This is a genomic window from Labrys methylaminiphilus subsp. lupini, assembly GCF_051161885.1.
Classification (GTDB): domain Bacteria; phylum Pseudomonadota; class Alphaproteobacteria; order Rhizobiales; family Labraceae; genus Labrys.
In genome coordinates, this window is the sequence record NZ_JBMDIH010000002.1 from 7,501 (window position 1) to 64,324 (window position 56,824).

The following is a 56,824-nucleotide window of genomic DNA, read 5'->3' on the forward strand; positions in this document are numbered from 1 at the left end:
CCATCAGTGTGCGAAGCAGCTCGACGATGGCGTGCTGGGTGATCGAATCGAGTGCGCTGGTCGGTTCGTCCGCGATCAGCACGATGGGCTCGCTGACCAGCGCTGCGGCGAGGGCGATGCGCTGCTTCTGACCACCGGAAAACTGGTGGGGGTATTTACGGGATGCGGTGTCAGGCTCGGGCAAAGCCACCCGCTCGAGCCAGTCCCTCGCCAACGCCAGCGCGTCCGCGCGGCTTCCTCCCCGGCAGGCTCGGCGCGCCTCGGCAATCTGGTTGCCCACCCGGATCAGCGGATCGAGGCTCCCACCGGGATCCTGGAAGACCATGCCGATATCGCGTCCGGGACGCGGTTCAGACGCAAAGCCCGGCCGGGTCAACCTGCCGGTGCTCACCGCATTGGCCGGCAGCAGTCCCGCGAGGGCGGATGCCAAGGTCGACTTGCCAGATCCGCTTTCCCCCAGCAGAGCCAGATGCCGTCCGGCCTCGATGTCGAGGTCGATGCCCTGCAAGGCCGGCTGCATGCCGGCGCGATCGCGATAGGAGACGCCGAAGCCGCGGAGGGAGAAAAGCTTCATGCCGCCGGCTCCCTCACGCGCAGCGCCTTGGCATAACCCCGCCCCGTAAGATGGATCGCCAGCACCATCACAACGAGAGCGAGGCCCGGCACCAGCGACAGCGATGGTGCGCTACGCAGCAGGGAACGCCCCTCGGCCACCATGCTGCCCCAGCTCGGCCTGTTGGGGTCGCCGAAACCGAGGAACGCCAGGGCGGCCTCGATCAGCACCGCCGCTGCCGCGATGATCGCCGCGAGCGAGATCACCGGCGGCAGGGCATTGGGCAGGATCTCCCGAAAGCCGATGGCGAGCGGATGCATGCCGGCAACCCGGGCCGAAGCAACGAAATCGCGTTCCCACAGGGAACGAATTTCCGCCCTTGCGATGCGGGCTGGCTGAGGCCAGGCACCGGCGGCGATGGCCAGCACGATGGCCGGCAGGCTCGGCCCGGTCACGCTGATCAGCGCCATGGCCAGCAGGAAGGCCGGTACCGTCTGGAAGGCATCGCTCAGGCGCATCAATATGTCGTCGGTCCAGCCGCCGAGAAAACCGGCCAGCGTGCCGACGAGACAGCCGAGCAGAAGGGAGGCCAGCGCCGAAGCAAGTGCCACGAGAAGCGTGGTGCGGCTGCCCCAGGCAAGCTCGGCGGCAATGTCGCGCCCCAGGCGATCGGCTCCCAGGGGATGGGCTGCATCGGCGAAGGGCGGGAGCAGCGGCGGCGCGGTGATGGCAAGCGGATCGCCCGGAAAGATCACCGGCGCCGTCAGGGCAAGCACACCAAACACGGCGAGTAACAACAGGCCGACACGCCCCTCCCCGCTGCGCAGCATGGCCATCAGCATGGTCATGCGACCTGCTCGCTGGCGCCGATGCGCGGATCGAGCCAGGCCTGCACGAGATCGGCCAGCAGATTCATGACGATGACGACGACGGCGCTGAACAGCACCACGCCGAGCAGCAGCGGGGTATCGCGGCGGGAGACCGCCTCTGCCGCCAGGCGGCCGAAACCGGGGATGGCGAAGACGCTTTCCACCACCACGCTGCCGCCCAGCAGGGAGGCGGACTGCAGGCCGAGCATGGTAACCACCGGCGCCAGAGCATTGCGGGCGACATGGTTCAGCGCCAGCCGCCAGCCGGAAACGCCACGAGCCCTTGCGGCCCGGATGAAGTCGGCATGCCAGACCTCCTCCATGCCATCCCGCAACAGGCGCAGGAACAGGGTCATGTAGAGCAGGCCGAGCGCACTGACGGGTAGCACCAGATGCCAGGCGATGTCCCTGGCCCGTTCCAGGCCCGCCTTGCCGGAAGCCATCGTCTCGAAGCCGCTGGCCGGGAGCCAGCGCAGCATCACGGAAAATACCAGGATCAGCACCAGGCTGAGCCAGAAGCCGGGCATGGCGTAGAGGGCGAGCGAGCTCAGCGACAGAATGCGATCCAGCCAGCCATTCGGGCGTTTACCCGCCAGGAAGCCGAGCACGATGCCGAGCAGGAAAGCCAGCGCCAGCGCCGAGCCCATGGTGATCAGGGTCACCGGCAAGCGTTCGAGCAAAATGCCGAGCACAGGCCTTTGAAAGGCGGTCGACCAGCCGAAATCGCCCTGCGCCAGGGCCGACAGATAGGCCTTGAGCCGAAAGGCCGGCCCCTGGTCCAGCCCCCACTCGCTCCGCAGTTCGGCGATCCTCGCCGCATCGGCACCGCCGATACCGGCGACATAGGCATCGACGGCGTCGCCCGACGCCGATTCGAGCATGAAGAAAGCGCCGATGACAACCAAGAGCAGAACCACGACGGCCCCACCCAGGCGTCGAAGTAAGCGCGAGATCACGGGCGGCTATTCACGGCGCCATCTCCGGCAAGGCGGTATCCGCCCAGGACGACACCGCCCAGCGCGGATTGTTGGAGACGTTCTGCAAATTCTCGCTGGCCACGGTGATGAAGGAGAATTCGGCGACGTTGATGAGCGCGAGATCATCCACCACCAATTTCTGGAACTGCTTATAGAGCTCCGCTCGCTTTTCGGGATCGATCTCGATCGCTGCCGCGGCGATCAGCGCATCGGTCTTGGGATTGGCGTAGCCATACTGGTTCGAGAAGGGCACTCCAGCCGGGATGCCGCTCTGGAACAGGATGGTGGTCGAGATCGCCGGGTCCTGGCGGTAGACCGGCGTTCCGACAGCCAGATCGAAGGCGTGGTCGGTATAGACGGCCTTCAAATGGGCCGGCGAATCGTTGGAGACAATCTCGGCATCGATACCGATCTTAGCCAAGGCCTGTCGCAGATAGGCACCGAACTGCACGGTCTCATTGAAGAAGGGCGCCGGCAGCAGCTTGAGATGGAAACGGACACCGTCCGCGCCCTTCTTGTAGCCGGCTTCGTCGAGCAGGGTCTCGGCCTTGGCCGGGTCGAATTCATAGCGCTCGACATCGGGGTTGTAGAAGGTCTTGTCGGTCTGCGGCACGGGACCCGTGGCTGCGGTGGCATAGCCGCGGAAGATCGCCTGCACCACGAAGCCCTTGTCGATCGCATGAGCGATGGCCTGGCGTACGCGCAGATCCGCCAGTTCCTTGCGGGTATGGTTGATCTCGACGATCATCTGATAGGTCAGGGCCTCGTAGCCATTGGCATAGACCTTGAGGCCCGGCACCTTGGAGATGCGGTCGAGATCGGCCAGCGGCACGGCCGAGAAAGCAGCAAGCTGGATCTCGCCGGCTTCGAGCGCCGCGCCGGCCGACTGCCGATCAGACAGCACCTTGAACAGGATCTCGTTGAAGTGCGGCTCGCCCTGGGCCCAGTAGGCCTCGTTGCGCTTGAGCAGATAATATTCGCCCGGCTTGTGCTCGGCGAATTTGAACGGCCCGGTGCCGATGAGCTTCTCATTGGCCGGGTTCTTCATGATGTCGCTACCGGCAAAGACATGCTTGGGCAGTACCGAGGTCAGAGCCGGCAGGCAGTTGCGAATAAGCTGGAAGGGCGTCGGCGCCGAAAAACGCAGGATCGCCGTCAGGGGATCGGGCGTATCGACGCTGTCGAGATCCTTGAACACAACGCGGCCGAGATTCTGCAGCTTCTTCCATACCTCCAGGGCGGAGAAGGCGACATCGGCGGAAGTGAAGGGCTTGCCGTCATGCCATTTGACATCGGGACGCAGCTTGAAGGTGACGGCCTTGCCGTCCGCCGCCCCCTCCCAAGACAAGGCAAGCTTCGGCGCCAGACCGTCCGGACCGTTGAAATCGGCCTCGGCCAAGGGCTCGATCACCTTGCTGGCGACGAAAAATACGCCGTTCGAAGCAACGATGGCAGGATTGAGATTGGTCGGCTCGGAATCGGCGGCAACGGTCAGGCGACCGGCCGGCACCTCGCCGGCTTGCAGGCGATGCGGCAATCCGAGCGCCAGGGCCATCCCGGCACTGGCAAGCAGGAAGGAGCGGCGATTAAGCAGGATCGGCATGTGCAACCTCCCGGGAGGAGCCCTTCGAATCAGCGTGATTGGATGACGCCCGCTCGAGAATGGCAAGCGCGGCATTGACCCCGGTGCCCGCATCGGCCGGCCAGCAGAGATGATTAAGGGCACCACCGAGCGCGGCTATGGCTGTCACGGCTAGCATCGGCTCGGCTGCCGGCCCCATGTGACCAATGCGCAGCACCTTGCCCGCCGTCTCGCCACGGCCGAGCGACAGCATTACGCCGAAGCGCTCCAGCAGCGTATCGCGCAAGCGGATGTCTGCCATGCCCACCGGCACGTGGAAGACCGTGGCGGAGGGCGCAGCGATCGCTTCGCGCGCCGGCCATAGCTTCAGGCCCAGGGCCTCCAGTCCAGCCCGCGCTGCTGCCGCCGTGCGGGCATGGCGGGCCCAGACCCGTTCGGGTCCTTCCTGGAGATAGAGATCGAGCGCCGCGTCGAGGCCATGAATCTCGGCCAGCGACGGCGTGACCGGGAACGCCCTCCCCACTTCGGCCGCCAGTTCCCAATCGAGCAAGGACAGGAAAGAAGCGCGCGGGGCATCCGGATTGGCCTTGATTTTCTCCCAGGCTCGGTCACTGACGGCGAGCAGGCTCAGGCCCGGCGTGGCCCCCAGGCATTTGGCGGCGGAGGTAACGAAAATGTCGATCGCCGCCTCTGCCGGGTGCACGTCCAGGCTGCCGAAAGAGGAAACGGCATCGGCGATGACATAGGCACCGTGCTCGCGGCCAAGGCGCCCGATTTCCGCCAGGGGATTGAGCGTGCCCGAGGGCGTGTCGTGATGGCAGACGGTGATGATCGAAATATCGGGGCGCGCCGCCAGCGCCTCGCGCACCCGATCCGGGTCGATCGCCTCGTCGAACGGCACCGCGAGCTCGATCACCTCGCCGGCATAATGGCGCGCCCACCCTGCATAGCCCTTGCCATAGACGCCCGAAACAAGGTTGAGCACGACGTCCTTGCGGCCGATCAGCGAGGCGGCGGCAGCCTCGAGCCCCAGCAGTGCGTCCCCCTGCAGGATCAAAGGCAGATTCGAAAGGCGCAAGGCAGCCTGCAGCTTGCCGACCACCGAGCGGTAGAATTGCTGGAAAGCGTGGTGCCCGTCATAGACGGCGGGCCGCGCCATGGCGCTGAGCACAGCCGGATAGGCCGTAACCGGCCCGGTCGTCAGCATGAAAGGCGGTGGTGCAAGCATGGAACAGTCCGAGTGAAAAACGATTTGATCGAATGCTAGCTTCGTGGCGCTTTGCCGACAACGCATGAATTACAGCGAGTTAACGCGCCTCAAAAGGAAATACATGTTAGTTGCGTTAAAAGTAGGACTGTCTCCGGCGTGACTGTTCTGCGTCAGTTATCATCCGGTTGTCTTGTCTTCGACACGATCCCGTTGTTTATGGCACCAGCAGAGTTATGCGAAGAGGCCCTCGGATGGGCCTCTTCGCATAACTCTGCAAATGCCCGATAACAAGCAAATCCCTTTTGATGGCGCCCGTGGCACCATCAAAAGGGATTTGCTTGGCGGGACATGGCGCAACGACACGCTTCGGCAACCGGTTCGAAACCTTACCCAGACGGATGTGATGAAGAACAAGCTCGAATATGTTTGGCCGGTCATCGGGCTCGCCGCCGTCATTTTCTCGGTCTACCTCCTGTCCAAGGAACTCAAGGGCGTCGAAGTCGGCCAGGTCTGGCAGGCCGTGGTCGATCGTGGGCCGTGGATGATCCTGCTGGCTTTCGTCTCGACCACTTTGGCCTACGCCGCCCTGGCTTGGTACGACCGCATCGCCCTGATGCATGTCGGCAAGAAACTGTCCTGGCCGGTGGTCTCGATCGTCTCCTTCGTCGCCTATGCACTGGGGCACAATATCGGTGTGTCCGTTCTCTCTTCCGGCCTGGTGCGCTACCGAGCCTATTCCAAGATGGGGTTGAACGCGGCCGAGGTCGCCGTCGTCACGGCGTTCTGCGCCTTCACCTTCGCCTATGGCGCCGTGTTCCTCGGCGGCATCGTGCTGGTGGGTGAGCCCGAGCTGCTCTCGCGCCTGTTCCACTTCCCCACCAGCGCCGCCTTCATGCTGGGTCTGGCCATGCTCGGCTTCGTGCTGCTCTACCAGGCCGGCTCGATCCTGCATCTCAAGCCCCTGCGCATCCGCTCGCTGCAGATCGCCTATCCCAAGCCCACCATCGCCTTCCGGCAGCTCTTCGCCGCGCCGATCGAAATCATCGGCGCCGCCGGCATCATCTATTTCGCCCTGCCCGACTCGCTCAATCCCGGCTTCTTCATGGTGCTGGGCATGTTCCTGGCTTCGTTCTGCGCCGGGCTGATCTCGAACGCCCCGGGCGGTGTCGGCGTGTTCGAGGCCGTCTTCCTGCTGATCATGCTGCCGGCTGGCGCCAATCCGAGCGATCCGGCAGTGATCCAGTCCAAGGCCGAGATCATTGCGGCTCTGCTGATGTTCCGCCTGCTCTATCTGCTCATCCCGCTGGCAATCTCCTGCGTCATCGTGCTTTACACCGAGCGCCAGTCCCTTGGGGGTCTTCTCGGCTCGGTCGTCGGCGGCAAGGCGGTAGAGAGCAAGGAAGCTCCGCCGGCAATCAAGCTCGAAACCGTGCGCCAGGATCCGCCCCAGCATTCGTGAGCCTTGCGCGGCAAGCTGCGGATCGCAGCTTGCCGGACAGCCTTTCAGCTCAACACGAAATCGACGGGCTTGGGTGCCTCGGGCAGATCGGTCTCGCCGAGATCTTCCAGAATGTTGATTTCGATGGTCCGGCAGATCGCCATCACCGGCAGGCTGTTCGGCGTGGAGCCGAAAGGTGCCACCAGTTCGTCACCGAGCACGTCGAGACCGAAGAAGGTGTAGGACACGATGGCCGCGATCACCGGCGTCCACAACCCCATGCTGTCAGCCAGCCCGAAGGGCAGCAGGAAACAGAACAGATAGGCGGTGCGGTGCAGCAGCAGGGAATAGGCGAAGGGCAGCGGCGTCTGCTTGATGCGCTCGGCTGCGGTGAGATCGGCCGAGAGCGCCGAGATTCGTTCCTCGAGGATTTGCCCCATCTGGGCCGAGATCCGTGCCTTGTCGAGGACTTCGCCAACCAGGCGGCTCATCTGTAGCAGCAGACGATTCGGCCCATGCCGGCTTGTGGTGATGGCTGCGCGATCGGCCGGAGCGAGATGGCGCAGCGCCGCCTCGTCCGGTGCCTCGTCCCGCAAATGGCAGCGCACCAGATCGCAAAAGGCGATGGCGAGAAGCGCCAGCCGCCGCGCCGCCGCCGGCTCGGCGGCAAGATAGGCAAGGGCCTGGCGTGAAAGGCCCCTGGCATCGATCACCAGCGCCCCCAGGATCTTGCGCGCCTCCCACCAGCGGTCATAGCTCGCAGTGTTGCGAAATGCCGAGAAGATCGAGAGCGCCACGCCGATCAGGGAGAAGGGCAAGGCAGCGATCGGCGGCACATGGATGAAGCCGCGGGTTTCCAGCAGCGTCACCGCGACCGAAATCAGCACCACCACCAGCATTTGCGGCCAAATCTGCGGCACGATGGAGCCGCGCATGATGAAAAAGAGTTCCCATGCCTGCGGGTTTTTGCGAACGATCATAAAGGGGCGATCCGATGAGGGCCTGCGGCCGCATGTGGCACGCAGGACGGGTTGTGCCACAGCGCGAGAGCGACGTGAATTTTCTCGCCGCCGCATCGGGATGCCGTATTGTCGCGCCCGTCCGGCCCAGCAAGATTCCAAACATGTGCAGAATTGCAGTACCGGCTGCCTGATCTGGCCGGCGTTTCAAAACAGGGAGAGACGATGCCGCAGCATCTGGGTGCAATCACACTGGTCGTCCGCGACTATGACGAGGCCAGGGATTGGTATGTCGGCAAGCTTGGCTTCGACGTGGTCGAGGACAGCGATCTCGGCGACGGCAAGCGCTGGCTGCTTGTTGCCCCGCCGGGCGCCGGCCAAACCCGCCTGCTGCTCGCCAAGGCCGCCTCTCCCACGCAGACGGAGGCTATCGGCAATCAGACGGGCGGCCGCGTCTTCCTGTTTCTCAACACCGACGATTTCTGGCGCGATCATCGCCTCTATCTTGCGCGTGGCGTGCGATTTCACGAGGAGCCACGGGTGGAGGCCTATGGCACCGTTGCTGTTTTCGAGGACCTGTACGGCAATCTCTGGGACCTGCTGCAACTGGCGGCCCCGGCGTGAGATGCCGCGGCGGACATCGCGACGACGATCTTTTCATCCTTTAGGCGTCTTGGTGTCTGATCGCACACTGCCCTCTCTCCGCCTCGCGCGGAGAGCAAATGCGGTTGACGATGACCGCGAGATCATTTAAGTTAGCGTTCGTTCACTAACTTAAATGATCTCGAGCAAGCCAGCGGGACAGGACCATGACCTCTCCTACGCCGTCACAGACCAAGGCTTTCTCCACCGGATTGCTGGCCTATGGGCTCGCGAGCATCGTGCTCGCCTTGTTCTACTGGGGCGTCTATCTCTACATCGACAGCCTGCCCTGCCGCGAACTCCTGTGCAATTTCGAATGGATTCTGCTCTTCTTCGGCCCGATCGTGGCGGTGTTTCTGGTGGCACCGCTCACCAATTTCGGGCTCCTCCTGTGGGAGCGTCGGCGCTCGTCGAGCGTCTGGCCGTTGCTGCGCCTCGCCTTCAGCGCGATCGGCGCCGGCTTCTCGGCCCTGGTCGCGGCGACCTTCACCATCCAATTGGCGCGGCGCGGCATGGCCATGATCGATCTGTCGCCCCAGAGCCTGATCTTTGCCGTGATCTTCCTGACCGCGACCTGGCTCAACCTGCGCTGCGCCGAGGCCATCCTGCGCAAGGGTGGCATCTGTCCGTGGCGCCGTCGACGGACGACTTCGTCCGGTCATTGGAACGACGCAATCGGCTGAGATTGATGAATCCGGGTTCGCGCCGGCAGGATGCGCGAGCCTGAGGGGGAATCATCGATGCGCAATGCCGTCCGAATCACTCTGGCCGCCACAATCATCGGAAGCGCAGCTGCCCTTCCGAGCCTGGCCCGCGCCGAGGTGAACGCAGCGACCGGCCCCGCCTCTGCAAGCCGCCCTTTCAAGGCCACGACCATCGCACGTTTCGATACGCCCTGGGCTATCGCTTTCCTGCCCGACGGGCGCATGCTGGTCACGGAAAAGGGCGGGCGGCTATTCCTGGTGACGCCGGCGGGCGCCAAGACCGAGGTCGCCGGCGTTCCACGTGCGCAGGTCGGAGGCCAGAACGGCCTGCTCGACATTGCCGCTTCGCCCGGCTTTGCGCGAGATGGCCTGGTCTATCTCAGTTATGTCGAGCCGAGCTCGGGCGGCGGCACTCTCGCTTTGGCGCGGGCCAAGCTGACCGAAGCGGACGGAAAGGCGCGCCTGAGCGATCTTGACGTGATCTGGCGTGCTTCGCCGAAGGGCGGCGGCGGCCAGCCCGGCGGCATCATCGCCTTCGACCCCGACGGGCGCCACCTCTTCCTCAGTTCCGGCGACCACATGGAGCCGGAAACGGCTCAGAACGCCGACAGCAATCTCGGCAAGATCCTCCGGCTCAATCTCGACGGTTCCGCGCCCGCCGACAATCCGATGGCGGCCCAGGGCGGCGTCAGGGCGCAGATCTGGAGCCTCGGCCATCGCAATCCCTATGGCCTGGCCTTCGCCCCCGATGGCAGCCTGTGGGAAAACGAGATGGGGCCGCGCGGCGGCGACGAGCTCAATCTGATCCGCCGGGGGTTGAATTATGGCTGGCCCGTCGTCTCCAACGGCGACAATTACAGCGGCGTTCCCATCCCCCGCCACCGGACCAGGCCGGAATTCGAAGCCCCAGTCGTCTACTGGACCCCGATCATCGCCCCCGCGGGCCTGGCCTTCCATTCGGGCAAGCTGTTTCCGCAATGGCGGGGTTCGGCCTTCATCGGCGCGCTCGGGGGCGAAGCGCTGGTGCGCATCGCCTTCGATGGCAAGAACGGCGCGCGCCAGGCAGATCGCTGGGACATGGGCGCCCGCATCCGTGACGTCGCCGTCGATCGCGATGGCGCGCTCTGGCTGATCGAGGACGATTCAGACGGACGTCTGCTGCGCCTGACGCCGGCAAAATAACGAATGATCAGCCGGTGAAGTCTGCCAGCGGCACATGCGCCGCCGCCTCGCGCGGCAGGCATCCGCTCAGGCGCGGATCGGCGCAGACCTCCACCTCGAAGGCGAAGGGCACGAAGCCCGAACGGCGGTAGAAGCCAAGTGCTCCAGGATGATCGAAAGTGCAGGTATGGACCCACAGCCGCTCGATCGGCCTCGCCCAGGCCTTGGCCAGAGCCTGGTCCATCAGGAAACGGCCGGCCCCCTGCCCGATGGCTTGCTGCACCAGGCCGAAAAAGGCCAGTTCGCACTGTCCCTGTTGACGGAAATCCAATTCGAGCAAGCCAAGTTGCTGCTTGCGCCCGCCGAGCACGTAGACTTCGACATCGGGGTGCTCCAGAATCGCCCTGAGTTCGGCGTCCGGCATGGCCAGGCGCGAAAACCACAGCCAGTCCTCGCCGACGGCCCGATAGAGGGCACGGTAGTCGGCCAGTTCAGGCTTCTCGATCCGCTCCAGGGTCAGCGGCCGTTCGAGCGGCTTGGCCGGCTTCGGCCTGGGCCTTTGCCGCATCTCGAGACAGGTGACCACATTGGCAAGCATGCCGGGCGGCACGCTGGAATAGCCGGCGGGAAGAACGGGAGTGGAGGAGGTCATGGAACCGAACAATGCTGACGTGTTTTGTGATCTCAATGAATCACTTCAAATCACAAAGATACGTCGAAGCAAAGAGCTGGAATAAGGAGGCCATTCCACCAAGTTGCGCTTTGCTCTCCGAATCTTCCGGCTTCAATCCTTCTCCACCGTGTTGACCTCGGACTGCGAGCCGTCACGCCAGGTGACCTGCACGCTGATCGACTTGGTATTGCCGGGCACCTTCAGATAGGTCTTGGCATTGTTGGGGATCGAATAGGGATCCTTCATATTGCAGACTGGCAGGTCGAAGCGGGTCAGGGGCGGCGCGCCATTGAGGCCATAGCGCACCTCGGTGACGGCGCAGCGATAGCTTACCATCGTGGTGAAATAGACCAGCACGCCGTTGAAGTCGCGAAACTCCACCCAGCTGCCCTGGATCGAGGTGAGATTGCGGCGCTGGTCTTCGTAGAGCGCGATATCCGGGTCGAATCGAATCGAGAAGGGACCGACATCGGCTCCGTCGATGCTGCGATAGCGCACCTGGACAATACCAGCCTGGGCGCGTGGCGACATCGAGAAGGACGGATTGGGCATGCGGCCACCCGTGCGCTGGTCGAGAACGTCGAGCAGGCCGGTCTCCTTGAATTCGCCAGCCTCGCCGATGCGGTACGACAGGGCTGTCGCCGGCTCGGGCAGGGACAATGTCACAGTCCAGCCGGCATTGGAGCGCGAGAAGCTGGCGATGGGTGCGCGGCCGATGGGCTGCATCAGTTGGCTCGGCTTGATATCCGGACTGACCAAGGCCAGTTGCTGGCCCGTCGCTGCGCCGCCTTGCTGGACGTTCAGCGCCTTGGCCGGATCGGTCGTGGGCGGATTGGCCGGGTGCTGCAGGGCGATCTTGGCGTCCTTGCCGCCGATGGTGACGCCCGGGCCGAGCTTCACACCGGGCCCGATGGAGACGCCCTTGCCGGCCTCGGTCCGTCCGACCGTGTTGATCTCGGTGGGAATATTCGGGCCCGCCCGTCCGGCCTGGCTGGCCATCGCGACCTGCTGGCCGGGCTCCGCTGCGGTACCGGCCGCATCCGACAGCACGACGTCGCCGATGACCTGGTCGTAATAGGCAGGCGTCTGGTCATGGCCGACACTGGCCGCCAGAGCGCGCACATCGACCTGTGTTTTCTTGGCAATCTCGACCAGGGTCTGGCCGGGCTTCGACAATTCGCCGAGGAAACTGCGAGTGAACACGGAATTGGGGTTGCCATCCTGGTCCGACAGCCGATCGAGCGCCTCCTGCTTGGCTCCCGCCGACATCAAGACAAAGACGCCCTCCGGCGCGTCGACACGGGCAAGGCCACGGGTCGCCGATGCCGAACGCGAGCGGTCATTGGCGAAGGGATTGTTGCGGCAGGCATCCAGCACCAGCACGGCAACGCCGGCTCCCCTGTCCCGGATCCCGTCGACCACGCGCTCCACCGAAAAGGAAGCGTCGCGGATGAGGTCCTGCTGGTTGGCCTGGACGGAAGGCACGTCGGTGGGCAGCAGATAATTGGTACCGCCGATCTCGAAGCCATGGCCGGCATAGTAGAACAGCGCCCGGTCGCCGGGCTGGATATCGGCGTTGAAGGCGACGAGAGCCCGGCTCATGCCGCGCTGATCGGCATTTTCGACCCGCCTCACCACATAGCCGAGCTTTTCGAGCTGGTCCGCGATGGCGCGGGCGTCCGAGACCGCCTTCTGGAGAGACGTGACATTGGCGTAGGAATTATTGCCGATGACCAGCGCGAGATTACGCGCCATGGCAGCCTCGGCCGCGCACAAGCCGAGCGCGAGCGATAGAACCAGACCAGTGAAGAAGCGTGCCGAGCGCCGCATGATACCCTCGAAACCGGCAGGATCAGTCAGGCGTCGCCGGCCGCGCCTTTATAATTCGCTTGGCGGTAGAAGGCACGATGTTTGCAAGCCGAACCGTGCCTTTGCGCACTTCAACCACCTTCCGCACTGCGCCTGCAGGGGATGCAGGCGCTCGTCCTAGGCGCTCATCTTGCCATTCGCGCCGCATCGACTTCCCTTAAGTCATACGGCTTCTGATCGAGCGAGAGAACAACTCCCCCTACTAAAGATTGATTTGAACGCCTCCGAAAGACTCCTTCGCCCTCCTCGCCCGCAAAGTAAAATTCTGCGATAAATCAATAAATCAATAAATGATAACCCAACTACTGAAACACTCCGTCCAATTCAGAGGAAGCAAGGCATGCTGACGAAGCCATCTATTGTTCAGCATTCAGGTCAGTGGTCGACCGTGGAGCCGTTCGAGGAATGCCGACGCCTGCTTCACAAAGCCGCCTTCTCGATGCAGCACCCTCTGGCCAGCCATCCACTGTTTTCGATCGACGCCTTGGCGAGTGTGGCGGAGGAAGCGGCCGAGCGTCCGGGCGACCTCTACTGGGATGCGGGCGACCTTTCGATCACCGACAAATGGGGCTCGGTCCCCAAGCCGGACATGACGGTGCGCCAGGTCATCGACCGGATCGAGACGGCCGGCGCCTGGATGGTGCTGAAGCATATCGAAATCGATCCCCGCTATAAGAAGCTGCTGGACGAGTTCGACGACTTCATTCGCCAGATTGCCGGCCCCGAAGGTTCCAAGCTGCTCAGCAACACCGAAATGCTGATATTCATCACCTCACCGCGGCGCAAGACCCCTTATCACTTCGATGCCGAGGTCAACGTCCTCACCCAGATTCATGGCACCAAGGACATCTGGGTCTGCGATCCGATGGATCGGAGCATCACCACCGAGGATGAACTCGAGCGTTATTATGCGGTGACGACCACGGCGGGCACCTTCAAGCCGGAAGCCGAGCGGAAGGCCCGCAAGATCACCCTTCAGCCCGGCGACGCTGTGCATATTCCCACGCATGGCGCGCATTGGCTGCAGAACCATGACAATATTTCGGTCAGCCTGTCGCTCAATCTCGAATTTCCGAATTGGAAGTACAAGGACGTCTACCGGGCCAATTATTATTTGCGCCGCATGGGTCTGAAGCCCCGTTCGCCCGGCCACTCGGCGATCGTCGACCGCTCGAAGGCCGCCACTATCGGCTGCGTCCGCCAGGTCAAGAAGCTGGTTGGTCGCTGAGGCAAGGCTCTCGTCCCACCTTGTCCCGCAGGGCCTCGCCCTGACGACGCCCGGCCGCGAGATCAGCGGAGCAAAGAGGCCCCCCGCCGGCCGATCCGATATACCGTTGCCGGCGGTATGTTGGCGAAGGCCCGGCCGATCCGAATCGCGCGCAAGCCGAGGCTTTCGAGCATCGGCCCCGACACGGGGCACCGGGCGCCATAGGTGAATTGATAGAAGACTCCACCGGGACGCAGCGTCTCGAAGGCGCCAGCCAGTATGGCCTGAACCTTGTCCTTGGGCAGATTGAGGAGTGGCAGCCCGCTAACCACTGCGCCGACCATCGGCCCGCTGAAGAGGCCGAGCGTACCGAGGCTGGCGGCATCCTCTCGCAGCACGCGCGCCAGGGGAAAGCGCGAACGCAGCAGTTCGACGAAATCGGTGCCAAGCTCCAGCAGCGTAAGATCATCCTCCTTGACGCCCCGGGCCAGCAGCGCCCGGGTGAAGACGCCTGTCCCCGGTCCCAGTTCGACGACAGGTCCCGAGGAGGGCGTGATCTCGCGGGTGATCAGTTCGGCAAGGGCGGGCCCCGAAGGCGCGACGGCACCCACACTGAGGGGATCTGAACTCAAGGCCCGCAAGAAGGGCAACACGTCGCGTAGGGTCATGCCATCGTCCGCACATGATCGAGACCACATGGAAGACCGCGGCTGAAGCACGCTCCACGCATCCACCGGAACGGATACAGCCTCGATCGCGCATGCACCGCCGGGCCTGTCGCAAAGTCGGGACGCGAAACGCGACTCAACCTTCGCCGGCAGGCACGACCATTTTGCCCGGCTGCATTGAGCCAGCATTGCAACCGTTCGACGGCTGCCAAAAAAGGGAGTTTATCCGCGGATCGAGGCCGAGCCTGTCGGGCCGGCCTTGGCCCCCGCCGCTACAGGGCCCTCACGCGATCGCCCAGGACCTTGCGGGCCACTTCATATTTGGCCCGCGCCTCCTTGATCGCCACATCGAGCTTGTCGAGGGCCTTTTCCTGTTCCAGCATCTTCTGCGAATAGAGCCGGGCGAGGTCGGACCCCTGAGGCGCCGATTTCAGGTTTTCGCGGATGCGTTCCTGATCCTGGGTAATGCCGTCGCGCTGTTCTTCGAGGCGGGCGGTGGCGGCCTGCGCCTCGTCGCTCACCTTGGCAGCCTCGGCAACCGTGGCAAGCCGGGCCTTGGTCTCGGCGTCGAGATCGGGCGCGGCCATCAGGGCCTGGACGCGCTCGCCCGTGACATCGGCAATCGCCATCGCCTCGACCACCGGCCGCTCAAGCGTGACCTTGTATTGCTTGGACTTGCCCGCCTCGACATCGAAGCGGATACGATAGGCCTGCCCGGCGATGGTCGCCTCCTCGGCCTTGGGCTCCACCAGGGTCCAATCGGCGACCCGCGGCTGCTCCACCACCATATGACGCAGTTCACCGGCGCCATTCTTGACGCGATAGGTCGTGGTCTGGCGCAGGCGGCTCTCGACACTGAGCGTGCCGTCGACCACCTTGATCTTGGTGACCGCCTTGGCCGAACTCGACTCCGAGTCAACAAGCACCTTCTGGTCCGCGCCAAAGCCGATCAGACGGAAATCGCCGGTGGGCAGCAGCGGGAATTGCGCCTCGCCCGAAAACAGCGGCCCAGCATCGGCAGCTTCGTAAATGGTGGCGGACCCCGCCGGCAGCGAGGTGGTGGCGTCATTCTTCAAGGTCAGCGCCTGCCAGGGATTGCGGCTGCCGCCCTGATACCAGGCCACGGCCTGCGAGGGCATTTTGAGATCGACGAAGGGAATGGTGAGGCTTTCGCCCGAGCCAACGCTGACCAGCTTCGACAGGGTGAAGCTGGCACCGGCTGTGTTCTCCTCGGCGGCGCTGCCGGCTTCCTGCGGCTCGGCCATCCTGAATTCCTGCGCGCCGCCTCCCTGGCCGAGAAAAGCCTGGTTCTTGCGGAGCCGCGCGGACGGTGCGATCGGGGCGGGTGCAGCAGCAGGGGCCGGTGCCAAATCATACATGGGCTGGTCGATGCCTGCGCTGCCCGATGCCTTTAGTTCCAGGGCCTGCTGCCCGGCATCGGTGCGCGGCAATGCCGTCCGGCTCACCGGCGGCGCGATGGTCTGGCGCGTGACGTAATAGGGATCGTAGAGCGCCTGGCGGAAGGTAACCGGCGAGGCCGAGGACAAGGTCACCTCGACATCCTTCCAGGGATTGCCCGTCATGTTCTCCAGCACGACCCAGCCTTGCAGGCGCGCCCTGTCCTCGCTGGCCTTGGGCAGCGTCAGGCGATAGGCCGCCTTCCATACCGGGGCTTCCGCGACATAGCCGATGCGCACGGTGCGCTTGCCGCCCTCGGCGAGCTGGATGGAAATGTCGCGGCCGGAACGGTCCTGCGCCGTGCGCAGGGCCTTCAACGCCGTCTCGACCTGTTCGCCCAACCGCGCATCCTTGAACTCCAGCCCTTCGGCCTCTTCCAGGATGAACTGCTCGATCGCCACTCCCGAGAACACGGAGACGCGGGTGCGCGTCATGGTAGCGCCGTCCTTGCCGGTCACCGTCTCCGTCTGCACGCTGGCGATGCGCCCTTCGAGCTTGCGTGGGCCGGAAAGCTTGATCTCGGCTCCCTTCAGCGCCCCGATCAAGGCCGGCATGCTGTCGAGGTCGGATTTGGCGAAAGGCAGGGAGGCGAAGGTCTCGTCTGCACCGGCCTTGCCAGGCAGAGTGGCCGAGCCGGTGCCGGCCGGATCGAGAATCAGCACGCTCTTGAGAATGTCGTCGACCTGGTCGAGCCGGGCGCGCAGGGTCAGCGTCTCCTTGCCGGTGACTTCGGCGGCATATTCGAAATAGCCCACGCCCCCCGTGCCGAGCACGGCACGCTTGAGGACGAGTTCGGCGGCTTCGGCAGTACCGGTGAGCATGGTGGTGGCCATCAGGACAAGAAGAAGGGGGGAACGCATGAAAAGCCCTCTAAAGCGTTTTGCAATAGGACTGAACCATCAGGTATCGCAAAGACGCGCTAGCCAATCCATTGATTGGCTTGGAAACAAGGAGTGAGAGCAAACAAGCGTCCAGCCCTGAACGCGCTTTGCTCTAAGAGATCGGCGACGGGTCTCGGTGCTGTTGTAGCAGCTTTACGGCTTATCCGAGGTGTATCGGGGGTTACAGACGAGTGCAACTGGGGGGCGATCTCCAGATCGACCATCTTGGAAACGCAGCGTGTGAAAGAGGATGAAGGTGATCGATCTGGAGATCGACCCACCAAGTCCGTTCGCCGTGGTTGACATCTTCCACCTCGCTTCATATGAACTGTTATATTATAACATTTCACGATCAGGACGGACAGTCCGCCTCTTTGCCCCTACGGAGATCACGATGCGTTCGATGATGTTTGCCGCCGTCCTGCTGGCTGCAGCAGCGATCATGCCCCACCCGGCCGCAGCCGCCGAGAAGATCAAGGTCGTCGCTGCGGAGAATTTTTACGGCGACCTCGCCAGCCAGATCGGGGGCGACCATATCGAGATCACCTCCATTCTTTCCAATCCCGAGGACGACCCGCATCTGTTCGAATCGAGTCCTTCCACCGCACGCGCCCTCTCGACCGCTGCGATCGTCGTCTATAATGGCGCCGACTATGATCCGTGGATGGACAAGCTGCTTTCCGCCTCTGCCAAACCTGATCGCAAGGCGATCGTCGCCGCAGAGCTGACCGGGCATAAGGCAGGTGACAATCCCCATCTCTGGTACGACCTGAAGACGTTCCCTGCCGTGGCTACGGCACTCGCGGCCGAGCTCGAAAAGCGCGACGCCACCCATGCCGCCGACTACAAGGGCAATCTCGCCAAGTTCCAAGCCTCCTTCTCCGAGTTGACGAAACAGGTCGATGCGATCAAGACCAAGTATAAGGACACGCAAGTGACCGCCACCGAGCCGGTTTTCGGCTATATGGCGGATGCCCTTGGCCTCAAGATGCTCAACCAGGATTTCCAGACCGCGATCATGAATGACAGCGAGCCGAGCCCCAGCCAGGTCGCCGCCTTCGAGAACAGTCTCAAGGATGGTTCGGCCAAGATCCTGTTCTATAACAATCAGGTCACCGACGAGACCACGAAGCGGCTCCTGCAGATCGCCCGGGATCACAAGGTTGCGGTGGTCGGCGTCACCGAAACCATGCCGGCAGGAACGGCGATCCAGGCCTGGTTCGACGGACAGCTCGGCCAGGTGGGTCTGGCCCTTTCCGGTTTGACGCAGTGAGTGCTGTCGGTTTCGAAAAAGTCAGCCTGACCCTCGGGAGGCGCCGGATCCTGTCCAGCGTCTCCTTTTCCATTGCCGAAGGCCGGTTCGTCGGCCTGCTCGGTCCCAATGGCGCCGGCAAGACCACGCTGATGCGCGCCGTGCTCGGCCTGGTCAGCCCGCAGGCCGGACGGATCAGTGTGCTCGGCGAAGCACCGCGGCGCGGCAATCCCAAAATCGGCTATATGCCGCAGATGCGCCGCAGCGCAGCCCAGCTCGGCCTCAGCGGCTACGAACTCGTGCTCGGCGCCATCGAAGGCACCCGCTGGGGGTGGCCGTTTGCCTCCGCGGCCGACAAGGAAGCGGCCTGGGCCGCAATCGAGCGTGTCGGCGCCGCCGATCTCGCCCGCCGGCCGATCTCCCAGCTTTCCGGCGGCGAGCGCCAGCGCCTGCTGATCGCCCAGGCCCTGATCGGCGAGCCCAGGCTCCTGCTGATGGACGAGCCGCTGGCCAGCCTCGACCCCGCCCACCAGCGCGGCATCGTCGAACTGATCAAGGAGGTCGCTTCAGAGCGAGGCATCGCCGTGCTGTTCTGCGCCCATGAGATCAACCCGCTGCTCAACGCCGTCGACCAGGTGCTCTATCTGGGCCATGGCCGCGCCGCGATCGGCACCGTCGACGAGGTCGTCAACCGCCATGTCCTGTCCGATCTCTACCGTACCCCCATCCATGTCGCCCGCGTGAATGGCCGCATCTTCGTGATGGCCGAGGAAGGCGAGCTGGAAAGCCATGTGCATGATGGGTGAAACCCGGTAATGTTCGAGTATGAGTTCATGCGCAACGCCTTCATGGCCTGCACGATCGTAGGGATCGTCGCCGGGGCCGTGGGCTATTTCCTGGTGCTGCGCGGCGAAACCTTCGCCGGCCATGCCCTCGCGCATGTCGGCTTTCCCGGTGCCACCGGGGCGGCTCTGATCGGCCTGTCGCCCTTTGTGGGCTTCACCGTCTTTACCGTTCTGGCCGGCATCGGCATCGGCCTTCTGGGCGAGCGCGCCCATCGCGACGTCGCCATCGGCATCGTGCTAACCCTCTCGCTCGGCATCGGCCTGCTCTTCTTGTATTTCTACAAGGCCTATGCTGGCGCCGTGACCAATCTCCTTTTCGGCAATGTGCTTGGGGTCAGCCTGGGCACGGTCTGGGTGCTGGCCGGGCTCGGCCTCGCCTGCCTGATCGGCCTTGCCGTCATCGGACGGCCCCTCCTGTTCGCCAGCCTGCAGCCCGAGCTCGCCGAGGCAAAGGGCGTATCGACCGCGCGCATCTCGGCGCTATTCATGGTGATCGTCGCCCTGGCCACGGCCGAAGCGATGCAGATCGTCGGCGTTCTCCTGGTCTTTGCGTTGATGGTCGCTCCTGCCGCTGCCGCCATGCAGATCAGCAACCGTGTCCATCAGGGGTTGATCATCTCGATCGCTCTGGCGGTCGCCATCGCCTGGATGGGCCTGATCCTGGCCTTCTATACCGATTGGCCCACCAGCTTCTGGATCACGGCATTGGGGGCGCTCGCCTATCTTGCCGCTGGGCTGCTGACCCGCAAGCGCTGGCGCTAACCAGACATCATCGTCCCCCGGAGGGTATCGCTGCCTTCTCCATGACGTCGGCGAGGACCTCGAAAATACGCTTGTCGGCCGATTGCGCCACGTTGAAGCGCATGAAGCTGGTAGCGTTGTGCGAGACGCTGAAGACGTTGCCTGGCGCCATCACCACGTCCCGTTCCAGGGCCTTGCGGGCGATCATCGCCGAATCCAGGCCCTCGGGCAGTTCGGCCCACAGGAACATGCCGGCCTGTGGCTCGAGCCACAGGCGCAGGCCGCAGGCCTGCAGCCTTTCCGCGGTCACGGCCATCGCCTTGGCGAGGCGCGGTCGCAGCCCTTCGAGATGGCGACGATAACTGCCATCGGTGAGCAGGCGCAGCGTGGTCTGGGCCGCGACATCGCTGCAGCCGATACCGGTGGCAAGCGCCAGATCCGTCAGCCCTTCGATCCAATCGGCACGTGCCACGATATAACCGCAGCGCAAGGCGGCCGTCAGCGTCTTGGAAAAGCTACCGAGATGAATCACCCGCTCGAAACCATCGAGCGCCGCCAGCCCCGGCGAAGGCCGGGCTTCGAAATCGGCGAAGATATTGTCCTCGACCAGAATGAAATCGTGCTGCTCGGCCAGTTTCAGCAGGCGATGCGCCGTACCCACGCTCACCGTTGCGCCGGTGGGATTATGCAGCACCGCATTGGTCAGATAGAGCTTTGGGCGATGCTCGGCGCACAGGCTGGCGAAGCGCTCGAGGTCCGGCCCCTGGCGCGTATAGGGCACGCCGATGATGCGCGCCCGCTGAGCCTGCAGCAGGGACTGGAAGTTGAAATAGCAGGGATCGTCGACCAGTACGGCATCGCCCGGCTCGATCAGGAAACGGCAGACGAGATCGATGGCGCGGGACCCTGAATCGGTCAAGAGGATCGCAGCAGGTTCCACTTCCAAGCCCCGCTCCGTGAAGCGGCGGGCCAGATGCTCGCGTAGCTGCCATAGGCCCTGGGGCACGCTATAGGTCGAGATATTGGCGGTCTCGTCGCGTGCCACCGCGCGAAGCCCGCGTCGGACCATATCCTCGGGCAACCAGGAATCGGGCAACCAGCCGCAGCCGGGATGCAGCGCGCTCATCTGCTGGGTCAGGGACTGACGGTAGATCCAAAGGGGATCGATGGCGCGATCGAGGCTCGGCCCGCTCTCCGCCAGGGCGAAGGGACGAATACGGCCTGCCGCAAAGAATCCCGAGCCGGGCCGCGCTTCAACGGCGCCTTGCGCCACAAGCCGGTCATAGGCCTCGACGACGGTCGATTTCGACACGCTCTGCCGTTCGGCCAGCCGACGGATGGACGGCAGGCGCGCGCCGGGCGCCGTGGCAATCAGACGGCGGATCTCCGCCATCGTCGCATCGATCAGGGTTGAACCGCCGACTTGGTTCAGCATCCGTACCCCTCCATGACCCAGTACAGTTTAGATCAATTGTACTGGCCCGTCCCTGTCTTCGCCAGCCCCTTTCTGAGACAAGAAGCAGGACAGTCGAGGACTTCCTCCCGAAGGAGGCAATCGACCCAGGGCCGTTCGCCGGCAGAACGAACAAAATACGGAAAGATGCGGAAATGGACGACAAGTCGGCAGGCTGGCTCAACGGGTTCCTGGGCGTGGCGATCTTTTCGGGATCGCTGCCAGCGACCCGCATCGCGGTGCACGATCTCACCCCCCTCTTCCTGACCACAGCCCGTGCCGCCATCGCCGGCCTGCTCAGCATCGTCCTGCTGCTCGTCCTCAGGCAGAAATGGCCACGCGCTTCACAGATCGGCTCGTTGAGCCTGGTCTCCATAGGTTGCGTGGTCGGCTTTCCCCTGCTGACGGCACTTGCCCTGCAGAGCATCACCTCCTCGCGTGCCACCGTCTTCATCGGGCTGCTGCCGCTTGCGACCGCCATCTTCGGCGTATTGCGCGGGGGTGAGCGCCCTCGGCTCGGCTTCTGGCTCTTCTCGATTGCCGGTGCCGCCATGGTTGCGGCCTACGCCCTCAGTCAAAGCACGGCCGGCAATGCGCTCGGCGATGGCTTGATGGTGGCCTCCGTCCTGGTCTGCGGCCTCGGCTATGCCGAAGGCGCCCGGCTGTCGCGCGATCTCGGCGGCTGGCAGGTGATTTCCTATGCTCTCGTCCTGTCCCTGCCGGTGATGTTACCGCTCGCCCTGTGGTGGCAACCAGCCGATCCCAGGACCATCGGCTGGCCGGCGCTTTCGGCTCTCGTCTATGTCTCGCTGTTCTCGATGCTGATCGGCTTCGTGTTCTGGTATCGCGGCCTCGCCCAGGGGGGCATCGCCGCCGTCGGCCAGTTGCAGCTGCTGCAGCCCTTCATGTCGCTGGCCCTGGCCGCGTTGCTGTTGCACGAGCAGGTCGGGCTGGCGGTGTGGGCCGTCGCAGGAGGCGTGGTGGTCTGCGTCGCCGGCGCCAAGCGCTATGCCTGATCTGACCCTGACGCCAACGCCCGCCTCCATGCGTGACGTCGATCCAGAAGAATCCCGCCGCTTCCCCTGCGGCGGAGCGCCCCCGGGAAGCGTGATTTCCGCAACTAGGCCCGCTCTTTCAAGCGGGCTTTTTTTGCCCTCATCGACAAGAGCGTGAGGCATGTGCTGCAACGACCAGTCTCCACGGCAGCGGAGAGCAAGACGGCACGGCCATGAATAGCCGGTCTATCGGCTCAAGGTTCCCAGGCCGTCGGCGTTCAAATAGTCGACCGTCATCACCTTCGGATTGGCCTCCTGCCCCGAGAATTTGACGGAAGACAAGGAGCCTTCCGGGGCGTTCTCGCCGCCAGGGCTCATCGCAAACATGTCTCCGTCCCAATGGCGGAGCGGGAATCTCATCAGGCGCGGCCCGAGCACCAACACCAGATGATCGCCCTCCACCTCGACCGCGGCGGCTTCGAGATATAAATTGGTGTATTGGCCGGCATAGTTCGCGAGATTTCGTGCGGGCTTGGGACGCGCCGGCGGCGCGGCACCCGCAAGATCCCCGATCGGTTTGAAGAAGCCCATCATGCGCTGATGCGCAAGGCCATACCAGTCCCGCGTTTCCTCGCCATATTGCACGATGTCCATGAAGCGCGCCGCAATGGCCTCGGCGGCGCCGACCGGTGCACCATTGGTCAGGACCACGATGCCCACATCGGCCGAGGGCAGAATCTGGAAGGTGGTGCCCGCCCCCAGGAGGAAGGCGCCCGAATGGCTCATGGAGGTTCGGCCGTTGGCATTGACGTTCACGTTGAAGCCGTAGCCGTAGAAGCCGGTGCGTGCGTCGAGCGCATCGCCACGCCCATTCACCGCCTGGGGCGTGAGTGCTGGCAGGATGGCCTCGGGGGTCATCAGCGTTTCGCCGCCGTGCTTGCCGCCGGCAAGCAGCAATTGCAACCACTTTGCCAGTTCCGTGACATTGGAGGAAACCCCGCCCGCCGGGGCCTGCTCGTCGGGATTGCGGTCATAAAGGGGCTTGAACTCGCCGCCCACGAAAGCATGCAGGACGGCGCGGTTCGGCTGCGCCAGGAAGGCCTTATGGAGGTAGCTGCTCGACCGCATGCCCAGGGGCTGGAAGAGCAGGCGATCGGCCAGGACTTCCCAACGCTCGCCCATGGCGGCGGCAACCGCTTCGGCCCCGATCGTCGTGCCGAAATTGGCGTAGTGATAGGAGGTTCGGAAGGCATCGAGCGGCATCAGCCTGAGCCGAGGGATGATGTCCCGGCGTTCGAAGCCGAGATCCTCCAGATTGTCTCCGGCCGCTTCCGGCAGGCCCGAGCGATGGGCGAAGAAATCCCCGATGGTGGCCTGATTCGAGACATAGTCGTTCCCCAGCCTGAAATCGGGCAGATAGGCGCGGACGCGATCGTCCCAGTTGATGGGCTTGCCAGCTTGCGTGCTCTTGGTCATCGCGATCGCGGCCACGGTGGCGGAAATGGATTTGGAAACCGAGGCGACCTGGAACACCGTAAATTCATCGACCGGCCGGGTGGCATCGCCCTTGACACGTTCGCCATACCCTCTTGCGAACACCGTCTTCCCGCCATGCACGACGGCCACGGCAATGCCGGGGACATGCGATTTTGCCCTGATATCGCGAACGATGTCCGGCAGCCGGCCAACCGCCTTGTCGATGCCGCCCTTGTAGAGCGGCATGGCATCCTGCGGCGGCGAAGGGCCGAGATCGGGCTTGAGCGATTGCGCGACCGCCATAGCCGACAGCGTCATCGAGCTGGCGACGATGGTTGCCGCCAGCGAGCGCCGAAATCGAGAGGCCTCTTTACTACCCTGGTGACACATCAGCATAGCCGAATTCTTTCGATTGCCTTGGAAAGACTCCGACTACCCTGCCCCCTCCAGTTTATTTTTGCCAGCGCGAAATAGCCTTCCAGCCTGTATTCAATCAGCATCGCGCGCTGTACGAAAAATACTACGAATTCAGCATGAAAGATGCGCCTGATTGCCGGCACGACGACTTTCAAAAACCATCAGGCTGCTGCCTCAATCAGAGCCTTGTACGGAGCCGGTCAAACGATGGCCGGGATCCGCATGCCTAGCTTTCCGGGCATGCATTACACCGCATGATGGGCGATGGCCTGGACCATCTCGTCAATGTCATGATCGTGGATTTCATGCCCTCCCCCTTCAATCCGGTGCAATCGCGCATGTGGCACGACCTTTGTGAAGGCCTCCCCGTGCGCGATGGGAAACAGCGGATCGGCCGTGCCGTGGATCGCAAGAACCGGCACATCGAGATCGGAAGCCTGCAGCCCTGCAGGCCCGTCTTCACGCACCAGCGCGAAATGGTTGGTGGCGCTGGCAAAGGACGGCGCCCGGGCCATGTCGCGGGCGATCAGCGCGCTTGCGGCCCCGGCATCATGCGGATGCCGGGTGCCAGCAAGCATGGCCGCATCGCGGCTCAAGAAATCGGCGATGGCCTCGAGGTCGGACCAGTCAACCCCCTCGGCTGCTGCGGAATGCTCCTGATAGGCTGTGGTCGAGGACGGCAATCCCTCGACCGCGAACGGCGATGTGCTGATCAGGGTGAGCGTCCGCACACGCCGGCGATGGCGCAATGCGGCCTCCTGCGCGACGAAGCCGCCCATCGACATGCCGACCAGATGCGCCGTTTCCAAGCCGTAACTGTCGAAAATGGCTATCGTATCGTCTGCCAGATCGCTGGGCGAGTAGCCGGGCTCGCCTTGTGGATAGTGAGTGGAAAGCCCGGTGTCACGCTGGTCGTAGCGGATCACATAGCGCTCACGACCCGCAAGTTCTTCACACAACCGGTCTGGCCACCACAGCATCGAAGACATCATCCCCATGATCAGCACGATGGGTGGGCTGGAGGCGACACCGAAAGCCTGGGTCTGGAGATCAGCCCCTTTGACTTCGACGACCTTCTCGGTAACCAGGCATGTGGCCCGTTCCATGAACGCGATCCTTCTAATTGCAAATTGCAACTGGATTTCAGATTGCACATCTGATCCTATTGTGCAATCAGTTTGTAACGGAGGCTGTGGGTACGCGCCCAGGCATGGGGTGCTGCCCCCGCCAGCGACCGAGGAACTCAGCAGAGAGACGAACTTTCGTAGCCAAGACAAAAGCGGGTGGGTCTGATGGCGTTGCAATGTGCTGATTTTTATGACGCGGAATTATCGCGGCACAACCGGCACTTGCGGGCTGCCGCCAGGGTCGGCAAACGCGACCGAGTGCTCGATATCGGTTGTGGTGCAGGCCAGACCACGCGCGAGGCCGCCAGCATCGCGGTGGAGGCGAACGTGGTCGGCGTCGATACGTCTGCCGAGATGCTGGAAATCGCGCGGCGGCGTTGCCTGGAAGCTGGGCTGGGAAACGTCGTGTTTGAACGGGGCGACGCGCAGCACCACGCCTTCCCAGCCTCCAGCTTCGATTTGTGCATCAGCCGATTCGGCGTGATGTTCTTTGCCGATCCAGCGGTGGCCTTTGCCAATATTGCCCGCGCGCTGCGTCCGGGCGCGCGCCTTGTGTGGATGGTGTGGCAGAGCCAGGAGGCCAACAGATGGTCTGGTGCCATCAGGCAGGCACTGGCCCCGGGAGGCGTGCTGTCCATCGACGCCGGCAAGCCGTTTTCGCTCGGGGATCCCGCCGTGGCGACAGCGCTTCTGAGCACTGCGGGCTTCATCTCGATCGACTTTACCGAGGTGAACGAGCCGGTCTTCTACGGGCCGAATGTCGACGCCGCGTTCGATGCCCTCACCGGCCTCTATCTGGTGAAGGACACGCTTGCGCGCACGGATGAAACACCGGATCAGCCGCTGCAGCGGCTGCGTGACTTGCTGGACGCCCATATGACGACCGACGGTGTGCTTTTCGATTCGCGTGCATGGATCATCAGCGCCGAGCGGGCGAGTGATTAGGCGGGGCTGACTGGGTGCTCGCAGATCGCGATCAGGCATTCCTCCTTGCCGTCGCAAGGCTTTGGCGGTTTAGAAGGGGAAGCAAAGGACTTTATTCCCCCGATGACCCCTCGCGAATTGCCGATATTACTGCGCCGCCGCACCGCAACGACCATCGGTGCCGTCATTCTCGGCCTAGTCGCCCTCGCCTTCACCTGGACGGCGGACCAGGCCGCGAAACTATTCGAATTGATGGTGGACAAGGCCCCCTACGCACCGCTGCTGGTGACGCCCTTGGGGCTCGCTCTCCTGGCCTGGCTCACACGGCGTTTTGCGCCCGCGGCCCGCGGCTCCGGCATCCCCCAGGTGAGCGCCGGCGCCCGCGATCCCCAGCATGCCGTCGTGGCGGACCTGATTTCCATGAAGGTCGCCGCCTTCAAATTCGTGGCGACGATCGGCGCCATCCTGGTCGGCGCCTCGGTCGGCCGCGAGGGACCGACGGTGCAGATCAGTGCCGCCCTCATGGCTTTCATGCATCGCCTCCTGAAGATCGATCTTTCGCCCGCCGTGATCATCGCCGGTGGGGCGGCGGGGGTCTCAGCCGCCTTCAACACGCCGCTCGCCGGTATCGCCTTCGCCATCGAGGAACTCGCCGCTTCCTATCACCAGCGCCTCGCCTTGCTGGCCATGGCGGCCGTGATGATCTCGGGCCTCGTCAGTCTCGGCATCGCCGGTGACTACATCTATTTCGGCTCCGTGCACGAGGCGCTGCCGCTCGGCGCCGCCCTGCTCATCGCGCCGCTGGCCGGCGTGATCGGCGGTATCACCGGTGGCCTGTTCTCGCGGCTGATTCTGGCCTTCGGCGCCACCGCCCTCTCCCCCATTGCGGCCCTGCGCCGCCGGCCCATCTGGCTTGCCCTGATTTGTGGCCTCCTTGTCGCGATCCTTGGTGTTCTCAGCCAGGGCGCAACCTGGGGCACCGGCTATGAGGTCGCCCGCCGCTTGGTGGAATCCCATGCCGAACCCTTGTGGTTCGGACCGGCCAAATTCTTCTCGAGCCTGATCACCGTGCTGTCGGGCGTGCCGGGCGGCATTTTCGCGCCCTCGCTCGCCACCGGTGCCGGCGTCGGCAATCTGATCGCCCTTGCCTTTCCCGGCCAGCCGCTCGGTGCCATCGTGCTGCTCGGCATGATCGGCTATTTCGTCGGCGTGGTGCGGGCACCGCTCACAGCCGTCATCATCATTTCGGAAATGTCGGACAGCCGCGCCATGGTACTACCGCTGCTGGCCACCGCCATCATCGCCGACGGCATCTCGGCTCTCATCTGCCGGGAAAAGCTCTACCACGCTCTGGCCAAACCCTTTCTGCCGCCAGGCAAACGAATAGATGGCGACGAAGTTAAGGCCTGATTCAGCTTGTTGCCGAATTGTAATGATCGAAGCGAGATCAATGGCTTTTCTCAATTTCCTTCAACAATTTTTAAGCGAGCCCCCCTAGCCTGCAGCTTACATGGTCATTCGAATTGTGTGAGCGTACCCATGACCGAAACTCTTCGCCCTCGGGTGAAATATGTCATTGGCCCCGACGGCAGCCCCCTGACCGTCGCGGACCTGCCGCCGCCTGGTACCCAGCGATGGGTGATCCGGCGCAAGGCAGAAGTGGTTGCCGCCGTACGTGGCGGACTTCTCAGCCTCGAGGAGGCCTGCAACCGCTATGTGCTGACTACCGAGGAATTCCTGTCCTGGCAGGCCTCGATCGACCGCCATGGCCTGGCGGGCCTGCGCACCACGCGCATTCAGCATTACCGGCAATAGATCTGGGATCAGGCCGTCCGGCCTGCTCTTTCCGCTTGCAGCGGATATGACAGTCCAAGAGCAGATTGCGATGACCAAAAGTCGCAACCTGCTCTTTTTTTGTCGGACGGCGAGCCACACATCCACGGCCTATAATAGCCAGTTGGTCTGCGAGATCGGGTTGATGCACCCCACACAAGGGGCCTTGGCGTCATACCAAGTCTCGAAGATGCTGCCCGGTCGGAGCATGACCTTCCTGGAAACGCTGGCGTCCTCGCCCGCTCTTTAAAGCGCTCCGACTGGCGAATCGGAGGAGCAGACGAGGACGCCAGCGACGCCACGAATAGACAACGTCCGGACGCCTTGGGGTTGGCCTGCCCAGCACTGTGAACGCTTCGCTGTCGTCTGCCCATCGCAGGGATTTCCGCTGGGTGCACCGACGTCGGGGCCCGGAAGAATTCGAACGCGCTTACGACGGAAATGGCCCGGAACTTGCTTGACTGGGGGCCTGTTCACCCAATCGCAGCGATTGCATGAAGACCGTCCCACGGCAAAGGCCCAGCGAGAACGCGACGTCGAGCGGAGGCATGGTCGTCGCGCCGCACTGGCTCGCCACAGAGGCCGGAGCAAAGGTCCTCAAGCGGGGGGGCAATGCCATCGAGGCGCTGGTTGCCGCAAGCGCGTCACTCTCGGTCCTCTATCCACATTTTTGTGGTCTCGGCGGAGACGCGGTTTGGCTGGTTGCCGATCGCACGGGTACTGCCACCGTCTTCCTGGGCATTGGCCAGGCAGCGAGGTTCATCCCCGATCTGTCTGTCATCCCGCTTCGCGGGCCGCTTTCGGCCATAACGACGGCATGCCTCGTCGACAGTTGGGGACAAGTCCTCGATCACTCCCACAGCCACTGGCAGGGCCGATTGTCCATCGCCGGCCTGCTCGACGACGCCGTCGCGCTGGCACAAAACGGCTTCGACGTCAGTCCTTCTCAAGAATTCTGGCATCGTTTCCGCGGAAGCGAGGTCACGCAATGGCATGGCTTCCAAGGGGTCTTCTTCCGGAACGGCATACAGCGCCAGCCGACTTTGGCGAGTTCGCTGCGCGCCATAGCCGATCACGGCGTGCGCGAGTTCTACGAAGGCGAGCTCGGTGCGCGCATCGCGTCGGGCCTCCGAACCGCCGGTTCACCCCTGACTGCTGCGGATCTCGCCAGCACCCGCACACTCCGTGAGCAGCCACTGGCGCAAAGCTATCGCGACGTGACCCTTCTTGCGCCGCCGCCGCCGACGCAAGGCGCGACGACGCTCGCCATCATGGCTGTCTTGTCTTCCTTCGATTTGGGCCGGCTCGACCCTGCCTCGGCCGAATTCTACCACCTCCTCGTGGAAGCCGTGAAACAGGCCTTCCTCGATCGCCCGTCGATCGTCGACCCCGCCTTCACAGACGTGAATGTCGCGCAGTTGCTCGATGGGCGCCGACTGGCTGCGAAGGCACGCTCTATCGATCTGGACAGGGCGTTGCCTTGGCCGCACCCCTTCCAGACCGCCGACACGGCCTTCCTGGCAGCGACGGACAGCGCGGGCAGGAGCGTTGCCATGCTGCAGAGCCTCTATTTCGACTGGGGCAGCGGCGTCGTCGCCGGCGACACGGGCATCCTATGGCAGAACCGCGGCGCGGCCTTCAGCCTCGATCCAGCGAGCCCGAACTGCATCAGGGCCGGCAAGCGTCCCTTCTACACGTTGAACCCCGGCATCGGCTTGAAGGACGGGCGCCCCTGCCTGCTTTACGGCACTCAAGGCGCCGACGGACAGCCGCAGACCCTCGCTCTGCTGCTGTCGCTGCTGATCGACCACGGGCTCGATCCGCTTGCGGCCCTATCCCGGCCGCGTTTCCTTCTGGGGCGCACCTTCTCGGACAGTCGCGACAGCCTGAAGATAGAGGCCCATGCCGGAGGTTCGCTCATTGCCGAGCTTGCAGACAAGGGACATCAGGTGGGCCGGATCGAACCCTTCAGCCAACTCGGCGGACATGCCGGCATCATTCGCCTGCGACCTGACGGGACGATCATAGCCGCGCATGATCCGCGCAGCGATGGCGGGGCGATTGGTCTTTGACGATGGACATTCCCCCAGCTGACCTGTTTATCCGCAATGCCCGCCTGCCGACCAGTGAGGAGCCGGTAGACTTGGCGATACGCGACAAGTCGATCGCCGCGATCGGTCGAGAGCTTCGTTGTGAAGCGATTGAAATCGTAGACGCCGAAGGTGCGCTGGCTTGCAGCGGCTTCGTCGACAGCCACATCCATCTGGACAAAGCTTGTATCCTCGATCGCTGCCGCATCTGCGAGGGTACCTTGGCGGAGGCGGTGCGCGAGACGGCAAGAGCCAAGGCGTCCTTCACCGAGGCGGATGTCTATGCACGGGCCGCTCGCGTCGTCGAGCAGGCCATCATACAAGGCACCATGGCGATGCGCAGCTTCGTCGAAGTCGATCCGCGGGCCGGGTTGCGCTCCTTTGAAGCCGTCAAACGCGTTCGCCGGGATTACGCGTTCGCCATCGATATCGAGATCTGCGCTTTCGTGCAGGAAGGGCTCACCAACGAGCCGGAAACGCTAGGTTTGTTGAATGAGGCCCTGGCGGACGGAGCGGATCTGGTGGGTGGTGCTCCCTACACCGATCCCGATCCGGCTGGACAAATCAGCCTGATCTTCGACCTCGCGCAAGCGCACGGCGTCGCTGTCGACTTCCATCTCGATTTCGATCTCGCACCCGAAAAGAGCAATCTGCCCGTCGTCCTGAAGGAAACGATACGACGCGGTTGGCAGGGGCGCGTCTCGCTCGGACACATGACGAGCCTTTCGGCGCGGCCGTCGCATGAAGTTGAAGCGATCGCGACAGGGCTCCGGGAGGCCGGTATTGCAGTGGTGGCCCTGCCAGCCACCGACTTGTTCCTAAATGGCCGCGAGTATGAGCGACTGGTGCCGCGTGGGGTCGCTCCGACCCATATTCTGGCTTTGAGGGGTGTGAATGCCTCGATCGCCACCAACAATATTCTCAACCCCTTCACGCCATTTGGTGATGCCTCACTCCTTCGCATGGCGAACCTCTATGCCAATGTCGTTCAACTTTCGCGCACCGAGCATCTACGGCTCATCTTCGACATGATCGGTCCCCTTGCAGCGCGCGGAATGCGGCGCGCATCCGGCCTATCGGTCGGAGCGGCAGCCGACATCGTACTGATCGACTGCGTGACGCCCGAACAGGCGATACGCGAGAACAGCCGCGTGATACGAGGCTGGAAGCGCGGTCGCCCGACATTCCGTACGACGAGGCCGGAGATCATTCGCTGAGGATAATGATGTCGCCGGGCTGCTAAGTAGGAAGCAGTCGAGTTTCCCCAGCTAGAGCAAAGCGCGTTTGGACGGAAACGCTTGTTTGCTCTAACTCTCTGGTTCGACACGTCTTTGCGATTCCTGGCGATTCCGCCAAATCGCAACGCTCTAGCTCCGCAAATCCTTGCGCAAGATCTTGCCGACATTGGACTTCGGCAAATCATCCCTGAATTCCACGAATTTCGGCACCTTGTAGCCGGTGAGATGCTGCTTGGCATAAGCACGTACGGCCTCGACCGTCAAAGTGGGGTCGCTCCTGACCACGAAGGCCTTGGGCGCCTCGCCGGCCGCGCCATCGGGGACACCGATCACCGCCGCTTCCTTGATTCCCGGCATCTTGGCCAGCACGTCCTCGACCTCGTTGGGGAAGACGTTAAAGCCCGAAACCAGTATCATGTCCTTGCGCCGGTCGACGATACGGAAATAGCCGGAAGCATCCATCACGGCGATGTCGCCGGTGAGGATCCACTCACCGCGCATCACCTTGGCCGTCTCGTCCGGCCGGCGCCAATAGCCGGCCATCACCTGCGGCCCGCGCACGGCCAGTTCGCCTGGCATGCCCAGCGCCACCTCGTTGAAATCATCGTCAACGCATTTGACATCGGTGTCCGGCAAGGGAACGCCGACCGCGCCGTTGTGCCCGGAGCCGAAAGGGTTGAAGCAGACGACCGGTGACGTTTCGGTCAGGCCGTAGCCCTCCCCGACCGGCACGCCGACGCTCTTGTGCCAGCGCTCGGCCACCGCAGCCTGCAGCGCCGTGCCGCCGGCAATGCAGACCCTGAGATGGGGCTTGGGCATGGACGTGAACCAGGCCTCGTTGAGCAGGCCGTTATAGAGTGTGTTGACGCCGGTGATGTAGCTGACCGGATAATTTTCGAAAGCCTTGCGCAAATTGCTCAGGGGACGCGGATTGGGCACCAGCAGCACATGAGCGCCCCGCGCCGTGAAGGTGAGGAAATTCACCGTGAAAGCGAAGATGTGATAGAGCGGCAGCGCCGTCATGATCACGTCGTCCCGCGTGAAGGCACCGCCCCCGAAGGCCAGCACCTGCATGACGTTCATGACCAGGTTGCGATGGGTGAGCATGGCGCCCTTGCTCACGCCGGTGGTGCCGCCCGTATATTGCAGGCAGGCAGTCGCCGAAGAGTCCATGCCGGCGGTGATGTCGGCAACCTTTAGGCCGCGTGCGAGCTTGGCCTGGCCAAGCGCCAGGGCCTGCTTGAGGCGGACATGCGGGAAGGTCGCGGCCGGGATCTCCTTGCGCACATGTTTTTGCACCAGGCCGATCACGGTGCGCGGCAAGACCGGGAAAAATTCGGCCGCGCTGATCATGACCACATGCGGCACCTTCACCGTCGCGAGGGTCTTGGCCGTGCGGTCGGCGAACATGTCGATCACCACCAGCACGGAAATGCCACCATCGGCGAAGACCGCACCGGCCTCCTCGGCCAGGTAGAGAGGGTTTACATTGACCAGCACGCAGCCTGCCTTGAACACGCCGAAAGCGACCACAGGATAGGCGAGCCCGTTGGGGGCCTGGATGGCCACGCGCGAGCCGGGCGGCAGTTTCAGCTCGCCATGCAGATAGGCGGCGAACTGATCCGACAATCGATCGGCCTCGCTATAGCTGAGCGAACCGTGCATACCGTTGGGCATGACGCAGCTGTAGGCCGTCTTGCGCGGGGTTTCGCGTGCGCTCTGGACGATCATGTCCCCCAGCAATCTGTAGGGCACCTCCCCGACATGCGGTTTCATGTCTCCGTCATAAGCTGCCAACCATGGCCTTTGCGCAGACGAAACCGCCGTCATGATTCCTCCCAACCCGTTTATGGTTGGCGATATCATGACGGAATTGTCGCGGTGGGCAAGTTGTACGACGGCAACGCACATTAATTTGGCGGGACGAAGTAGAATTCCGTGGTCAGGCCCGACAGACGTTCGGGACGCTGCTTGTCTCCCGTCGCTGCCTTCACATCGGCCGTCACTCTTTTCATCAGCGTCTCGACCTCGACGCCCGGCGCACCGACATTGGCAAGGAAGGCCTGCGTAAAGGGGCTGTTTCGCCCAGTGCCGTCGGCGGCCACGTCATTGGGCTGGGTGGCGAACACCACGAGCGTATCGGGCGAATCGACGGTGAGGCGGGCAAGGCCGCGCGTCTCGGCATAGGCACGATTCTGCGCCTTGAGCTGGGCCTTGAGGGCGTCGGCGAACGGATTGTTGCGGCAGCCATCCAGGAAGACCAGCGTGGTCTTGGCCTGCGAATCCACGGTGTGCAGCAGACGCTGCAACGACACGTTGAACTGCTGGACGTCGAACAGGCTGCGCACCCTGGTATCGACGGGCAGCAGCCAATTCTCGCCATCCACCTGCATGGCATGGCCAGAATAATAGAAGACGGCGACATCGGCGCCCTGCGCCTTGGCGACGAACCGGTTCACCGTGTCGGAAAAGCCCGACAGGGTGAGATCATAGCCCGTCACCACGTCGAAGCCGAGCTGCTGCAAGCGGGCACTGACATCGGCGGCATCATTGTGGGGATTGGCAAGAGCCGCCTGCGGATAGGCGCCGTTGCCGATCACCAAAGCGACGCGGCGCTGTGCCTTGATGGCGGCGAGCGCGCCGGCCGCAGGTGCCGCAATGGTGCCCGGTGAGGGAACAGACGCCGCAGCACCGGCCTTTTCGACGTCGGCCAACAGGTCGCGCGTATTCAGGAAATCAGATTTCTGGGCAAGAATGTTGCGGAAATCCGCCGCGGCCAGATCGAGCTTGCCCAACTCCTTATAGGCCTGCCCCCTGCTATAGCGCGCGTTCAGATAGGACGGATCGAGCTCCAGCGCCTTGGTGAAATCGGCGACCGAGCGCTCATAATCCTTCTTCATGCCATAGGCGCCGGCCCGCCCGCTCAAGGCAAGGATGGTCTCCGGCTTGAGGGCCAGGGCCCTGTCGTAGTCGGCAATCGCTTCGTCGAAACGCTTGCCGATCATATAGTTGTTGCCGCGATTGACGAGCGCATTGACATAGCTCGGATTGAGCTTGAGCGCCTGGGAGAGATCCGAGATCGCCCTATCGGTCTGCTTGAGTTCGGCATAGACGTTCGCGCGGCCGCTATAGGCGTTGAAGAATTTCGGATTGATGCGGATCGCCTCGCTATAGCTCTTGATCGCCTCCTCGTAGCGGCCCTGGTTGAAATAGACATTGCCGCGGCCGTGTTGGGGATTGGCATCGCGCGGATCGAGCTTGACGGCCTGCCCGAAATCCTTGAGGGCGAGATCGTTTTCGCCGCGCCAGAAATGGACGTTGCCGCGACCGACATAGGCGGTCTCGTTCCCGGCATCGAGGCGCAGCGCCTCGTTCAGATCGGCCAGCGCCTCATCATAACGCTGCAGGCTGACATAGGCGTTGCCACGATTGGAAAAGGCATAGGTGCGAAACTGCTTGAGCTTTCCCTCGGGCAAATCGAGGAATTGGGTGCAGGCCTTGACGCTAGCGGCTGGATCCTTCCCGATAGCCCGGCAGACCTGCCAGATCGGCTCGACAGCGGCCGCGTTGGCCTTGGTCATTGCCGGCGCCGCCAGCAGAGCGCAGACCAACAGCGCGGCCGAGGCAAGCTTCTTCGCAAGCTTCATGGCAATCACCTCGTTCATGAAATGACATGATGAAATCAATGGCTTGCGCGGGCTGTTCCACGCACAACACCAGACCATGCCCGAACTCGGCATTGCTGTCCAAAACGAAAGGATGGGCCTTGGCGGAATGCAAGACCCATCCTTGCTTTGCTTGCGAAACGGTCTCGCGCCCGACGGTCTCGCGTCCGGAATCAGCCCATCTTGACCATGACGTGGCGTGCCACAGTGTAGTCCTCCAGGGCATACATCGACAGGTCCTTGCCATAGCCGGAGGACTTGACGCCGCCATGCGGCATCTCGCTCACCAGCATGAAGTGGCAGTTCACCCAGGTGCAGCCATATTGCAGGCGCGAGGCCATCTGCATGCCCCTGGAAAGGTCGCGCGTCCAGACCGAGGACGCCAGGCCGTAGTCGGAATCATTGGCCCAGCCCAGGGCTTCCTCGACATCGTCGAAGCGTGTCACCGAGACCACCGGCCCGAACACCTCGCGACGTACGATCTCGTCGCTCTGCAGGGCCCCGGCGACCACGGTGGGTTCGTAGAAGAAGCCCTTGCCGGCCGCTTGATGGCCGCCGGTGGCGATCTCGATATGCTTGTGCTCGGTAGCCCGCTCGACGAAGGAGGCGACGCGCGAACGCTGGCGCGCGGAAATCAGCGGGCCGATGTCGTTCTCATCGTCATTGGCCTGGTTGTATTTGAGGCTCTTCACCGCGCCGGCAAGATCAGCGACCAGATTGTCGTAGATCTTGCTGCCGGCATAGATGCGGCAGGCGGCGGTGCAGTCCTGGCCGGCGTTGTAGTAGCCGAACAGCTTGACGCCCTCGACCACGGCCTCGAGATCGGCATCGTCGAACACGATCACCGGCGCCTTGCCGCCGAGTTCGAGATGGGTACGCTTGACCGTCTTGGCGGCGGCCTGCAGAACCTTCTTGCCTGTGGCGATGTCGCCGGTCAGCGAAACCATCGAGACCTTGGGATGATGGATCAGGGCATTGCCGACACTCTCGCCGCGTCCAACCACCACATTCACCACGCCTTCCGGGAAGATCTCGGCAATGCTGGCCGCGAGCTTGAGCAGCGTCAACGGCGTCTGCTCGGAGGGCTTGATCACGATGGTATTGCCGCCCGCCAGCGCCGGCGCCAGCTTCCAGGCCGCCATCATCAGGGGATAGTTCCAGGGCGCGATCGAGCCGACCACGCCGACGGCATCGCGCCGGATCATCGAGGTGTGTCCAGCCAGATATTCGCCGGCCACCAGCCCGTGCATGTTGCGCACGGCGCCGGCGAAGAAGCGGAAGCAATCGACGACGCCGGGTATCTCGTCCTGCAGCACGCGGATGCGCGGCTTGCCGCAATTGAGCGCCTCGAGCGTGGCATAGGCCTCCGCATCCTTCTCGATCGCATCGGCAAGCTTGAGCAGGAGAGCCGACCGCTCGGCCGGCGTGGTGCGCGACCAGCCGGCGAAGGCCGTGGCCGCCGCCTCCACCGCCTCGTCGACCTGCTCGACGGAGGCCTCGGGAAGATCGATCAGCGTCTCCTCCGTCTTGGGATTGAGTACTTTCTCCGGTGCCTCGGTGCCGGGCACGAATTTCGACCCGATCAGCATTTTGGTGTCGAGCATGGCAATCTCCTTGGGTCAGGGCGGATGTGAAGGCAGGGCTGAGGGCGGCATGCACCATGCCTTACCCTCCTACGGGAAGTGATCCTGATGGGGTGCATGGCTGCCGCGGCGCCCCATCGCTTGCAATCGGGGCCTGTACCTATTTCCCCGAACCAGCAACGTTCTCGCCCTCGCGGGTCAGGTAATAGGCCGCGAGAATGGGTATGGCGGTGACCAGGATGACGATGACGGCGACGACATTGGTGACCGGTCGCTGGCGCGGCCGGATCAATTGCTCGAACATCCAGATCGGCAGGGTCTGCTGCTGGCCGGAGGTGAAGGTGGTGACGATCACTTCGTCAAAGGACAGAGCGAAGGCGAGCATGCCGCCCGCCAGCAAGGCGGTGCCGATCGAGGGCAGCACCACATGGCGGAAGGTCTGGAAACCGTCGGCTCCCAGATCCATGGACGCCTCCATCAGCGAGGGCGACAGCCGGCGGAAACGGGCGACCGCATTGTTGTAGACAACCACGATACAGAAGGTGGCGTGGCCGAGCACGATGGTCCAATAGGAAAAAGGAATGCCACCTTCGTGAAAGGCCGTGCGCAGGGCCATGCCGGTGATGATGCCCGGCAAGGCGATCGGCAGGATCAGCAGCAGGGAGATCGACTCCCGGCCGAAGAAGCGGGTGCGCGAGAGCGCCGCCGCCGCCAGCGTGCCGAGAATGATCGCCAGCAGGGTGGAAAGCAGCCCAACCCGGACGGAGAGCGACAACGCCGCCCAGACATCCGGGCGCTCCCAGGCCACACCGAACCATTTCAGCGTCAGGCCCGGCGGGGGAAACTGATAGCTGTTTTCTTCCGTGGTGAAGGCATAGAGGATGATGAAGACCAGCGGGACGATGAGGAAGGCGAGCGAAGCGCCGGCGGCAACGCGCAGGCCGAAGGAAGCACGATTCTCAGTCATGGCAGCCTGCCTCGCGGACTTGTCGGAGATCACAGCGCATCGAAGGCTCCCAATCGCTTGGCGACGGTCAGGAACACCGCCATGATCACCACCGGGACTACGGAAAAAGCTGCGGCGAGCGGAATGTTGCCGGCCGTGCCCTGCTGGACATAGACGACCTGCCCAAGGATGAGCGATGAGGGCCCGACGATCTGCGGCACGATGTAATCGCCCAGCGTCAGGGAGAAGGTGAAGATCGCGCCCGCCACCAAGCCCGGAAAGGCCAGCGGCCAGATCACCTTGCGGAATGTCTGCCCCGGGCTGGCACCGAGATCACCGGAGGCCTCGATCAGCGTGGCTGGCACCCGCTCCAGCGCCGCCTGCAGCGGCAGGATCATGAAAGGCGTCCACAGATAGAGGAACACCAGGATCATGCCTGTATAGCTTACCGACAGGGAGGGGCCGCCGACCACGGGCAGTGCCAGCCAGGCTTCGAGCAAACGGCCGAGGCCGATCCCGTTCATGGCCCAGCCGACGATGCCTTCCTTGGCGAGCAGCAATTTCCAGGCATAGACCTTGACGAGATAGCTCGACCACAGCGGCATCATCACCGCCAGATAGAAGGCGGCCTTCATCCGCCCCCTGGCGTAGCGGGCAGCATAATAGGCGATCGGAAAGGCAATTATCGCCGACAGCACCGTCACCACCGCCGAGACGGAAAGCGTGCGCATGATGATGCTGAAATTGGCTGGCGAGAACAGCTGGCCATAGGTGCTCAGGGTCGGCTCGCGCACCACCACGCCGGAGAAATCGTCGATGGAATAGAAGCTCTCCATCAAGAGCATGAAGAGCGAGCCGAGATAGACGACGCCGAGCCACAGCAGGGGTGGCACCAGCAACAGCATGAGATAGAGCCCGCGCCGCCTGACCAGCAGGTCGGAAAAACGTCGCAACAGTCCGTCGGCAGGGGCCGCGATGGTGACTGGCGTACTCATGCGCCCTCCATCACATGCAGGGCTTGAGCGGAGAAATTCAGCCGCACGGTCGCTCCTTGGGCCGGCATCCCGGCCGTCGCTGAAGCCGGAATGGCTGCGATCAGCCGGCCACCGGTCTCGGCCGCCAGTTCCACGCGGTTGACGGCACCATGATAGAGGATCTGGGTGATCGTGCCGGTGATGGTGATGGTGTCGGCCGCTGGACTTGTCCCGTCGACAAGCAGACCGATCTTCTCCGGCCTCAGGCTGGAGGGCTTGTCGATACCGAGCCAGGCCTTGGTTTGCGCCGGTTCGATCACATTGGAGCTGCCGACGAAATCGGCGACGAAGCGGTTGCTCGGCCGCTCATAGATTTCCTGCGGGCTGCCGACCTGGGCGATGCGGCCATCGTTGAAGACGGCAACCCGGTCGGCCATGGACAGCGCCTCGCTTTGGTCATGGGTAACGAACACGAAGCTGAGGCCGAGCGAACGCTGCAGCGATTTGAGCTCGCTTTGCATCTCCTCGCGCAGCTTGAGGTCGAGCGCGCCGAGCGGCTCGTCGAGCAACAGCACCTTCGGACGAACCACCAGCGCGCGAGCCAGCGCGACGCGCTGACGCTGGCCGCCCGATAGCTGTCCAGGCTTGCGATCCTCCTTGCCGGCGAGCTTGACCATGGCGAGGGCCTCGCGCCCCTGTCGATAGCGCTCCTGCCTGCCGATGCCGCGGATCATCAGGCCGTAACAGACATTGTCGAGAATGTTGAGATGGGGAAACAGGGCATAGTCCTGGAAGACGGTGTTCACCGGCCGGCGATAGGCCGGCATGCCTTCCACATGCTCGCCGAAGATCTCGATATGGCCGGCCGTAGGCTGTTCGAAACCGGCGATCAGTCTCAGACACGTCGTCTTTCCGGACCCCGAAGGGCCGAGCATGGCGAAGAACTCACCCGGCGCAATGTCGAGATTGACACCGTCGACGGCCTTGACGGCGCCGAAATGACGCTCGACGCCTCGGAAGGAAACGGCGGGTATGGTGCTTGGCTCAGCCATGGGGCGTCCCGATGCTTGCAAAGTGGGTTCTTGCAAAGTGGATCCTGGATGCGTCGCAGAATATGACGAGCACCCCAGCCGTACCGAAAAGGGCACGACTATCCTTCCCCGGTTTCGGGGAAGATGGCGCCGCGCAGCGGCGGCGGAAGGGGTAGGGTAGAGTCGCGTCGGACGGACGACAGAGCGGCGAAGTCGCGCCACCCGCCTCCATCCGGCCCGGCCCCAGCGTACACAAGTTGTGCGTGCGACTTCCCCGAAACCGGGGAAGGATTTCCGCGCTCTGTCTTGAAAGCGCCGGATGCGCGCGCCCTAGCCGATGGAGCGGATAAAACCCGCCACCCCTTATTGTCCACCAATGATGGCGATGTAGTCGCTGGCCCAGCGATGATAAGGCACGCAGGTCCCCTGGCTTTCGCATTTGGAGACCGGCGTCTTCCAGAAGCTGATCTTTTCGAAATTCTCGAAGCCATTGGCCTTGCAGCCATTCTCACCGAGCAGCGTGCTGGCCTTGCAACCCGCGGGCACCGCCGGAAGCGAACCGAACCAGGCGGCGACGTCACCCTGCACCTTGGGCTCGAGCGAATGCTCCAGCCACATATAGGCGCAGTTGGGGTGGGCGGCGTTGGCCGCCAGCATGGTGGTATCGGCCCAGCCCGTCGCTCCTTCCTCGGGGAAAACGGAGGCGATCGGCTTCTTGTCCGCCTGCAGCAGGTTGACCATGAAGGGCCAGGACGAGGAGGCGACCACGCCCTCGTTCTTGAAGTCGTCGGACTGCACATTGGCATCGTGCCAGTAGCGCTGCACCAGGGGGTGCTGCTGGCGCAGCAAATCGAGGACCGCCTTGTATTGCTCCTCGTTCAGCTCATAGGGATCCTTGATGCCGAGTTCGGGCTTCTTGGCCTTGAGATAGAGCGCGGCATCGGCGATGTAGATCGGCCCGTCATAAGCCTGGATACGGCCCTTGTTGGGCTTGCCGTCCGGGAAATTCTGCGGCTCGAACACCACGCTCCAGCTCTTGGGCGCTTCCTTGAACACCTCGGTGTTGTACATCAGCACATTGGGGCCCCACTGATAGGGAACGCCATAATGCTGGCCCTCGACGGTGAACCAGGGCGCATTCTGAAGGCGTTCGTCGACCGTCTTCCAGCTGGGAACGAGTGAGGTGTCGACGGGCTGTACCTTCTTGCCGGCAACCAGGCGCAGAGAAGCATCACCGGAGGCCGTGACGAGGTCGTAGCCGCCCTGGTTCATCAGCGTGACCATCTCGTCCGAGGTGCCGGCAACCTTCACCTTGACCTTGCAGCTGGTCTTCTTTTCGAACTCGGTGACCCAGTCATAACTCTTGTCGGTTTCGCCGCGCTCGATATAGCCGGCCCAGGCGACGATATTGACCTCGCCCTCCCCCTTGCCGACTTCGGCAGCGAAGGCTGGCAGCGCCAGAGCCGCCACGCCAGCCAGCGCCAGAAACGATCGAGACTTGAGCCATCGAGACTTTTTCACGCCAGATTTGGACATGCTGATCGTTCCTCCGGTTGCCGTTTGGATGTAGGACGCGTTGTTGATTGCGGCGAGCATGCCTTGGAAAAGCCACACACGCCACACCATTCGGGAGATCGGTGATATCGGAAAAATCGATACCAGCACCAAGGGATCGTTTCGCTATATCCCATGGTGGTCGGACGCTTTGCGTCGCTGTGGAGGCGGCTGAAATTCACGCGTGGGTGATGGCGGACCATTGCTTTAAGCCATTGCTGCCGCGTCTTTTTCTAAGAAATCAGCGCCCGCGTCCGGCCCGATAGGTACGCGCCACGGCGACGAATTGCGTGGCGATGGCGTCCAGCGGCGAACCGCGCCGCCAGCCGATCACCACTTCTACCGGCAAAAGCGCCTCGGCGAGGTCGCGCGCCTCGATCTTGTCGCCTTCGAGCGACCAGGGCCGATAGGTAAGATCGGGCAGGATGGCGACCCCCGCCCCCGTCGCCACCAGGCTGCGGGCGGCCTCCACCGAACGGGTGCGGATCGCCACCGGCGGCCGCACGCCGGCCCGCCGCCAGGCATATTCGGCCGCCTCCGCGATCTCGTCCAACATCAGCAGCACGAAGGGCTCCTCGGCGAGATCGGCGATGCCGATGCTCTCGGCCTCGGCCAGGCGATGGCCGATCGGCAGCCAGAGGCGATAGGGCGAAGCCTCCATCGTCTCGACATGCAGAGCCGCCGAACTGCGTTCGGTGCCCGCTACCATCACCGCGACGTCGAGTTCCCCACCGACCAGCAGATGATCGAGATAATCACGCCCATCCTCGATGATCTCGACGGCGACATGCGGGAATGCCCTGCGGAAACGGGCGAGCAGGTCAGGCAGCACATAAGCGGCGACCAAAGGCGTCACCCCGACGGCGAGGCGCCCCTCGATCGGCGCCGTGTCCGAGCGCAGGGCGCGGCGAGCATCGGCGATCTCGGAGAGGATCTTGCGGGCATGGCGCAGGAACTGGTGCCCCTTCAGCGTGAGCTCGACGCCATGCGCACGCCTGTCGAACAGCGAAAAACCGAGATCGCCCTCCAGCTCCCGAATGGCCTCCGTCACCGTCGATTGCGAGATGGAGAGCTCGTGCGAGGCGCGGGACACCGCCCCGTTCTCGGCCACCGCCACGAAATATTGGATTTGCCGGAAGGAGAATGCCATGAGGGCAGTGAGCACAACGCGAACGGGAAATAAAGACGGACGTGGCCGACTTGAGCGACATCATCATCATCGGCGCCGGGCCAGCGGGCCTGATCGCCGCCGAAAAGCTGGCCGAGGCCGGGCATGGCGTGGCCATCTATGAGCGTATGCCCTCGCCTGCCCGCAAATTCCTGATGGCTGGCCGAGGTGGGCTGAACCTTACCCATGGCGAGGATCTCGATGGTTTCCTCGCCCGCTACGGTGCCGCACGAAGCTTCCTCGAGTCCACCCTGCGCGCCTTTGCGCCCAGCGATCTCGTCGCCTGGGCGGAGGGGCTGGGCGAAAAGACCTTTGTCGGCTCGAGCGGGCGGATCTTTCCGGAAAGCTTCAAGGCCTCGCCGCTGCTGCGGTCCTGGCTCGCCCGGCTCGCTCACCTCGGCGTGACCTTGCACATCCGTCATTGCTGGACGGGGTGGGACGATGACGGCTCTCTGGTCTTCCTGGATCCGGACGGCACGCCTCTTCACCGCAAGGCCGATGCGACCCTGCTCGCACTCGGGGGCGCCTCCTGGCCGCGGCTTGGCTCGGATGGCGGCTGGGCCCCTCTGCTGCGCGAACGCGACATCGCCGTCACCGAATTCGCCGCGGCAAACAGCGGCGTCGAAATCGCCTGGAGCCGCGCCTTTACGGAAAAATCGGCTGGCGAACCGCTCAAGCGCATCGCCGTCTCCATTGCCGACACTACGCGCCGCGGCGAGGCCGTCATTACGGAACAGGGGCTGGAAGGCGGCGTGATCTACGCGCTCTCCCCTTTCGTCCGCACGGCGATCGCCAAGCATGGACATGCCGAGATCGGCATCGACCTGCGTCCCGATCTCGACGAAGCGGCGCTGGCTCGCTTGCTCGACCGGCCACAGGGCAGCCAGTCTCTCTCGACCTATCTGCGCAAGGCCGCCAAGCTGGCGCCGCCAGCCATCGGCCTCCTGCGCGAAGCCACGAACAATGCCTTGCCTCGTGATCCTGCTACCCTGGCCCGCCTGATCAAGCATGTTCCCCTGCAGGTGACGGCCCAGCGCGGCCTCGAACGCGCCATCTCCACTGCCGGCGGTATCGCGCTTGGCGAGGTCGATACCCATTTCATGCTGCGCAAGGCTCCCGGCGTCTTCGTCGCCGGCGAGATGCTGGATTGGGAAGCGCCGACCGGCGGCTATTTGCTGCAGGCCTGCTTCGCCACCGGAGTGGCCGCAGCGAAGGGTATCGAGGCCTGGCTGAGCAAGGATTTGAGCGGACAGGATGTCCGCGGTCCTTCCTACACAGCGCGCAAGATGGTCTGACGGTAGAGATCAAGCAAGGGTTGCGCCTGGACCTCAACGCAAACCGCGTGGCTGGGGCGGCCATCCCAGTCGTTGGGCGGAAAGCCGATCTCGGCAGGCCGCTGGATGGTCTGCCCGAAGGCAAGACCCTCGCATACCACTCGGACCGGCCCCGAGCGGGTCTCGAACAATTCCGGCGCCACCAGATAGATCGCCGCCGAGGCATCATGTACGGAAATGCCGGCGAGCCCCTTCTCGAGATAGAAATTCTCGTAGAAGCGCGTGATGTCCCAGATGAAGCGGCCGACTTCGCCGGCCTCCTCGCTGAGCCGGCGCAGGTAATCCTGCGGCATCAGCACCTCGTGGGTGACGTCGAGGCCGATGACGGCTACAGGCCAGGGCGCGGCGAACATTTCATCGGCGGCATGCGGATCGCCATGGATATTGGCTTCCGCGGCCGGCGTGACATTGCCCAGATGCCCGCGATAGCCGAAGGCGCCGCCCATCACCACCACCTGGCGAACCAGGCCGGCGATCTCCGGATCCTCGCGCAGGGCCAGCGCCAGATTGGTCATGCGTCCGACCGCCAGCAGCGTGATCTCGCCGGGGTGCCTGCGCACGGTCTCGATGATGAAGCGGTGGGCGGGCGTATCGATCGCCTCGGCCTTGATATCCGCGGGAATTTCGACTTCGCCCAAGCCGTTATGACCGTGGACGACGGCGGCATGGTGGGCGTCATCGCCGGTCACCGGCCCCGCCGCCCCGCGCGCCACCGGCGCCGCGATGCCGAAGCGCTCCTTGAGATAGAGGGCGTTGCGGGTGGTCGTCTCGACCGGTGCATTGCCATGGCAGGTGGTGATGCCAACGAGCTCGATGTCCGGATGGTAATGCAGGAAGAACAGCGCCATGGCGTCGTCGACGCCAGGATCGGTATCGTAGATGACTTTATGGCTGGGCATCACAGGCAAACCGAGAAAAAACGCGGGAACCTCCGCGTCTGCGCCCGGGCGTGGGGAAAGTCAACGCCGCGAAGCCCCTGCGACACCCCGGCAGCGCCCGATTCATGACTTGACGGCCAGGAAGGTGTTCCAGGGATCGCCATCCGGGTCGATGGAAAACTCGTCCCACAGCAAGGTCAGTCCGGCTTGTTCGAGCCGCAAGGCAAACGCATCACGTCGCCAATAGACCGTATGAAAGTTCCCGACGGTCTCCCCGTCGCCGTCGCGCATCGAGACGAGAAAAGGCGCACGGGGACGCAGCGATGCGGCGACCTTGGCCAGCACGTGATCGATCCGATCGCGGGGAACGTGAATCAGCACACATAGGCCGACGACGGCATCATAGGGACCGCCGAGATCGTCCGTGACGATGTTGAGCAATTCGCCATGCTTGCCGCGAGCGGCCTGCAACTCGAGGAACCGGCGGGTCGCATCGGTTCGGCGCACCGTGACTCCGAGCGTCTCCAGGAAATCCGCCTCGCGGCCGGGCCCCGATCCGACCTCCAGGATCAACCCGCCTCGTCCTGCCATTTCAGCGGTGCGCCGCAATGCCGCCTGGTCGCGCAGATTCGGCATTTCGGGAATGCGGGCATAGTAGCGATCCGCGCAGCCCTCATAGGATTGGATGGTCTGGCGGCACTGTTCGAGCGCCTCGGTCGTCCTGTTCATGACAATGGCCTCCCTCTTCTTCCGGATGGGCCTTCCCCCATCCTGTCACATCGCGTCGGCAGCGCGGGTCAGCGCCAGCGGACACCCCCGACAACCCGGTTTCCGTCGATCAGGCCCAGGTCGCGCTTCAGGTCATCGCAGAGGTCGCGGGGATAGAGCAGGCGGTGGGCGCGCGACCGGAACGGTGCGGCGAAAAAGTCGAGGATCGAAAGCCTGTAGCGCTTGATGTGTTTCGTCATGTTCGTGGTCCTTTCGGGTTGGAGCGATGGAAACATCCTGCCGCCGCCGAGTCTTGGATTCCAATCGAACGTCACGTAGTATGCATCAACTGGATTGATGCATCATGCGTTGGGATCTGCCGCCTCTGGGCGCCATTCGAGTCTTTGAAGCCGCCGCGCGGCTTGGCAGCTTCACCAAGGCCGCCGAGGAGCTCGGCATGACGCAATCAGCCGCTAGCTATCAGATCAAGGTTCTCGAAGAACGTGCTGGAACACCGCTTTTTATCAGAAAAACAAGGCAAATCGCGTTGACCGAGGCCGGTGAACAACTTGCCCCTCTCGTCTCCAACGCGTTCTCGGCGCTGTCGGACGCCTGGTTCGCAACCAAGGGCGGCGCATCCGGAGTGCTCTCCGTCACGACGATCGATACCTTCGCGTCGAACTGGCTTGCCGTCCGGCTTGGAACATTCCAGTTGATGTATCCCGATCTGGCCGTGAAGATGGACATTGCATCGCGCTCCCTCGATATCGCTCGCGAAAACGTGGATGTCGGCATCCGTGTCGGCGCCGGAAAATGGCCCGGATTGTCGGCGCACTACCTGTTCAAGGCCGACTATTCGCCGATGCTCAGCCCCGCACTGGCGGAGAAGGTCGGCGGCATCCGCGCACCCGAGGACCTCTACAAGGTTCCCCTGTGCTGCCCGCAGGATCCCTGGTGGGGGGTCTGGTTCAAGGCAGCAGGAGCCAGATTCGAGCCGGATCGCGTGATCCACGGCCCGACCTTCGGCACACAGGCCTATGAGGCGACTGCAGCGATCACCGACCAGGGCGCGGCGATGCTCACGTGCAACCTCTACACGGCCTTCCTCGACAAGGGCCAGCTCATCCAGCCCTTCGACGTCACCGGGTCGGATGGCGATGGCTACTGGCTGGTGCATGCCGAAGCACGGCGCACGACGCCCAAGATCAGAGTCTTCCGGGACTGGGTCCTCGCGCAGACGGCCGAGGTCCGCAACCGTGAGAAACGCGAGTTGTGGTCCGCCGGCGCAACCCTGAATGGCTAACCTCTACCGCTCAGGACAGCACAAGGTGAGGCGAGTCTCCGCCCACCCTGGAATTCCTATAAACTATTGAAATAACAAGAGATTTTCTTGAACAAATCAGTTCGGCATGCTCCTATGCGCGCCGTTGCCAATGCCGGGACCTTGAACCCCGCGGATTGAAGGACTGATATCATGACCCTGCCCAGCCCCGCTGCCGCACGCCCCGTCGGCTATCACATCGATGCCCCGGCCGAGAACCTGCTCTTTTCCGTCTATCGCTGCTGGATGGCCGGCTACGCCACTGGCGATGCCGCCTGTTGGGACATCGCCTGGGAAGGGCTGGCACGCGAAATGCCTGAGGAAAACGCCAAGCCGCTGTTCGGCGAGTTCCATCATTTCGTGCGTACGCTCAGGGCGACCGCCGATACCGAGATCGGTTGGCGGCCGGCGGCTTGCCGTGCCCTGTGCCGCGACGAATGCCTGGTACTCGCCATGGTCGATGCAGCGCAACGCGACGACAGGGTGCAGCTCCTTCATGCCGCTTCGTATCTGCTGAAGAGCGAAGGTTTGCACCGGGCGCTCGACGCCACCACTGCCCTTGCCAAGGCCCTTGCACGAGTCGGGTTGTTCATCGCTCCCGTCAGCCCCTGCGCCCTCGATACCATGACCCGGATGAAGCCGCCCTCGGCCATCGCCCACTGAAGCAAGGTGCCGAGAAGCAGGGCCGCCGATATCGATGCGGCCCCGATACGGTTCGCGATCAGGGGCTGCCCGCCTCCGGCAATTCCGGCCTCAAAGGCTCGGCAAGCACCGACCGGTGCTTGGCGCGCACCAGGCGCGGTGAGGTATCGAAACGCCTGCGGAAGGTGCGGTTGAAATAGGACAGGTCGCCGAAGCCGACATCGAAGGCGATCTCACTGATCGAACGCTTGCCCTGGTCGGGCGATTGCAACCGACGCATTGCCCTGTCCAGCCGGCGCTGCAGCACGAATTCCGAGAAAGTCTCGCCTTCTCCTTCGAACAGCTTCTGGAGATAGCGCGTGCTGATGCCGTGCCGCAGAGCGACCTGACTTGCGTTGAGCGCCTGGTCGTCGAGATGGGCCTCGATATCCGACTTGATGGCATTCAGCCGCGAGGCTGCACGATCCTGCACGGTATGGAGCACCTGAGCTTCGGCCTCGCCGCACAGAATGTCGACGAGATCGCCCATATAGGCACAGGCATGTTGGAGTAGCACCGGCCCGCTCATCGGCAGCAGGCCCCGCATCAGCGCCGCGCCATAATTGCCGAGCAGGACCAGCGTGTCATTGTTTTGCGGGAAGACTCGCAGACTGGCCGAGCATTCGAGCATGCTCGCGGTGATGCGCTCGCGCGCCAGGACCAGACAATCGACACGGTCGACATGCCGTAGCCACAGACTGGCTGGCCCGCCGCCCGCCAGGAATATGGCCTCCCTGGCAGAGACGACCGTGCGCTGCCCGCCCCGCTCCACCTCCATGCGGCCGTTGGAGGGGCGCAACAGCACCCCGCCCGCCCCGAGTTCGGTAGCATCCAGGACGAGCTCTCGGTCTTGGAAAGGGGAAAAGCAGGAGACGGGACCGATGTCTGGCTCGAGGCGCAGCAATGCCCGGGCGCCGAGCAAGACCGGGTCCGACGGGCCGAGCCTGCGTTGCGAGGCCATGCGGCCGCTGGTCCGCAATGCAACCAGAGCCAGTTCCTCGCCCGTCAGCCCATGGCCAAGCAGCCAGACAGGCCTGAGCCTTCCCGCATAGGCCTGCTGGGGCGGCAAAACGGCGTGGTCTGCGCCGGCAGTTCGCTTCAGTCCATCAATCAATGCGCCCAAGTCCAAGAAATCATGTAACGCGACAAGTAAGACCGCTCGTCAATATAGAATGCGGAAGGCCGGATATCCAGAAGTATATGATTTCTCTTCCCAGATTATAATCGTTATAAACTGGGAATATACTACGAATATACAACAGGAATTCGCCTGATACCGCCAAATATAACTTAGATTTGGATCGAGAGTGGCTGGAGGTCAAAAAATTCATCATGCGCAAGATATCCGTATCGGCGGCCATGTTTCTATCGGTTGTTTCGCCTGCACTGGCACAGCAGTCGCAGCAGGAGCCGATTGAGCTCGATCCGGTCACCGTTACCGCCGCCCGCGCTGAAAGATCGGTCTCGGATATTCCGCAATCGGTGCAGGTGATCGACAGGCAGGAGATCGACAAGCAGCTCCAGCAAAGCTCCAGCGCCTCGGCGGCTCTGGCCAAGCTGGTGCCGGGATTCTCGGTTTCCAACCAGACGGTGTCGGGAGCCTCCGAGAGCTATCGCGGCCGTGACCTGCTCGTGCTGGTCGACGGCGTTCCCCTCGGCACGCCGCTGCGGGACGTTTCGCGCATCCTGTCCCTGATCGACCTCAACTCGATCGAACGCATCGAAATGGTGGCCGGCGCCTCCAGCCTCTATGGTGCCGGCGCCACGGGCGGCACCGTCAACTTCATCACCAGGAAGGCCGAGCCCGGCAAGCCCCGCATCACCGTGAACACGGCGCTGCGTGCCTTCACGGCGAATGCGGTGGATTCGGTCGCTCCGGAGCTGTCAGCCAGCATCTCCGGCAAGGCCGAGAATGGGCTCGACTATGTCCTGAGCGGCAGTGGCTATCTCGGTCGGCGCACCTATGACGGTTCGGGACGGGAATTGCCGTCCGATGCCATGCTGGGCCAGGGTGGCGGCGACCGCTTCGGCCGGGTCAACCTTCTCGCCAAGCTCGGCTATGACTTCGACGCCGCCAAGCGGCTCGAATTCTCGGCAGGCTGGTACTATTTCAACCAGACGCCACGCTACATGACCGACTATTCCGGTCCCTATGCCCGGCCGAGCTATCTCCAGCCTTATACGGGGCAAAGCGTTCTCGAAGACACCAAGTCCCTGTCGCTTCGCTACACCGATAAGGACTTCGCCCTCGGCAGCCTCAACATCGTCGGCTTCTACAACAACATCAAGAAGCGCTTCAATTATTCGACCTTTTCGTTCCCCTACAATTCACAGGTCTATTACTCCTTCGACCCCGCTAATCCAACCAGCCCTGACAACCAGACCACACTCTATTCGGATCGCGGCGGCATCAACCTGACCATCGACACCCCGCTCGATGCCATCTGGGAAGGTGCCAAGCTCACCTGGGGCAGCGATCTCATCCTCGAGAAGACCCATCAGACGCTGACCAACGGCCAGGATGTCTTCACGCCCCTGCAGCAGGTGACCTCCGCGGCCTTCGGCCAGTTGCAGGTGCCGCTGACCGATCGCTTCACCGTACGCGGCGGCGTGCGTTTTGAGCATTTCGCCCTCGACGTCGACGACTTCACCCGTCCGGCCGCCTATGCCGCCGTCGCCTCCAGCCGCGATCCGCGTGGCTATCAGGACTTCGTGCTGCCGGCCCTGCGCGTCACCGGTGGAAAGTTCAGCTATTCGAAGCCGACCTTCAACATCGGCGGCACCTTCAAGCTGACCGACACCAGCGAAATCTTCGGCGGCTTCTCGCAAGGCTTCGCTCTGCCCGATGTCGGCGCCTATACCCGCCGTGCCGGCCTGTCGCTCGCCTATGCCTGCCCTCTCACCCGGCCAAACTGCCTACCGGCCGGCACGAGCATTTCCTACGCCTCCATCAGTCCCGAGGCCCAGGTCGTCAACAATTACGAACTCGGCATCCGCGGCAGCCATGACCGCTTCAAGGGCAGCCTGACGGGCTTCATCTCCACCTCCAGCAAGGGCGTGACCTTCGACCCCATTTCCAACAGCATCTCGCAGCAGAAGGAATTCATCTATGGCGGCGAGTTCACCGGCGAATATGCCTGGACCGACCAGCTGACCATCGGCACCGTGCTCGGCTATCGCGAGGGGCGCTACGATTCCAACAAGGACGGCAAGCTCGACAGCTGGCTGCCCAACAATCGCATCGCCACCCCCTTTCGCGGCACGCTCTATGCCAGCTACGTCTTCGACAATGGCGTGTCGGTGCGCGTGGAGGGCGAGGGCTTCTCCGGCCGCGACAAGGCGATCGACCTCAAGGGCACCCGCTACAAAATCAAGCCGGGCGCCACCATGAACGTCGCCCTGTCGGCGCCGGTGAAGGGCGGCGAAGCCTATGTGTCCGTCGACAATTTGTTCGATACCCGCTTCCAGAACCCCACGGCCACCTCCGTGCGCAACCTCCCTGTTTATTCCTGGGGCCGCACCGTGACGCTCGGCTATCGCAAGACATTCTGATCATGGTGAAGCTCGACAAACACGGCCCGCTCATGATCCTGCGCTATCTGCCTCCTTACGAGGAGCGGGACGAGCGGGCCTATCTCGACGCCCTGATCGAGATAGGCCGCAACGAGAGCGCCTTTGCCCTGCTGGCTGTCTTCGCCGGCGGTGGCGGCCTCTCCCAGGCCGGCGAACGCGAGCAGGCCCTCTGGTTCAAGGCGACGCGCGAACGCTTCGAACGGCAATGCCGCGCCCTCGCGATCGTCCGGCCGGACGCGAACCCGCGCATGATCGAGACCTTCCAGCGCCTGTGGTCGATACCGCTGACGGCGACTTCCGACGAACAGGCGGCCAGGCGCTTCATCACGCAGCATATGGAGACGGCATGAGCGCGCTCGTCCAGGATATCCCAGCCTCCAGGCCCGGCCGGCTGCGTCTGTTCGCGGTGCTGGGCGGCCTCTATTTGGCCCAGGCCATCCCCTCCTACCTGATCGCCGCCGCCCTGCCCCCCATCATGCGCGAGGCAGGCGTCTCGCGCACGGCGATCGGCTATCTCAGCCTGCTCTTCCTGCCGCTGGTGCTGAAATTCCTGTGGGCGCCCCTGGTCGATCGCATCAGGCCCTTCGCCCGGGCGCATCGGGCGGGATGGGTTGTGATCACCCAGTTCGGGGTGATCGCCTCCATCCTGGCGCTGCTGCCGCTCGGCCCCACCCATGTCGGTGGCATTCTGGGGATCGGCCTCGTCACCGCGCTGCTGGTCTCAACCCAGGACATCGCCACCGACGGCTATGCCGCCAAATATCTGGCACCGGAGGACCGTCCCATCGGCAATGCCATCCAGGGCGGCTCGGTGGCCTTCGGCGTGGTGATCGGCGGGACGCTCGGCCTGGTGCTCTACCACCATGTCGGCTGGACCGGCATGCTCCTGGTCATCGCCGCCTTCTCGGCCTTGCCGCTGATCGCCGCCTTCGCCATGTGGGAGGCACCCGCCACGCCGTCCGACCGGCTGACGCGGCCCTCCATCATGGCCTTCCTCCGGCGCCCGGAAATCCGCACCGTGCTGTGGATCGCGCTAATCTATCGGATGAGCGAGGGCCTGGTGAAGGCGATGGAAGGCCCCTACCTCGTCGATGCCGGCGTGCCGCTCGACCGCATCGGCTATCTTTCCGGCATATCGGCGGCGACGGCGGGCCTCGCCGGATCGGCGATCGCCGCACTCCTGGTCAAGCGCTGCGGCACCGCCGCCACACTCGGCCTGCTCGGCGGCTTGCGCACCTTGTGCTTCGCCCTCTTCGCCGCCCACGCCCTCGGCCTGGTCACCGGCTCCTGGCCCCTGTTCGGCGCCGCCGGCTTCCAGACATTCATCCGCTACATGGAGATCGTCGCGCTCTACAGCCTGTTCATGACGGTGACTTCGTCGGACCAGCCCGGCACCGACTTCACCATCCTGGCCTGCGCCCAGATGGTGGTCTATCTCGTGGGGTCGCTGATCTCGGGCAAGCTCGCTGACCTCATGGGCTATGGCGCGCTCTTCGGCTTGGCCACCGCCCTCTCGGCCATCGCCGTTCTCGCCACCATCCGGCTGCTGGCGAACGTGGCCCGCCCTCAGGGAGCCACGCCATGATCCCGGGAAGCATCATCCCGGAACACCTCATCCTGGGCGCGGTCATCCAGGCGCAGCAAGGCGAGGCAGGTTATCACCGCGATGCCGACGGCCACGGCGAAGGGCAGTTCCGGCGACACGGCGAAGGCCGCGCCGCCGCAGAGTGCGCCCAACCCCTGTCCGGCAGCGTGGGTGCTGGCGAGCCAGCCGGCGGCTCCCGCCTGACGATGGACCGTAACACGCTGGCTAAGGCAGGCGGTGTAGGCGGGCGTCGCCACCGCCAGCCCGATGCCGGCCCACACCGCGCCGACCGGCACCAGCCAGGGGAGCGGCGCCAGGATGATGGCCAGGCACCCCAGTGCGAAGCCCGCAACGCCCCAGCGCATGTTGCGCCCCAGTTGGAAGGCAAGGCGCGGCACGAGCAGGATCTGCGTCGCGATCATGGCGACCGCAACCGCGGCATAGGTGGCGCCTCCCAGGCCCGCAGCGGCAACGGCATCGAGGCCGAAGCGATGCTGCAGGAAAAGGCCGAGGACGAGCTGGATCTGGCCGAATCCGAAGGTCAGCGCAAAGCCGACGGCGAGCAGCGGCAGGACGCGCCGGATATTGGCGCGCCTGCTCGAGGTTTCATTCTTCTTCCCGGTCGTGGGAGAGACCGGCAGGTTCGGCGCCCACAGCAGCAGCAGCGGGCTGGCGACCATCATGACGACAGGCACTATGACGCCGGCTCCTGCGCCCAGCGTCACCAGGGAACCGGCGATGCGGCCGACATTCAGGCCCGCGCTGAGATTGGCAAGCGCGGCCGGCCGGCGCTCGGCAGCGCTACGCTGCACGATGGCGGCCTGGGCGTGTGGCATCACCCCGGCAGCACCGACACTGTAGAGCAGGCGCGAGACCAGGAGCAGCCCGAGCGCGGCTGCGGGCACACCGACATAGAGCGCGCCCGCGAACAGGCCCTGGCCTGCAACCATCAGGCAGGCGAGCCCGGCGAAGAACGGCCTGATCCGCCACGCCGCGCCATGATGCCCCCAGAGCGGGGCCGCCACCAGGAAAACCGCCGCGCCCAGGAAGGCAACGGCGCCGATCTGTGGCGACGCCAGGCCCGTCCTTTCCGTGACGATCGGTACCAGCGCCAGCAGGGCCGACTGGCCGAAGCCCGACGAGGCGGCGATCAGCGACAGGCGAAGGCTGTCCGCACGCGAAACAGAGGGGGCGGCATCGGCGGCCATGCTTTTCTCCAAACAATTTCCTTGATCCAACTAGAAACAAACTCTAGGTAATTCAACAGTAATTTTAGAAAACTCGTAGAAATATTATAAATTGTACAAGTAGTAATTTATATAACTGCTTTGCAATTTGGAGTTCTGCTGAAGAGGAACACCATGAACGCCATCGACCTGATCAGACGTTCCATCGATACCGCCCATGACGTCTCCACGCGCGCCTTCCTGAACAGCCTGATGCGCGAATGGCAGGGCTGGACAGTGGAAGATGAAGAGAGCAGCGCCTGCGGCGGTCGCCTTCTTGCCCGCTTTCCCCTGCCGCGCCGGGGCGGCCACGTCGCCATCGAGATGACGCATCGATCGCGGGCGGCCTATCACGGCTTCCGACCGCCCTTCCTGGAATTCTCAGGGACGGCGCCGCCGCGCCCGATCAGCTTCCAGGAGTTCGTCTTCCTCCTTGCCAGTGAACCGGACATCGTCGGCAGCGGCGACAAGGACAGGAGCCTGACCTTCCTGTCGCGAGTGCTCGACAGCATCCGGAACATCGAAGATGTGGCAGCGAGCGTCCCGTCCCCCGATGCCTATTTCGCGCGGCGCGACCCCAGCTTCGCCGAGGCGGAGGGCTCGCTGCGCTTCGGCCATGCCGTGCATCCGACCCCGCGCAGCCGGGACCAGTTCACCTTGGAGGATTCCAGGCGCTTCGCTCCCGAATACCGGCGCGGATTCACCTTGCGCTGGTGGGCCGCCGATTCCGCTCTGGTGCGCCAGGACAGTTCGCGCTCCCAGACCGCGGCCGAGCTTTGCCAGAGCCTGGCCGCCGGCGACCCCGCGATGGATCCCGAAATCGTGCAGGCCGCCAAGGGCCGCGTTCTTCTGCCGATGCATCCCTGGCAGGCGGCCCAGTTGGCGCTCGATCCGGCCATTGACGGGTTGTTCCGCCGGGGCCTGTTGAAGGATCTCGGCCACGCCGGCTCGCTTTGGCAGGCGACCTCCTCGCTGCGCGCCATCCATGCCTCCCATGCCGACTGGATGCTGAAATTCTCGCTGAGCCTGCGCCTCACCAATTCGCGCCGGGTGATCGAAACCCGCGAATGCGAGCGGGGCATCGAGATCGACCGCCTTCTGGCTGGCGAAGTCGGCCAAGCCATCGCCCGGCGTTTCCCGAGCTTCAAGGTGATGGGCGAACCCGCCTATCTGCTGCTGCGGGATGCCGGTGGCCAGGCGCTGCCACAGACTACGGTGATCTTGCGCGAAAACCCCTTCAAGGGGGCAGGCCAGCCACCGGCCGCCGTGCTGGCTGCTCTTTGCGAGATCTATCCCGACGGGCATGACAGCGCCCTTGCCGCTATCATCCGGCGCATTGCCGGGCAGGAACCGGCCGATCCCGCCGCGGTGGCGCGCCGCTGGTTCCGCCAGTTCCTCGACAAGGTCGTCGCGCCCTTCCTGCTGATCCAGGCCGATATCGGTCTGCTCTTCGGCGCGCACCAACAGAACATCGTGGTGGAACTTGCCGAAGGTTGGCCGGTGGCCGTGCATTTCCGTGACTGCCAGGGCACCGGATATATCCGCGAATTCCTGCCCGAGCTCGCCAGGAAGGCTCCCGGCAGTCCGATGAAGGCAGGCCATGTCTTCAACTCGGACGAAGCGGCCCAGCTCGTGGGCTATTACCTCCTCGTCAATTCGGTCTTCGCGGTGATCGGGGCGCTCGGCACCTCGCGTCTCATCGCCGAGGACGTCCTGATCGGCGATCTGCGCGCCTTCCTCCAGGAACTCGCCGCCCTCCCGCTCGCCGACAAGACCTGCCTCACCTACCTCCTCACCGCGCCGACGCTCGGCAGCAAAGGAAACTTCATGATCTGCTTCCGCAACATCAATGAAAACACCGAGGTGACCGATCCTCTCGCCGGCTATGTGCCCTTACGCAACCCCATTGCGGAGGTCGCAGCATGACCCTGCAGATGAAGATCGATCCCACCGACATTGCCGCTTCCCCGGCACCGAGCCGGCACTGGCCCCTCGGCCTCGACGGCGAGGCTATTATCGAGAGCCGCTTGCAGCCAGACGGTACCCTGGCGCTGGTTGCCCAGGCCGGCCCGGCGACGATCGGGCGGGCCGGGTTGCGCGCGCCCGAAGGGGGCGGGCCAGGCATCCTTGCCATCCACCAACCCGATGCCACTTATCCCGGCGATGTCCATGTCATCGCCATCCTGGTAGAGGCGGCCTTTCAGGCCTTCCCCGCCATGGCCACCCTGCATCTGCCCGACGTCGCCTTCAAGCCGGGGCTGCTTGCCCTTGCCGCGCAGACGGTGACGGACGAGGCCGCCGGCGCAAGTGCCGTGCGCATCGCCCGCGAGCATTTCTACCAATTGCCCCTGCTCTGGCATCGTCCGGAGGGGCTGCGCGCCTTTCCCGAGATCCGCTCTGCCATCGGTCCGCAGGACCGCCTGCCGCCCCTGCGGCCGCCGCAGCCGACCGGCACCTTCTACCGGCGCTGGATTCCGGAGCTGGGAACCACGCTGTCGATACGGGCCATCGACCGACGCCGCGATCTCAAGCTTTTTCATGGCTGGATGAACCAGCCGCGCGTCGCCTTCTTCTGGGAGCTGGCCCAGAGCGAGGCCGAGCTCGATCGCTATCTCGCCGAGCAGGAAGCCGATCCGCATATCTTCGGCGCGGTCGGCAGCCTGGGCGACGAGCCCTCCGGTTATTTTGAATTCTACTGGGCCAAGGAAGACCGGCTCGGCCCCTTCTACGACGCGGAGGATTACGATCGCGGCTGGCACGGCCTGATCGGCAATTCCCGCCACCTCGGCCGCGCCAAGACCGGCACCTGGTTCCGCTCGGTGACCCATAGCCTGTTCCTCGACGAGGCGCGCACGCACCGGGTGGTCGGCGAGCCGCGCGCCTCGCACCAGAAGATGCTGAGCTATTGCGCCCAGACCGCCTATGACAAGGTGAAGGAATTCGACTTCCCGCATAAGCGCGCAGCGCTGGTGTGCTGCCAGCGCGAGCGCTTCTTCCGGGAGGTGGTGTTATGATCCAGGGCACGCCAACCCTTGGACCCCTGCCCGATGGCAGCCCGATCGATGCCGGGCTCTGGCTGGCGCTGAACCGGACCGTCATCGCCAAGGCGATCAGCGAACTCGCCTTCGAGGAGGGCCTCGCGCCCGAGCCAACCAATGCCGAGGCCACCCAGTGGATCCTGCGGTTGGGCGGTGGGGTCGCCTACCGCTTCAAGGCTGTGCGCCGCATCTGGGGCAACCTGTCGATCGATACAGCCAGCCTGATGCGGCAGGAGGGCGCCGCCCTGTGCCCCGCCGACGATGCCGCCGGCTTCATGCTCGATGCCCGCGAAACCCTGGACATCGAGCCGGACACG

At 63.8% G+C, this 56,824-nt stretch carries 49 protein-coding genes (2 of these 49 running past the window's edge); 23 read left to right on the plus strand and 26 right to left on the minus strand.

Annotated elements, in window-relative coordinates:
- The 5 genes in view from ACN6KF_RS25735 to ppaT are tightly spaced (at most 10 nt apart) and all read right to left on the minus strand, a layout consistent with a single transcriptional unit that may run on beyond the window.
- On the minus strand, positions 1–574 hold the 5' portion of the coding sequence (locus tag ACN6KF_RS25735; RefSeq protein WP_434959768.1) for an ABC transporter ATP-binding protein. 317 nt of this gene lie to the left of the window's left edge; only the first 574 of its 891 coding nucleotides appear in the window; the start codon lies at positions 572–574; its stop codon lies off the left edge, out of view.
- Positions 571–1,401: an ABC transporter permease gene (locus ACN6KF_RS25740; protein ID WP_434959769.1), complete on the minus strand. Its 831-nt coding sequence runs from the start codon at positions 1,399–1,401 to the stop codon at positions 571–573. The genes ACN6KF_RS25735 and ACN6KF_RS25740 overlap by 4 nt, the downstream gene beginning before the upstream one ends.
- A complete protein-coding gene (locus tag ACN6KF_RS25745) occupies positions 1,398–2,378 on the minus strand; it encodes an ABC transporter permease (RefSeq protein WP_434959770.1) in 981 nt (326 codons plus the stop codon). Before ACN6KF_RS25745 ends, ACN6KF_RS25740 begins: the two co-directional genes overlap by 4 nt.
- A 10-nt stretch (positions 2,379–2,388) precedes the next feature.
- A complete protein-coding gene (locus ACN6KF_RS25750) occupies positions 2,389–4,002 on the minus strand; it encodes an ABC transporter substrate-binding protein (RefSeq protein ID WP_434959771.1) in 1,614 nt (537 codons plus the stop codon).
- Complete coding sequence (gene ppaT, locus ACN6KF_RS25755) at positions 3,986–5,209, minus strand: pyridoxamine--pyruvate transaminase (RefSeq protein ID WP_434959772.1); 1,224 nt, start codon at positions 5,207–5,209, stop codon at positions 3,986–3,988. The genes ACN6KF_RS25750 and ppaT overlap by 17 nt, the downstream gene beginning before the upstream one ends.
- A 385-nt stretch (positions 5,210–5,594) precedes the next feature.
- On the opposite strand from ppaT, the gene ACN6KF_RS25760 reads away from it, so the two are divergent.
- The gene (locus ACN6KF_RS25760) at positions 5,595–6,650 is read left to right on the plus strand and encodes a lysylphosphatidylglycerol synthase domain-containing protein (protein ID WP_434959773.1); all 1,056 of its coding nucleotides are present in this window, start codon (positions 5,595–5,597) and stop codon (positions 6,648–6,650) included.
- 44 nt (positions 6,651–6,694) lie between these two features.
- On the opposite strand, the gene ACN6KF_RS25765 is transcribed toward ACN6KF_RS25760, so the two are convergent.
- Positions 6,695–7,609 (minus strand): bestrophin family protein, encoded by a 915-nt coding sequence (locus ACN6KF_RS25765; protein WP_434959774.1) that lies wholly within the window; start codon positions 7,607–7,609, stop codon positions 6,695–6,697.
- A 204-nt stretch (positions 7,610–7,813) separates the two neighbouring features.
- Between ACN6KF_RS25765 and ACN6KF_RS25770 the strand changes: the two genes are divergently transcribed.
- From ACN6KF_RS25770 to ACN6KF_RS25780, 3 genes are all read left to right on the plus strand, one after another.
- Positions 7,814–8,212, plus strand: a complete 399-nt coding sequence (locus ACN6KF_RS25770; protein ID WP_434959775.1) for a VOC family protein — start codon at positions 7,814–7,816, stop codon at positions 8,210–8,212.
- A gap of 185 nt (positions 8,213–8,397) precedes the next feature.
- Complete coding sequence (locus ACN6KF_RS25775; RefSeq protein WP_434959776.1) at positions 8,398–8,913, plus strand: hypothetical protein; 516 nt, start codon at positions 8,398–8,400, stop codon at positions 8,911–8,913.
- Positions 8,914–8,970: 57 nt separating this feature from the next.
- On the plus strand, positions 8,971–10,116 hold the full coding sequence (locus ACN6KF_RS25780; protein WP_434959777.1) for a PQQ-dependent sugar dehydrogenase: 1,146 nt from the start codon (positions 8,971–8,973) through the stop codon (positions 10,114–10,116).
- A gap of 7 nt (positions 10,117–10,123) precedes the next feature.
- Here the strand turns inward: ACN6KF_RS25780 and ACN6KF_RS25785 are convergent, their stop codons facing one another.
- Together ACN6KF_RS25785 and ACN6KF_RS25790 are read right to left on the minus strand one after the other, a co-directional pair.
- Positions 10,124–10,747 (minus strand): GNAT family N-acetyltransferase, encoded by a 624-nt coding sequence (locus ACN6KF_RS25785; RefSeq protein ID WP_434959778.1) that lies wholly within the window; start codon positions 10,745–10,747, stop codon positions 10,124–10,126.
- A 132-nt stretch (positions 10,748–10,879) separates the two neighbouring features.
- Complete coding sequence (locus tag ACN6KF_RS25790) at positions 10,880–12,598, minus strand: caspase family protein (protein ID WP_434959779.1); 1,719 nt, start codon at positions 12,596–12,598, stop codon at positions 10,880–10,882.
- Between the two features lie 379 nt (positions 12,599–12,977).
- On the opposite strand from ACN6KF_RS25790, the gene ACN6KF_RS25795 reads away from it, so the two are divergent.
- A complete protein-coding gene (locus ACN6KF_RS25795; RefSeq protein ID WP_434959780.1) occupies positions 12,978–13,865 on the plus strand; it encodes a cupin-like domain-containing protein in 888 nt (295 codons plus the stop codon).
- Between the two features lie 62 nt (positions 13,866–13,927).
- Here the strand turns inward: ACN6KF_RS25795 and ACN6KF_RS25800 are convergent, their stop codons facing one another.
- Together ACN6KF_RS25800 and ACN6KF_RS25805 are read right to left on the minus strand one after the other, a co-directional pair.
- Positions 13,928–14,512 (minus strand): class I SAM-dependent methyltransferase, encoded by a 585-nt coding sequence (locus ACN6KF_RS25800; protein ID WP_434959781.1) that lies wholly within the window; start codon positions 14,510–14,512, stop codon positions 13,928–13,930.
- 272 nt (positions 14,513–14,784) lie between these two features.
- Positions 14,785–16,830 (minus strand): DUF4139 domain-containing protein, encoded by a 2,046-nt coding sequence (locus ACN6KF_RS25805; RefSeq protein WP_434959782.1) that lies wholly within the window; start codon positions 16,828–16,830, stop codon positions 14,785–14,787.
- A 415-nt stretch (positions 16,831–17,245) separates the two neighbouring features.
- On the opposite strand from ACN6KF_RS25805, the gene ACN6KF_RS25810 reads away from it, so the two are divergent.
- The 3 genes from ACN6KF_RS25810 to ACN6KF_RS25820 are packed head-to-tail and all read left to right on the plus strand — an operon-like array spanning position 17,246 to position 19,710.
- Positions 17,246–18,124, plus strand: coding sequence for a metal ABC transporter solute-binding protein, Zn/Mn family (locus ACN6KF_RS25810; protein WP_434959783.1), 879 nt, complete (start codon positions 17,246–17,248; stop codon positions 18,122–18,124).
- Positions 18,121–18,909, plus strand: a complete 789-nt coding sequence (locus tag ACN6KF_RS25815; protein WP_434959784.1) for a metal ABC transporter ATP-binding protein — start codon at positions 18,121–18,123, stop codon at positions 18,907–18,909. Before ACN6KF_RS25810 ends, ACN6KF_RS25815 begins: the two co-directional genes overlap by 4 nt.
- Positions 18,910–18,918: 9 nt before the next feature.
- The gene (locus tag ACN6KF_RS25820) at positions 18,919–19,710 is read left to right on the plus strand and encodes a metal ABC transporter permease (protein WP_434959785.1); all 792 of its coding nucleotides are present in this window, start codon (positions 18,919–18,921) and stop codon (positions 19,708–19,710) included.
- A gap of 7 nt (positions 19,711–19,717) precedes the next feature.
- Here the strand turns inward: ACN6KF_RS25820 and ACN6KF_RS25825 are convergent, their stop codons facing one another.
- On the minus strand, positions 19,718–21,124 hold the full coding sequence (locus tag ACN6KF_RS25825) for an aminotransferase-like domain-containing protein (RefSeq protein ID WP_434959786.1): 1,407 nt from the start codon (positions 21,122–21,124) through the stop codon (positions 19,718–19,720).
- 173 nt (positions 21,125–21,297) lie between these two features.
- On the opposite strand from ACN6KF_RS25825, the gene ACN6KF_RS25830 reads away from it, so the two are divergent.
- The gene (locus tag ACN6KF_RS25830; RefSeq protein ID WP_434959787.1) at positions 21,298–22,158 is read left to right on the plus strand and encodes a DMT family transporter; all 861 of its coding nucleotides are present in this window, start codon (positions 21,298–21,300) and stop codon (positions 22,156–22,158) included.
- Positions 22,159–22,383: 225 nt separating this feature from the next.
- Here the strand turns inward: ACN6KF_RS25830 and ACN6KF_RS25835 are convergent, their stop codons facing one another.
- Positions 22,384–23,931 (minus strand): serine hydrolase domain-containing protein, encoded by a 1,548-nt coding sequence (locus ACN6KF_RS25835; protein ID WP_434959788.1) that lies wholly within the window; start codon positions 23,929–23,931, stop codon positions 22,384–22,386.
- Between the two features lie 344 nt (positions 23,932–24,275).
- On the minus strand, positions 24,276–25,136 hold the full coding sequence (locus ACN6KF_RS25840; RefSeq protein WP_434959789.1) for an alpha/beta fold hydrolase: 861 nt from the start codon (positions 25,134–25,136) through the stop codon (positions 24,276–24,278).
- A 186-nt stretch (positions 25,137–25,322) separates the two neighbouring features.
- On the opposite strand from ACN6KF_RS25840, the gene ACN6KF_RS25845 reads away from it, so the two are divergent.
- The 5 genes from ACN6KF_RS25845 (at position 25,323) to ACN6KF_RS25865 (ending at position 31,221) form a co-directional block, all read left to right on the plus strand.
- Positions 25,323–26,102, plus strand: coding sequence for a class I SAM-dependent methyltransferase (locus ACN6KF_RS25845; protein ID WP_434959790.1), 780 nt, complete (start codon positions 25,323–25,325; stop codon positions 26,100–26,102).
- Positions 26,103–26,204: 102 nt separating this feature from the next.
- A complete protein-coding gene (locus ACN6KF_RS25850) occupies positions 26,205–27,491 on the plus strand; it encodes a chloride channel protein (RefSeq protein WP_434959791.1) in 1,287 nt (428 codons plus the stop codon).
- 129 nt (positions 27,492–27,620) lie between these two features.
- Positions 27,621–27,896: a CtrA inhibitor SciP gene (sciP, locus tag ACN6KF_RS25855; RefSeq protein ID WP_068297942.1), complete on the plus strand. Its 276-nt coding sequence runs from the start codon at positions 27,621–27,623 to the stop codon at positions 27,894–27,896.
- Between the two features lie 512 nt (positions 27,897–28,408).
- Entirely contained in the window at positions 28,409–29,986 is a 1,578-nt protein-coding gene (locus tag ACN6KF_RS25860) for a gamma-glutamyltransferase family protein (RefSeq protein WP_434959792.1), read from the plus strand.
- 2 nt (positions 29,987–29,988) lie between these two features.
- Positions 29,989–31,221 (plus strand): amidohydrolase family protein, encoded by a 1,233-nt coding sequence (locus ACN6KF_RS25865; RefSeq protein ID WP_434959793.1) that lies wholly within the window; start codon positions 29,989–29,991, stop codon positions 31,219–31,221.
- Between the two features lie 150 nt (positions 31,222–31,371).
- Here the strand turns inward: ACN6KF_RS25865 and ACN6KF_RS25870 are convergent, their stop codons facing one another.
- The 8 genes from ACN6KF_RS25870 to ACN6KF_RS25905 form a co-directional block, all read right to left on the minus strand.
- Positions 31,372–33,018, minus strand: coding sequence for an AMP-binding protein (locus ACN6KF_RS25870; RefSeq protein ID WP_434959794.1), 1,647 nt, complete (start codon positions 33,016–33,018; stop codon positions 31,372–31,374).
- 134 nt (positions 33,019–33,152) lie between these two features.
- On the minus strand, positions 33,153–34,889 hold the full coding sequence (locus tag ACN6KF_RS25875; protein WP_434959795.1) for a tetratricopeptide repeat protein: 1,737 nt from the start codon (positions 34,887–34,889) through the stop codon (positions 33,153–33,155).
- A gap of 191 nt (positions 34,890–35,080) precedes the next feature.
- Positions 35,081–36,511, minus strand: a complete 1,431-nt coding sequence (locus ACN6KF_RS25880) for a gamma-aminobutyraldehyde dehydrogenase (RefSeq protein ID WP_434959796.1) — start codon at positions 36,509–36,511, stop codon at positions 35,081–35,083.
- Between the two features lie 139 nt (positions 36,512–36,650).
- Entirely contained in the window at positions 36,651–37,457 is an 807-nt protein-coding gene (locus ACN6KF_RS25885) for an ABC transporter permease (protein WP_434959797.1), read from the minus strand.
- Positions 37,458–37,486: 29 nt separating this feature from the next.
- Positions 37,487–38,431 (minus strand): ABC transporter permease, encoded by a 945-nt coding sequence (locus ACN6KF_RS25890; protein ID WP_434959798.1) that lies wholly within the window; start codon positions 38,429–38,431, stop codon positions 37,487–37,489.
- Positions 38,428–39,462, minus strand: coding sequence for an ABC transporter ATP-binding protein (locus ACN6KF_RS25895; protein ID WP_434959799.1), 1,035 nt, complete (start codon positions 39,460–39,462; stop codon positions 38,428–38,430). The genes ACN6KF_RS25890 and ACN6KF_RS25895 overlap by 4 nt, the downstream gene beginning before the upstream one ends.
- 342 nt (positions 39,463–39,804) lie before the next feature.
- Positions 39,805–40,977 (minus strand): ABC transporter substrate-binding protein, encoded by a 1,173-nt coding sequence (locus ACN6KF_RS25900; RefSeq protein WP_434959800.1) that lies wholly within the window; start codon positions 40,975–40,977, stop codon positions 39,805–39,807.
- Between the two features lie 259 nt (positions 40,978–41,236).
- Positions 41,237–42,145, minus strand: coding sequence for a LysR substrate-binding domain-containing protein (locus ACN6KF_RS25905; RefSeq protein WP_434959801.1), 909 nt, complete (start codon positions 42,143–42,145; stop codon positions 41,237–41,239).
- Between the two features lie 41 nt (positions 42,146–42,186).
- Between ACN6KF_RS25905 and ACN6KF_RS25910 the strand changes: the two genes are divergently transcribed.
- Positions 42,187–43,458, plus strand: coding sequence for a BaiN/RdsA family NAD(P)/FAD-dependent oxidoreductase (locus tag ACN6KF_RS25910; RefSeq protein WP_434959802.1), 1,272 nt, complete (start codon positions 42,187–42,189; stop codon positions 43,456–43,458).
- Here ACN6KF_RS25910 and ACN6KF_RS25915 read toward each other — a convergent pair.
- The 3 genes from ACN6KF_RS25915 to ACN6KF_RS25925 form a co-directional block, all read right to left on the minus strand.
- Complete coding sequence (locus tag ACN6KF_RS25915; protein ID WP_434959803.1) at positions 43,434–44,396, minus strand: nucleoside hydrolase; 963 nt, start codon at positions 44,394–44,396, stop codon at positions 43,434–43,436. The genes ACN6KF_RS25910 and ACN6KF_RS25915 overlap by 25 nt on opposite strands.
- 102 nt (positions 44,397–44,498) lie before the next feature.
- The gene (locus ACN6KF_RS25920) at positions 44,499–45,104 is read right to left on the minus strand and encodes a methyltransferase (RefSeq protein ID WP_434959804.1); all 606 of its coding nucleotides are present in this window, start codon (positions 45,102–45,104) and stop codon (positions 44,499–44,501) included.
- A gap of 68 nt (positions 45,105–45,172) precedes the next feature.
- Complete coding sequence (locus tag ACN6KF_RS25925) at positions 45,173–45,343, minus strand: hypothetical protein (protein WP_434959805.1); 171 nt, start codon at positions 45,341–45,343, stop codon at positions 45,173–45,175.
- 104 nt (positions 45,344–45,447) lie between these two features.
- Here ACN6KF_RS25925 and ACN6KF_RS25930 point away from each other — a divergent pair, with 104 nt between their 5' ends.
- Positions 45,448–46,386 (plus strand): LysR family transcriptional regulator, encoded by a 939-nt coding sequence (locus tag ACN6KF_RS25930; protein WP_434959806.1) that lies wholly within the window; start codon positions 45,448–45,450, stop codon positions 46,384–46,386.
- Positions 46,387–46,557: 171 nt separating this feature from the next.
- Positions 46,558–47,067, plus strand: coding sequence for a hypothetical protein (locus ACN6KF_RS25935; RefSeq protein WP_434959807.1), 510 nt, complete (start codon positions 46,558–46,560; stop codon positions 47,065–47,067).
- 58 nt (positions 47,068–47,125) lie between these two features.
- Here the strand turns inward: ACN6KF_RS25935 and ACN6KF_RS25940 are convergent, their stop codons facing one another.
- Complete coding sequence (locus tag ACN6KF_RS25940; RefSeq protein WP_434959808.1) at positions 47,126–48,208, minus strand: helix-turn-helix transcriptional regulator; 1,083 nt, start codon at positions 48,206–48,208, stop codon at positions 47,126–47,128.
- Positions 48,209–48,417: 209 nt separating this feature from the next.
- Here ACN6KF_RS25940 and ACN6KF_RS25945 point away from each other — a divergent pair, with 209 nt between their 5' ends.
- The 3 genes from ACN6KF_RS25945 to ACN6KF_RS25955 are packed head-to-tail and all read left to right on the plus strand — an operon-like array spanning position 48,418 to position 52,243.
- The gene (locus ACN6KF_RS25945; RefSeq protein ID WP_434959809.1) at positions 48,418–50,637 is read left to right on the plus strand and encodes a TonB-dependent receptor; all 2,220 of its coding nucleotides are present in this window, start codon (positions 48,418–48,420) and stop codon (positions 50,635–50,637) included.
- Positions 50,638–50,639: 2 nt separating this feature from the next.
- Positions 50,640–51,008, plus strand: a complete 369-nt coding sequence (locus ACN6KF_RS25950; RefSeq protein WP_434959810.1) for a hypothetical protein — start codon at positions 50,640–50,642, stop codon at positions 51,006–51,008.
- Positions 51,005–52,243: an MFS transporter gene (locus tag ACN6KF_RS25955; protein WP_434959811.1), complete on the plus strand. Its 1,239-nt coding sequence runs from the start codon at positions 51,005–51,007 to the stop codon at positions 52,241–52,243. Before ACN6KF_RS25950 ends, ACN6KF_RS25955 begins: the two co-directional genes overlap by 4 nt.
- Here the strand turns inward: ACN6KF_RS25955 and ACN6KF_RS25960 are convergent.
- Complete coding sequence (locus tag ACN6KF_RS25960; RefSeq protein ID WP_434959812.1) at positions 52,225–53,451, minus strand: MFS transporter; 1,227 nt, start codon at positions 53,449–53,451, stop codon at positions 52,225–52,227. The genes ACN6KF_RS25955 and ACN6KF_RS25960 overlap by 19 nt on opposite strands.
- 153 nt (positions 53,452–53,604) lie before the next feature.
- Between ACN6KF_RS25960 and ACN6KF_RS25965 the strand changes: the two genes are divergently transcribed.
- The 3 genes in view from ACN6KF_RS25965 to ACN6KF_RS25975 are tightly spaced (each overlapping or abutting the next) and all read left to right on the plus strand, a layout consistent with a single transcriptional unit that may run on beyond the window.
- Entirely contained in the window at positions 53,605–55,395 is a 1,791-nt protein-coding gene (locus ACN6KF_RS25965) for an IucA/IucC family protein (protein WP_434959813.1), read from the plus strand.
- The gene (locus ACN6KF_RS25970; RefSeq protein ID WP_434959814.1) at positions 55,392–56,483 is read left to right on the plus strand and encodes a GNAT family N-acetyltransferase; all 1,092 of its coding nucleotides are present in this window, start codon (positions 55,392–55,394) and stop codon (positions 56,481–56,483) included. Before ACN6KF_RS25965 ends, ACN6KF_RS25970 begins: the two co-directional genes overlap by 4 nt.
- Positions 56,480–56,824: the beginning of an IucA/IucC family protein gene (locus tag ACN6KF_RS25975; protein WP_434959815.1), read on the plus strand. Its footprint extends 1,515 nt past the window's final position; 345 of the gene's 1,860 nt are visible here — the first part of the coding sequence; the start codon lies at positions 56,480–56,482; the stop codon falls past the right edge of the window. Before ACN6KF_RS25970 ends, ACN6KF_RS25975 begins: the two co-directional genes overlap by 4 nt.

What these genes read in the sequence shown, in the direction of transcription:
- ACN6KF_RS25740 (WP_434959769.1), bottom strand. Translation starts at nt 1,401, where the DNA reads ATGACCATGCTGATGGCCATGCTGCGCAGCGGGGAGGGGCGTGTCGGC.
- ACN6KF_RS25750 (WP_434959771.1), bottom strand. Translation starts at nt 4,002, where the DNA reads ATGCCGATCCTGCTTAATCGCCGCTCCTTCCTGCTTGCCAGTGCCGGG.
- ppaT (WP_434959772.1), bottom strand. Translation starts at nt 5,209, where the DNA reads ATGCTTGCACCACCGCCTTTCATGCTGACGACCGGGCCGGTTACGGCC.
- ACN6KF_RS25760 (WP_434959773.1), top strand. Translation starts at nt 5,595, where the DNA reads ATGAAGAACAAGCTCGAATATGTTTGGCCGGTCATCGGGCTCGCCGCC.
- ACN6KF_RS25765 (WP_434959774.1), bottom strand. Translation starts at nt 7,609, where the DNA reads ATGATCGTTCGCAAAAACCCGCAGGCATGGGAACTCTTTTTCATCATG.
- ACN6KF_RS25770 (WP_434959775.1), top strand. Translation starts at nt 7,814, where the DNA reads ATGCCGCAGCATCTGGGTGCAATCACACTGGTCGTCCGCGACTATGAC.
- ACN6KF_RS25775 (WP_434959776.1), top strand. Translation starts at nt 8,398, where the DNA reads ATGACCTCTCCTACGCCGTCACAGACCAAGGCTTTCTCCACCGGATTG.
- ACN6KF_RS25780 (WP_434959777.1), top strand. Translation starts at nt 8,971, where the DNA reads ATGCGCAATGCCGTCCGAATCACTCTGGCCGCCACAATCATCGGAAGC.
- ACN6KF_RS25785 (WP_434959778.1), bottom strand. Translation starts at nt 10,747, where the DNA reads ATGACCTCCTCCACTCCCGTTCTTCCCGCCGGCTATTCCAGCGTGCCG.
- ACN6KF_RS25790 (WP_434959779.1), bottom strand. Translation starts at nt 12,598, where the DNA reads ATGCGGCGCTCGGCACGCTTCTTCACTGGTCTGGTTCTATCGCTCGCG.
- ACN6KF_RS25795 (WP_434959780.1), top strand. Translation starts at nt 12,978, where the DNA reads ATGCTGACGAAGCCATCTATTGTTCAGCATTCAGGTCAGTGGTCGACC.
- ACN6KF_RS25800 (WP_434959781.1), bottom strand. Translation starts at nt 14,512, where the DNA reads ATGACCCTACGCGACGTGTTGCCCTTCTTGCGGGCCTTGAGTTCAGAT.
- ACN6KF_RS25805 (WP_434959782.1), bottom strand. Translation starts at nt 16,830, where the DNA reads ATGCGTTCCCCCCTTCTTCTTGTCCTGATGGCCACCACCATGCTCACC.
- ACN6KF_RS25810 (WP_434959783.1), top strand. Translation starts at nt 17,246, where the DNA reads ATGCGTTCGATGATGTTTGCCGCCGTCCTGCTGGCTGCAGCAGCGATC.
- ACN6KF_RS25820 (WP_434959785.1), top strand. Translation starts at nt 18,919, where the DNA reads ATGTTCGAGTATGAGTTCATGCGCAACGCCTTCATGGCCTGCACGATC.
- ACN6KF_RS25825 (WP_434959786.1), bottom strand. Translation starts at nt 21,124, where the DNA reads ATGCTGAACCAAGTCGGCGGTTCAACCCTGATCGATGCGACGATGGCG.
- ACN6KF_RS25830 (WP_434959787.1), top strand. Translation starts at nt 21,298, where the DNA reads ATGGACGACAAGTCGGCAGGCTGGCTCAACGGGTTCCTGGGCGTGGCG.
- ACN6KF_RS25835 (WP_434959788.1), bottom strand. Translation starts at nt 23,931, where the DNA reads ATGACGCTGTCGGCTATGGCGGTCGCGCAATCGCTCAAGCCCGATCTC.
- ACN6KF_RS25840 (WP_434959789.1), bottom strand. Translation starts at nt 25,136, where the DNA reads ATGGAACGGGCCACATGCCTGGTTACCGAGAAGGTCGTCGAAGTCAAA.
- ACN6KF_RS25845 (WP_434959790.1), top strand. Translation starts at nt 25,323, where the DNA reads ATGGCGTTGCAATGTGCTGATTTTTATGACGCGGAATTATCGCGGCAC.
- ACN6KF_RS25850 (WP_434959791.1), top strand. Translation starts at nt 26,205, where the DNA reads ATGACCCCTCGCGAATTGCCGATATTACTGCGCCGCCGCACCGCAACG.
- sciP (WP_068297942.1), top strand. Translation starts at nt 27,621, where the DNA reads ATGACCGAAACTCTTCGCCCTCGGGTGAAATATGTCATTGGCCCCGAC.
- ACN6KF_RS25860 (WP_434959792.1), top strand. Translation starts at nt 28,409, where the DNA reads ATGAAGACCGTCCCACGGCAAAGGCCCAGCGAGAACGCGACGTCGAGC.
- ACN6KF_RS25865 (WP_434959793.1), top strand. Translation starts at nt 29,989, where the DNA reads ATGGACATTCCCCCAGCTGACCTGTTTATCCGCAATGCCCGCCTGCCG.
- ACN6KF_RS25870 (WP_434959794.1), bottom strand. Translation starts at nt 33,018, where the DNA reads ATGAAACCGCATGTCGGGGAGGTGCCCTACAGATTGCTGGGGGACATG.
- ACN6KF_RS25875 (WP_434959795.1), bottom strand. Translation starts at nt 34,889, where the DNA reads ATGAAGCTTGCGAAGAAGCTTGCCTCGGCCGCGCTGTTGGTCTGCGCT.
- ACN6KF_RS25880 (WP_434959796.1), bottom strand. Translation starts at nt 36,511, where the DNA reads ATGCTCGACACCAAAATGCTGATCGGGTCGAAATTCGTGCCCGGCACC.
- ACN6KF_RS25885 (WP_434959797.1), bottom strand. Translation starts at nt 37,457, where the DNA reads ATGACTGAGAATCGTGCTTCCTTCGGCCTGCGCGTTGCCGCCGGCGCT.
- ACN6KF_RS25890 (WP_434959798.1), bottom strand. Translation starts at nt 38,431, where the DNA reads ATGAGTACGCCAGTCACCATCGCGGCCCCTGCCGACGGACTGTTGCGA.
- ACN6KF_RS25895 (WP_434959799.1), bottom strand. Translation starts at nt 39,462, where the DNA reads ATGGCTGAGCCAAGCACCATACCCGCCGTTTCCTTCCGAGGCGTCGAG.
- ACN6KF_RS25900 (WP_434959800.1), bottom strand. Translation starts at nt 40,977, where the DNA reads ATGTCCAAATCTGGCGTGAAAAAGTCTCGATGGCTCAAGTCTCGATCG.
- ACN6KF_RS25905 (WP_434959801.1), bottom strand. Translation starts at nt 42,145, where the DNA reads ATGGCATTCTCCTTCCGGCAAATCCAATATTTCGTGGCGGTGGCCGAG.
- ACN6KF_RS25915 (WP_434959803.1), bottom strand. Translation starts at nt 44,396, where the DNA reads ATGCCCAGCCATAAAGTCATCTACGATACCGATCCTGGCGTCGACGAC.
- ACN6KF_RS25920 (WP_434959804.1), bottom strand. Translation starts at nt 45,104, where the DNA reads ATGAACAGGACGACCGAGGCGCTCGAACAGTGCCGCCAGACCATCCAA.
- ACN6KF_RS25925 (WP_434959805.1), bottom strand. Translation starts at nt 45,343, where the DNA reads ATGACGAAACACATCAAGCGCTACAGGCTTTCGATCCTCGACTTTTTC.
- ACN6KF_RS25930 (WP_434959806.1), top strand. Translation starts at nt 45,448, where the DNA reads ATGCGTTGGGATCTGCCGCCTCTGGGCGCCATTCGAGTCTTTGAAGCC.
- ACN6KF_RS25935 (WP_434959807.1), top strand. Translation starts at nt 46,558, where the DNA reads ATGACCCTGCCCAGCCCCGCTGCCGCACGCCCCGTCGGCTATCACATC.
- ACN6KF_RS25945 (WP_434959809.1), top strand. Translation starts at nt 48,418, where the DNA reads ATGCGCAAGATATCCGTATCGGCGGCCATGTTTCTATCGGTTGTTTCG.
- ACN6KF_RS25950 (WP_434959810.1), top strand. Translation starts at nt 50,640, where the DNA reads ATGGTGAAGCTCGACAAACACGGCCCGCTCATGATCCTGCGCTATCTG.
- ACN6KF_RS25955 (WP_434959811.1), top strand. Translation starts at nt 51,005, where the DNA reads ATGAGCGCGCTCGTCCAGGATATCCCAGCCTCCAGGCCCGGCCGGCTG.
- ACN6KF_RS25960 (WP_434959812.1), bottom strand. Translation starts at nt 53,451, where the DNA reads ATGGCCGCCGATGCCGCCCCCTCTGTTTCGCGTGCGGACAGCCTTCGC.
- ACN6KF_RS25965 (WP_434959813.1), top strand. Translation starts at nt 53,605, where the DNA reads ATGAACGCCATCGACCTGATCAGACGTTCCATCGATACCGCCCATGAC.
- ACN6KF_RS25970 (WP_434959814.1), top strand. Translation starts at nt 55,392, where the DNA reads ATGACCCTGCAGATGAAGATCGATCCCACCGACATTGCCGCTTCCCCG.